The sequence below is a fragment of the Dechloromonas aromatica RCB genome (assembly GCF_000012425.1).
In genome coordinates this window covers 653566-709149 of the sequence record NC_007298.1, presented here as the reverse complement: position 1 = coordinate 709149, position 55584 = coordinate 653566, and the positions used below count along the sequence as shown (strand labels likewise).

Below are 55584 nucleotides of genomic sequence, written 5' to 3'. Positions count from 1 at the left end.
CCTTTGTAGGAACCGCGCCATTCGCGCTTGATCCAGTGTGTCGGCACTTCATAACGCAACCAGCCCTTGGTTCGTCCGAGGATGCGCACATGCTCGGGCAGAAGCCCGACCTCTTCGTACAGCTCACGAAACATGGCTTCCTCGGGCGTTTCGCCGCGTTTGATGCCACCTTGTGGAAACTGCCAGGAATGCTCCCGTATGCGCTTACCCCAGAAAACCTCGTTCCTTCCGTTACAAAGTATGATGCCGACGTTCGGGCGATAGCCTTCACGATCGAGCATAAAAATCCTGCAAAATTAATAGTTACCCGGATTCTTTCACAAAGGGCGCCCACATGCAAAGAAGCCGGACCGTGTAAAATCAAGGTTTCGCAACGAATTCAAGAGCATCCCATGCGCACTTCGCAGTTCTTTTTTACAACACTCAAGGAAGCCCCGGCCGACGCCGAGGTTATCAGCCAGAAGATGATGCTGCGCGCCGGCTATATCAAGCGCGCCGCAGCCGGCATCTACACATGGATGCCACTTGGCCTGCGCGTGCTGCGCAAGGTAGAAAACATTGTCCGCGAAGAGATGAACAACGCGGGCGCACTGGAATTATTGATGCCAGCCGTACAACCGGCCGAACTGTGGCAAGAATCGGGGCGCTGGGAACAATATGGACCGGAATTGCTGCGTTTCAAGGATCGTCACCAGCGCGAATTCGTCATCGGCCCAACGCATGAAGAAGTCATCACTGATGTCGTTCGCCGTGACGTGAAGAGTTATCGCCAATTGCCGATCCACCTGTATCAAATCCAGACCAAATTCCGCGATGAAATCCGTCCCCGCTTCGGCGTCATGCGTGGTCGAGAGTTCCTGATGAAGGACGGCTACTCGTTCCACGCCTCGTTCGACGATCTGAAGCGCGAATATGGCAACATGTACGACACCTACAGTCGTATTTTCAGCCGTCTTGGCCTGAAATTCCGTGCGGTGGCCGCAGATACCGGTTCGATCGGCGGTACCGGTTCGCACGAATTCCATGTCCTGGCCGATTCCGGCGAGGATGACATCGCCTTTTGCCCGGACTCCGGCTATGCCGCCAACGTCGAACTGGCCGAAGCCATGGCCCCGAACGAGGCGCGTGCCGCCGCCTCCACGTTGATGGAAAAGACCCACACGCCGGGCAAGATGGCCTGCGCCGATGTCGCCAAATTCCTCGAACTGCCGCTGGACAGAATCGTCAAATCGATTGCGGTCATGAGCGAGAAGGAAGATGGCAGCCAGACCTTCGCACTGCTGCTGCTGCGTGGCGACCACGAACTGAACGAAATCAAGGCAAGCAAAATTGCCGCCATCAATCCTTTCCGCTTCGCCACCGAAGAAGAAGTGATCGAGCGCCTCGGCTGCAAGCCAGGATTCATTGGTCCGGTTGCGATCGACGCGACGAAGGTAGCCGTTTTTGCCGACCGTAGCGTGGCCAACATGAGCGATTTCGTCTGTGGCGCCAACGAGGCCGGCTATCACATGACGGGCGTCAATTTCGGCCGCGACCTGCCGGAACCGGAAGTCTTCGACATTCGCAACGTCGTCGCCGGCGACGCATCGCCGGACGGCCAGGGTAAGCTTGAAATCCTGCGTGGCATCGAAGTCGGTCACATTTTCCAATTGCGCCAAAAATATGCTGAAGCCTTGAACTGTGTCTATCTGGACGACAGCGGCAAGAGCCAGATCATGGAGATGGGCTGCTACGGCATTGGCGTTTCCCGCATCGTGGGCGCCGCTATCGAACAAGGTAACGACGACAAGGGCATCATCCTGCCGCCGGCCATTGCTCCGTTTGAAGTCTGTATCGTGCCAATGGGCTACCACAAGAGCGAAGCGGTCAAGGCAAGTGCCGACCAGCTTTATGCCGACCTGAAGAAGATCGGCGTCGATGTCGTGCTCGATGACCGCAACGAGCGCCCGGGCGTCATGTTCGCCGACATGGAACTGATCGGCATCCCGCATCGCGTGGTGATCGGCGAGCGTGGCCTGAAGGACGGGCTGTTCGAATACAAGAGCCGAATCGATGCCGAACCAACCATGGTTGCCCAAACCGACATCGTCACCCTGCTGCAAGGGAAGCTGTGCGCCGCCTGATCGCGGCCCTGCTTTTTTGTGGCGCGTCGGCGGCCCACGCCGGCGCGCAGAAGTACGAGGTACTGTCGGCCAGCGCGCAGGCCGCCCTGCACAAGGCAGTTTCGGACTCACGCCCGGCCGTCAGCTCGTTCAAGACGCCCATGGAGGCGGTCGACTGGCTGGCCGCCATGTCACCCCGTCTGGAAAAACGCATTCCGAACCGTGACTATCGTATCGACCTGCTGCGCAGCGTGCACTATGAGGCAACGCGGGCCGGCCTGGATCCACAACTGGTACTCGGGCTGATGCAGGTCGAATCCGGGTTCCGCAAGTACGCCGTCTCATCAGCCGGTGCCCGCGGTTACATGCAGGTCATGCCCTTCTGGGTCAAGATCATCGGCCGGCCGGACGACAACCTGTTCGACCTACGCACCAGCCTGCGCTATGGCTGCACCATCCTGCGCCACTATCTGGACATCGAAAAGGGGGACCTTTTCCGCGCCCTAGGCCGCTACAACGGCAGCCTGGGTAAGCCGGAGTATCCAAACATGGTTCGCGCCGCCTGGCAAAACCAGTGGGGCTACGAAAAAACGGCCCGCTTGGCGCAGGCCGCGCGCTAATCAGCGTCCCATACCGCCCATGCCGGGCATCATGCCCTTCATGCCGCGCATCAGCTTGCCAATACCGCCCTTGGAAAATTGCTTCATCATCTTCTGGGTCGTTTCGAACTGATTGAGCAGGCGGTTAACCTCCTGAACCTGCACCCCGGCCCCCATCGCAATACGACGCTTGCGGCTGGCCTTGATCAGCTCCGGCTTGGCGCGCTCGGCTGGCGTCATCGAATTGATGATGCCTTCAACCCGACCAATCATCTTATTCTCAGCCCCTGCGGGCAATTGCCCGGCCGCCTGGGCGATCTGAGCCGGCATCTTGTCCATCAATGCCGACAGCCCGCCCATATTGCGCATCTGGGCCATCTGTTCCTTAAAATCATTGAGGTCAAAGCCCTTGCCTGACTTCAACTTCTTGGCGAAGGCAACCGCCTTTTCCTCATCCAGCCCCTTGCGCGCCTCCTCGATTAGCGACAGCACATCGCCCATACCCAGGATACGGGACGCCATCCGCTCAGGATGAAAGGCCTCCAAGCCACTCAGCTTTTCGCCAACCCCGGCGAATTTGATTGGCTTGCCGGTGATGTGACGTACCGACAATGCAGCACCGCCGCGTGCATCACCATCCAGCTTAGTCAGCACGACACCGGTCAGAGGCAGCGCCTCGTTGAAGGCCTTGGCGGTATTCACCGCATCCTGGCCAAGCATCGCGTCGACCACAAATAGCGTTTCAATTGGATCAATCGCCGCATGCAGGCGCTTGATTTCTGCCATCATTTCTTCGTCGATGGCCAGTCGGCCCGCCGTGTCGACCAGCAATACGTCGTGGTAATGGCGCTTGGCCCAATCGATGGCGTCGGCGGCAATCGCTTCCGGCTTCTCACCAACAGCCGACGGGAAGAAATCAACCCCAGCCTGACCGGCAACCGATTTCAGCTGCTCGATAGCGGCTGGACGATAAACGTCACAGGAAACGACCAACACCTTCTTCTTGTGATTTTCCTTGAGGAACTTGGCCAGCTTACCGACTGTTGTTGTTTTGCCGGCGCCTTGCAAACCCGCCATCAGCACAATAGCCGGTGGCTGGGTATTGAAATTGATGCCTTCATGGGCATCACCCATGATCTTGGTCAGTTCGGCATGCACAACACCAATCAAGGCCTGCCCAGGGCTCAACGAACCGATCACTTCTTCACCGACCGCCTTTTCCTTGACGGCGGCAATAAAATCCTTGACCACCGGCAAGGCCACATCGGCCTCAAGCAGCGCCATACGCACTTCGCGCAAGGCATCGCCGATGTTGGTTTCAGTCAGGCGTGCTTCGCCCTTCAGCGTCTTCATGACGCGGGCAAGGCGGTTGGTCAGGTTATCGAGCATGTCGTTTGGGCTTCTAGTAGAATTCGAGAATGGTCGATATTGTAATTCAGCTTCTGCCGCACATTCTCGCTGCCCTGATTTACGGAGCCCTCGGCTTCCACTTCTGGAACACCCGCTGGCGTGAAAGCGAAAATCAGTGCGTTGCCTGCCCAATGCAAACCTGGGAGCGTCTACTTATTGCCGGCGCTCTCACCATCCACGCCGCCGGGCTCTACGATGCGCTGTTCGCCGAAGCCGGCATGCGCTTCTCGTTCAGCTTTGCGTTATCGCTGATGATGTGGCTGGCCGTACTAATCTACTGGCTGGAAAGTTTCATGGCACGCATGGAGGGCATGCAACCCATGGTTCTCCCCTTGGCGGCTGGCTGCACCGTGCTGCCGGTGATCTTTCCGAACGTTCATCTGGTTGCGCATGCCAGTGCCATCGGGTTCAAGCTGCACTTTCTTGCCGCCATGCTGGCCTACAGCCTGCTCACCCTGTCGGCCCTACACGCCATTTTCATGGGGTTCACCGAACGCTCGCTGCACAACCGCTCCCTGAAACGCAGCCTGGCCAGCCTGCCACCACTACTGATCATGGAATCACTGCTCTTCAAGATGCTGCTGGTCGGTTTTGTCCTGCTTACCTTGACGGTTGGCAGCGGCGTCTTTTTCTCTGAGGCGCTGTTCGGCAAGCCTCTGACCGTCGACCACAAAACACTGTTTGCCTTCGCCTCGTGGGGCATCTTTGCAACACTGCTGATTGGCCGCCACGCCTGGGGCTGGCGCGGCAAGCGCGCGCTGCGCTGGACCCTTGCCGGTTTTGCTTTGCTGATCCTGGCCTATGTCGGCAGCCGCTTCGTCGCCGAAGTCATTCTCGGTCGAGTATAAACAAGACCAATGACCGATTTGCCGCTATCTGTACTACTGGGAGCGCTTTTTGTCCTCCTGATTCTTTCCGGCATATTTTCGGGCTCCGAAACCGCGATGATGGCGGCCAACCGCTATCGCTTGCGTCACGCCGCCCAGAACGGCCATCGTGGCGCCAAGCTGGCGCTGGCGCTGCTGGGAAAAACCGACAAACTGCTCGGCCTCATCTTGCTCGGTAATACGCTGTTCAATGCTGCCGCCGCAACACTAACTGGTTACATTGCCTTGGCCCTGTTCGGCGAATCGAAATGGGCGCTGGAAATAGGCACTTTGTGCATTACCTTCGCCTTGCTGGTCGTCGCCGAAATATCGCCCAAGGTTATCTGCGCTACCCATGCTGACCGCCTGGCGCCCAGGCTCAGCTACATCCTGACCCCCTTGTTGCGCCTGGCCTACCCGATTATCTGGTTTGTTAATCTTTTCGTGACCGCTCTGCTAAAAGCCATTCGTCTTGCCCCCAATGGCATGCATGAAGAAACCAAGCTCTCCCCTGAAGAATTGCGCAGCTTGGTTCTGGAGTCAGCACACCTGATGCCAAAGAAACACCACACGATTCTTTCCAGCCTGTTTGAATTGAACAACATTACGGTCGAAGATGTCATGACCCCCCGCGGCAACATCGAGATTCTTGACCTCGATCTGCCGTGGGAAGAAGTAAGAAATCAATTGGCTACCAGCCACCACAGTCGCCTTCCCGCCTGCAGGGAGTCACTGGACCAGCTTATAGGCATCCTGCCGGTGCGGCGACTGTTGGCCAGCCTGGGCGACCCGGACTTCGACGAACCTGCCCTACTGCAGCAACTCCAACCCCCCTATTACATCCCAGCCGGCACTCCAGTATTCTCTCAACTCGCGTTCTTTCAGGAAAATCGCCAGCGCATTGGCTTTGTGGTGGACGAGTACGGCGAAATTCTCGGTCTGTTGACCATGGAAGACATCATCGAGGAATTCGTCGGCGACTTCACAACATCGCTTCCGGGGCTCGGCCATGAACTACATTGGACAGAAGCGGGCAATGCCATCGTTGAAGGCTCTCGCCCCTTGCGGGACATAAATCGCATGCTGGATCTGAACTTCCCGATCGACGGCCCCAAGACACTCAACGGCCTCATTCTGGAACACTTCCAAGACATCCCGGAGTCCGGCATCAGCATCAAACTGGCAGGTGTCCCCGTGGAAATTTTGCAGACCCAAGACCGAAGTGTCGTCACTGCACGTATCTTCCGCCCCGAAGCTGGCTGAGCAAAACCCGCCCCCAGCCTTTACAAACAATCGCCTACGTAGCATCATCAAGCGATCTAAACGGCATTTAACATCGATCAATGGCGGCAACCCCTCAAAATCCTCCACTTAGCGGCTTGGCGCGCGCGCTCGTCCAGGCCGGACATCTCAAGGAGGTAGAGGCGGAACAATTGCTGGCCCAGGCCCACAGCACCAAGACTTCGCTGATCGAACAGATCATTACAAGCCAGAAATCCAGTGCAATCGACATAGCGCGCTTTGTCGCCGATACCTTTGGCTATCCACTACTTGACCTCAACGCTTTCGATGAAGCCCACATTCCGTCGGATGCCATCGACCGTAAGCTGATTGCGACGCACAAGGTCATTCCACTCAACAAGCGCGGAAACCGTTTATCGGTAGCAATTGCTGACCCAACCAACCTTCGTGCGCTGGACGAAATTCGCTTCCAGACCGGTCTGGCTGTCGATCCGATTGTCGTCGAACACCCAAAACTGGCGCCGCTCGTCAACAAATATGCCGAGACAGCCGCCGAAGCGCTGAAAAACTTCACCAGCGAGGATCTCAACCTCGATTTTCTGGACGAAGAAACCTCCAGCAAAGCTGACGAAGCCGCAGGGCAGGAAATCGATGACGCACCGGTCGTCAAATTCATCCAAAAAATGCTGCTCGATGCCATCAATGATGGAGCATCGGACATCCATTTCGAACCATACGAAAAGTTTTATCGCATTCGCTTCCGCGTCGACGGCATCCTGCGCGAAGTAGCCACTCCACCGCTGGCCATCAAGGAAAAAATTGCCTCGCGCATCAAGGTCATTTCCCGGCTTAATATCGCCGAAAAGCGCGTCCCGCAGGACGGCCGGATGAAACTGGTGCTTTCGAAGACCCGTGCCATCGATTTCCGGGTCAGCACACTACCGACGCTTCAGGGCGAGAAAATCGTTATGCGTATTCTCGACCCAAGCTCAGCCACCTTGGGCATCGAGGCGCTAGGCTACGAGCCGGAGCAAAAAGCAGCAATAATGGACGCCATCAGCCGCCCCTATGGGATGGTACTGGTCACCGGACCGACAGGTTCTGGCAAAACCGTTTCGCTCTACACCTGCCTCAACATCCTGAATAAGGATGGCATCAACATTTCGACAGCGGAAGACCCGGCTGAAATCAATCTACCGGGTGTCAATCAAGTCAACGTCGACGACCGTGCTGGCCTGACCTTCCCTGTCGCACTAAAGGCATTCCTGCGCCAGGATCCGGACATCATCATGGTCGGCGAAATTCGTGACCTGGAGACCGCCGAGATTTCCATCAAGGCGGCACAAACGGGTCACCTGGTGCTCTCGACGCTGCACACCAACGATGCCCCGCAAACACTGACTCGACTGATGAACATGGGCGTCCCCATGTTCAATATCGCCTCCAGCGTGCTGTTGATCACCGCTCAGCGCTTGGCGCGACGGCTATGCAACTGCAAGAAACCGATGACCGTACCCGACCAGGCACTACTGGATGCAGGCTACTCGGAAGCCGATCTCGACGGTTCGTGGACGCTGTTTGGCCCAGGAGGATGTGAACGGTGCAAAGGGACCGGCTACAAGGGACGGGTCGGCATTTATCAGGTCATGCCCATTTCCGAAGCTATGCAACGCATGATCATGAGCGGCGCATCTGCACTGGACTTGGGCGCCCAAGCGAAAGCCGAAGGCGTGAAAAACCTCCGCGAATCCGGACTATTAAAAGTCAAACAAGGTGTGACCTCGCTTGACGAGGTGCTCAGCACCACCAACGCTTAACGAAAAGGAACTTGTATGGCTACCGCCGCAAGACGTAAGGCCTCGGCAGTCAAGGAAAGCACCTTCCTCTGGGAAGGCAAGAACAAGGATGGCAAGACCGTTCGCGGGGAGATGCGCGTCGCAAGCGAGTCGGTCGTCCAAACCACCCTGCGCCGGCAAGGGATCACCAATACAAAGGTAAAAAAAATCCGCTTCAAAAGTGGCGGGAAAATTACCGACAAAGATATCTCGCTGTTCACTCGACAATTGGCGACCATGATGAAATCAGGGGTGCCCTTACTGCAGTCATTCGACATCGTTGGCCGCGGGCACTCGAATCCGGCAGTCGGAAAACTGTTACTGGACATCAAGGCCGATGTTGAGACCGGGAGTTCACTATCCCAGGCCTTCCGCAAGTACCCACTGCAGTTCGACGCGCTCTACTGCAACCTGGTTTCCGCTGGAGAACAAGCTGGTATCCTCGATACCCTGCTCGACCGATTGGCCAGCTACAAGGAAAAGATCCTGGCAATCAAGAGCAAGATCAAGTCAGCACTGTTTTATCCTGTCGCTATTCTCGTAGTCGCCTTCATCATCACCGCGGTGATCATGATCTTTGTCATTCCTGCCTTCAAGGAAGTTTTCAAGGGCTTTGGCGCTGATCTCCCGGCTCCAACCCTGATCGTCATTGCCATTTCAGACTTTTTTGTCGCTTATTGGTGGGCCATTTTTGGGATCATCGGCGGAGGACTCTATGCCTTCCTCGAGAGTTGGAAGCGATCCGAGAAAGTACAGATGGCGATGGACCGCCTTCTTCTCCGCGTCCCCGTTTTCGGTGACATCGTGCGGAAATCAGTGATCGCCCGGTGGACCAGAACATTATCCACGATGTTTGCGGCAGGTGTCCCGCTTGTCGAATCTCTCGAATCCGTTGGTGGGGCAGCAGGCAATCATGTCTATAAAGTTGCCACCCGGCAGATCCAGAGTGAAGTTTCTTCCGGCACCAACCTGACCACCGCAATGCAGAATGTGAACCTTTTCCCTAACATGGTCACGCAGATGGTTGCTATTGGCGAAGAGTCTGGTGCACTGGATTCGATGCTCTCCAAGGTAGCCGACTTTTTCGAGGCAGAAGTTGACGATGCAGTCGAAGCGATGTCCAGCCTGATGGAACCAATCATCATGGTCGTGCTCGGCACCTTGATCGGCGGCATGGTCGTCGCCATGTACCTGCCCATCTTCAAACTGGGATCGGTGGTCTGATGCTTCCTGAAACGCAGGGCGGCCTGGCTGCCATAGCTGGGCTACTTGGTTTGTGCGTCGGTAGTTTCCTCAACGTCGTGATCCACCGACTACCCAAGATGATGGAGCGGGAGTGGCTCGGACAATGCGCGGAATTGCGGGGCGAAACCGCACCTGCCTCCCTTGAAGCATTGTCGTTGGCAAAACCACGCTCCCGCTGCCCTGACTGTGGCCACCAAATAACAGCACTGGAAAACATTCCGCTGCTAAGTTATCTATTTATCCTGAAGGGAAAATGCTCCGGGTGCGGATGCCGGATATCTCCGCGTTACCCGATCGTCGAGGCGATTACCGGACTACTGTCTGCTTACGTTGCCTGGCACTTTGGCCCGACTACGCAGACAATCGGCGCTCTGCTGCTGCTCTGGGCGCTGATCTCACTTTCTGCCATTGACCTGGACACCCAGCTCCTTCCTGACTCAATCACCCTGCCTTTGCTCTGGCTGGGACTACTCTTCAACCTCTGGAACACTTATACCGACCTCCCGTCGGCCGTCATCGGCGCCGTCGCCGGCTACCTAACCCTTTGGAGCGTCTTTTGGCTATTCAAGCTAGCCACGGGCAAGGAAGGCATGGGCTATGGCGACTTCAAGCTCCTTGCTGCACTGGGGGCATGGCTAGGCTGGCAAATGTTGCCGGCGATCATCCTGCTCTCGTCTGTTGTTGGTGCCGTTGTCGGTGTCACGCTGATCGTTGTCGCCCGTCACGGCCGCAACATTCCTATTCCTTTCGGCCCTTATCTGGCGGCAGCCGGAGGAATTGCCCTTTTCTGGGGCGCGCAGATCACGAACACTTACCTTGGCATGATCGCTTGAAATAACGCAAGTCGACCCAATATTGGGTATTCAGACTCTCGGTTATAATTCAAGGTTTTGGAGGACTCCCATGCCGATTTACGAATATCGCTGTGATTCCTGCGGCTTCCAGAAAGAGCATCTGCAAAAGATGAGTGATCCGCAGTTGACCACCTGCCCAGCATGCAACAAGGAAAGCTATAGCAAACAGCTTTCGGCCGCCGGCTTTCAGCTCAAGGGCAGCGGCTGGTATGCCACTGACTTCAAGGGAGGCAGCAAGCCGTCTACCCCGCCGGCCTGTCAAACCGGGGAAGGAAGCTGCTCGTCGTGCGTGGCCAACTGATCAAACGCTATTTCATTACCGGGCTCCTGATCTGGGTCCCGCTGGTTATTACCGGCTGGGTGCTGTCGCTCATCGTCAGCACGCTTGATCAATCCTTGCGCCTGCTTCCTGAAGGAATGCACCCGCAAAGTCTGGTCGGTTTCCCTATTCCTGGCGCCGGCGCAGTACTGACTTTGGCCATGATACTGTTTACAGGCCTGCTGGCCGCCAATTTTATCGGGCAGAAGCTGGTTGTCTGGTGGGAAAAGCTACTGGCCCGCATCCCCGTTGTCAACTCGGTCTATAACAGCGTCAAGCAAGTTTCCGATACGCTGTTCTCCCCCAATGGCAACGCCTTTCGCAAGGCCCTGCTCGTCCGCTACCCCCACCAGGGCAGCTGGACGATCGCCTTTCAGACTGGGCAGCCTGGCGGTGACATTGTCAATCACCTGGATGGCGACTATGTCAGCGTCTATGTCCCGACCACCCCCAATCCGACCTCAGGCTTCTTCCTGATGATGCCGGTCAAGGATGTGGTCGAACTCGACATGACGGTCGATGAAGCACTTAAATACATTATCTCGATGGGTGTCGTGGCGCCCCAGCCCCACCCTCGCGTCGTTACCAACACCTGAATCAACCGGAAAGTTTCATGCGTACCCATTATTGCGGACAACTCAATGCCGCCCTTGACGGGCAAATCGTTACCCTGTGCGGCTGGGCCCACCGTCGACGCGACCACGGCGGCGTCATCTTCATCGATTTGCGCGACCGCGAAGGCCTCGCCCAGGTGGTTTGCGACCCTGATCGCGCTGACACCTTCAAGATCGCCGAATCCGTCCGCAACGAGTTCTGCCTGAAGATTACCGGCAAGGTGCGCCCGCGCCCGGCAGGCACAACCAATGCCAACCTTGCTTCCGGCGAAATTGAAATTCTTTGCCACGAGATCGAAGTTCTGAACCCGTCCGTCACGCCGCCGTTCCAGCTGGATGAAGACAATCTCTCCGAGAACGTTCGCCTGTTGCACCGCGTCATCGACCTGCGTCGCCCACAGATGCAGAACAACCTGATGCTGCGCTACAAGACATCCCGTGCCTTCCGCCGTTTCTTGGACGACAACGGCTTTATCGACATCGAAACGCCGATGCTGACCAAGTCCACCCCGGAAGGTGCCCGCGACTATCTCGTGCCGTCACGTGTCCACCCCGGCCAGTTCTTTGCGCTGCCGCAGTCGCCGCAGCTCTTCAAGCAGCTGCTGATGGTCGCTGGCTACGACCGCTATTACCAGATCGTCAAGTGCTTCCGCGACGAAGACCTGCGCGCTGACCGTCAGCCGGAATTTACCCAGGTCGATATCGAAACCTCGTTCATGAGCGAGGCCGAGATCATGGCGCTGACTGAAAAGTTGATCCGCACCGTCTTCAAGGAAGCCATCGACGTCGATCTGCCGGATTTCCCGCGCATGACCTACGCCGAAGCCATGCACCGCTTCGGCTCCGACAAGCCGGACCTGCGTGTAACGCTGGAACTGACTGAAGTCACCGATGCCTTCAAAGACGTCGCCTTCAAGGTCTTCGCCGGCGTTGCCAACAGCGAAGGCGGCCGCATCGCCGCCATGCGCATCCCGGGCGGCGCCACGCTGACCCGTGGCGAAATCGATGCCTACACTCAGTTCGTCGGTATCTACGGCGCCAAGGGCCTGGCCTACATCAAGGTCAACGACGCGAGCCAGATCAACGAAACCGGCCTGCAGTCACCGATCGTCAAGAACCTCTCGGAAGCCTCACTGAAGGCCGTCATCGAGCGCACTGGCGCCCAGTCCGGCGACCTGATTTTCTTCGGCGCCGACAAGGCCAAGATCGTCAACGATGCCCTCGGCGCGTTGCGCATCAAGATCGGCCACGAAAAGGGCTTCGTCACCGGCGCCAAGTGGGCTCCGCTGTGGGTCATCGACTTCCCGATGTTCGAGTATGACGACGAATCCAAGCGCTGGACCGCCTGCCACCACCCGTTCACCAGCCCCAAGGACGAGCATCTCGACCTGCTGGTCAGCGATCCGGGCAAGTGCCTGGCCAAGGCCTACGACCTGGCGCTGAACGGTTGGGAACTGGGCGGCGGCTCGGTACGTATTCACCGTTCCGACGTGCAGGAGAAGGTCTTCTCAGCCCTCAACATCGGTCCGGAAGAACAGCAGGCCAAGTTCGGCTTCCTGCTTGACGCCCTGAAGTACGGCGCCCCGCCGCACGGCGGCCTGGCTTTCGGCCTCGATCGCATCGTCACGATGATGACCGGCGCCGAGTCGATCCGCGACGTGATTGCCTTCCCGAAGACCCAGCGCGCCCAGTGCCTGCTGACCGACGCACCGAGCGGTGTCGACGAGAAGCAACTGCGGGAACTGCACATCCGCCTGCGCCAGAAGGTTGAAACTCAAGTTGAAGTCGGCCAGCCCTAAGCAAGCATGCTGATCTTTCTGCGCTTCCTGGTCGTTGCCTGGTTGGCGATCGGAAGCGCATTTGCTTTTAGCTTTGACCGTAGCGCCTCTGCCGATAGCGTGGCAAGCTCGGACTTGCCAAGTGAGGCCCGACAAACGCTGGTTTTGATCAAGGAAGGCGGACCATTCCCCTACGAGCGCGACGGCATTACATTCGGTAATTTCGAAAAACGTCTGCCGCTCCACCCTCGGGGATACTACCGGGAATACACCGTCAAAACGCCATGGCGTCAGGACCGCGGTCCACGTCGCATCATCTCCGGACAAGGTGGCGAGTATTACTATACCGACGATCACTACCGCAGTTTCCGGCGGATCAAGGACTAGGCGCCTCGCGATGAACGAAATCATGCTCAAGAATGCCGGCGCTTCGGGCGTCTATTACCTGAGTCCCCCCCGCCAGTCCGCAATCAAAGCAGCTGCCTCCCGCGCGCGCTTTTGCGTCCTTGCCGCCAGCATTTCCAAGGCATCGTCTACCGAAGACGTCCTGGCCGAACTTGGGTCTGCATTCAAGTTCCCAACTTGGTACGGCACAAATTTTGATGCCCTTTGCGATTGCCTGACCGACCCGGACTGGCAACCCGCAAAAGGACATGTACTCCTGATTAACGGATTAGCCAATCTGCGCGCCGCCCACCCTGATGATTTTGCGACGCTGATCGCAGTTCTACAGGCGGCGGCGGAAATTCGTCGCGACTCGCACAGCCCCTTCTGGATACTCATTGACACCCCGGCGCGCGACATTCCTGTGCTTGCCGAGGCATGACCGGGACCAAGCAGCCGGTCTCGGTTCTGGTTGTAATCCACACGCCGGCACTCGACATACTCGTCCTCGAAAGAGCTGCCCATCCCGGGTTCTGGCAATCAGTGACCGGTAGCCGGGAAGAAAACGAGCAACTGATTGACACTGCCCGTCGCGAAGTCCTTGAGGAAACGGGGATCGAGGCAACCAGAGAGTCTTTCGTCGACTGGTCGATGACCAACACCTACGAGATATTCAGCGAGTGGCGGCACCGCTACGCACCTGGCATCACTCATAACACCGAACACGTCTTTAGCCTGCAGGTGCCGCAACGAATCGACATTACCACCGCCCCGGATGAGCACCGAAGCTGGCGATGGCTTCCCAGGCAGCAAGCCGCCGACCTGTGCTTCTCATGGAGCAATCGGGACGCCATCCTGATGCTGCAGCAGCGACTCGATTCGAGGACTTGAAACCCCAAAAAAGCCTCCTATATTGGTATCAGGAAAGTTTGATCAACCAAGGAGGCAAGCATGGCAAACATCACTCGACTCGATCCATTCGACGATCTTTTCCGCGGCTTTTTCGTTCGCCCTGTTGATTTCAATAGCGCGCAAGCTCAGTCGCCATCGATCAAGATGGATGTGAAGGAGGAAGGCGACAGCTATTTGGTACACGCCGAACTGCCGGGTGTCAAAAAGGAGGATATTCACGTTGTCGTCGATGGCAACCAGGTATCCATCAGCGCCGAAACCAAGCAGGAAAAGGAAGTCAAGGAAGGGGATCGCGTCCTTCGCTCCGAACGCTATTTCGGCAAGGTATCACGCTCCTTCCTGCTTGAGCAGGATCTCGACGACACTAAGGCAACTGCCAAATTCAACGACGGGGTCCTTGAACTGACACTGCCGAAACGTACCGCCAGTCCGAACAAAAAACTGAATATCGAGTAAGCCAAGCGATTCCAAGCATCAAGGCCGGACCCCGTTCCGGCCTTTTTCTTTGTACAATCCGCGGCGATTCTACTTGGAGCCCGCCATGAGCATTGAAGACCTTTCCCCCGGCACCAAGGCCGCCGTTCTGGCCGAAGCCCTCCCCTACATCAAGCGTTTCCACGGCAAGACCATCGTTGTCAAATACGGCGGCAACGCGATGACCGACGAGCATCTGAAAAGCTGTTTTGCCCGCGATGTCGTGCTGCTTGAACTGGTCGGCTTCAACATTGTTGTCGTTCATGGCGGCGGCCCCCAGATCGAAAGCCTGCTTGCCCGTGTCGGCAAGAAGGGGGAATTCATCCAAGGCATGCGCGTCACCGATGCCGAGACCATGGAAGTTGTCGAAATGGTCTTGGGCGGGCAGGTCAACAAGGACATCGTCAATCTGATCAACCAGCACGGTGGCAAGGCCGTCGGCCTGACCGGCAAGGATGGCAATTTCATCCGCGCCAAGAAGTTGATGCTGGAGGACAAGGACAACCCGGGTGACCTGATCGACGTGGGCCAGGTCGGCGAGATCGTCTCCATTGATCCGACACTGATCGACCACCTCGACAAGGGGGCCTTCATCCCCGTGATCGCCCCGATCGGGGTCGGCAAGGATGGCGAGACCTACAATATCAACGCCGACGTCGTCGCTGGCAAGATCGCCGAAGTCCTCAAGGCCGAGAAGCTGGTCCTGCTGACCAACACGCCGGGCGTACTCGACAAGAATGGCGATCTGATTACCGGCATCACGCCCAAGCAGATCGACGAAATGGTCGATGATGGCACACTGTCCGGCGGCATGCTGCCCAAAATCGGCTCCGCGCTTGATGCCGCCCGCAACGGCGTCAAAGGGGTTCACATCATTGATGGCCGTGTCGAGCATGCGCTACTCCTGGAAATTCTGACCGACCATGGCGTCGGCACAATGATCAAATCGCACTGACATCGGCACCAGGAATGAAAAGCCCGCAACTGCGGGCTTTTTCAATTGCACTTAGAGTATCGCGATGAAGAAACCTGTCTGGCTATTCGACCTCGACAATACGCTGCACAACGCAACGCCGCATATCTTCCCGCATATCAACCGTTCGATGCGCGAATACATCGAGCGGCATCTGGGCGTAGACGAGCACGAGGCGACGCGTATCCGGCAAGATTACTGGGATCGCTACGGCGCCACCCTGCTCGGACTGATGCGGCACCACGACACCGACCCGAATCACTTTCTCCGGGAAACCCATCAGTTCACCAATCTGAAGCAGATGGTCGTATTCGAGAAGCCACTGATTCATATGCTGAATCGCCTCCCTGGTCGGAAGATCATATTTTCGAATGCACCGAGGCATTATACGGAAGCGATTCTCGCCATCACTGGACTAAAACCCTGCTTTGACGCCATATATTCGGTAGAGAACCTCCATTTTCAGCCGAAGCCAATGCTGGCCGGATTCCGTGCATTACTAAAGGCGGAACACCTCAATCCGCGCAACTGCATCATGGTCGAAGACAGCCTGGCCAATCTGGTCAGCGCCAAGAAACTCGGCATGAAAACCGTGTGGGTAAGCACTGGCTTACGTCAATCGCCCTTTGTAGACGTCAAAATTAGCTCTGCCCTACAGTTATCAAAACGCTGTAGCCGATTATAATTTTCGGGCAAAAACCAATAATCACAGAGGGGATATTCATGGCGAAAAAACCGGGCGAACGCCGCCTGCAAATCCTGCAGACGCTGGCGGAAATGCTGGAAACTCCGAAGGGGGAGAAAATCACCACCGCCGCCCTGGCCGGCAAACTGGAATGCTCAGAAGCAGCCCTTTACCGCCACTTCGCCAGCAAGGCACAGATGTTCGAGGGATTGATCGAATTCATCGAACAAAGCCTGTTCAGCGTGATCAACCAGATCACCACCGAGGAAACTGAAGGCTTCAAGCAAATCGAATTGATCATCGGCCTCTTGCTGCGCTTCGCCCAGAAAAACCGCGGCATGACTCGCGTGCTGATCGGCGATGCCCTGGTCAATGAAAACGAACGTCTGCAAATACGCATCAACGCCCTGCTCGACAAGGTCGAAGCCGCCCTGAAGCAAGCCTTGCGGATCGCCGCAACCCAGGAAAACCTCAAGCCAGATACCGACTTCGGCGCCTTGGCCAATCTGCTGCGCTGCTATGTCGTCGGTCGCTGGGAGCAATATGCGCGCAGTGGCTTCAGCCGCGAACCGCTGACCCAATGGCCGCAGCAATGGCCCATGCTTTACTTCGCCTGCCTGTCGCAATCCGGCGCGCCGGGCGCCTGAAAAGATAAAGGGCGGCCAAGGCCGCCCTTTATGCGTACCGCAACGCCACTCAGCGCTTCAGGTATTCGGCCGCATCAAGTGCGAAGTAAGTCAGGATACCATCGGCTCCGGCCCGCTTGAAAGCCAGCAGACTCTCCAGCACGCAAGCCTTCTCATCCAGCCAGCCGTTCTGCGCTGCGGCCTTCAGCATCGCATACTCACCACTGACCTGATAAGCATAGGTCGGCACCTTGAACTCATCCTTGATACGGCGGACGATGTCCAGATACGGCATGCCCGGCTTGACCATGACCATATCAGCGCCTTCCTCCAGGTCCAGCGCTACTTCACGCAGCGCCTCATCGGTATTCGCCGGATCCATCTGGTAAGTGTATTTGTTCCCCTTGCCCAGATTACCGGCTGAGCCGACCGCGTCACGGAAGGGGCCGTAGAAGCTGGAGGCATACTTGGCTGAATACGCCAGGATGCGCGTGTAGATCAGGCCAGCCGCTTCCAGCTCAGCCCGGATACGGCCAATCCGACCATCCATCATGTCCGAAGGCGCCACGACATCAGCCCCGGCTTCGGCATGGCAAAGCGCCTGCTTGGCGAGCACATTGAGCGTCTCGTCATTCAGAACGTAACCCGTTTCGTCGATCAGCCCATCCTGACCATGGCTGGTATAGGGATCAAGCGCCACATCGGTGATCACACCAAGGTCCGGAAATTCACGCTTCAGTGCCTTGATAACGCGCGGCACCAGACCGTGCGCATTGAAAGCCTCCTCGGCGCCCAATGATTTCAGCGAGGCATCAACCACCGGGAACAAAGCCAAGGCGGGAATACCCAGCTTCACCGCGCGCTCTGCCGTCTTCAGCAAGACGTCCAGAGACTGGCGCTCGACGCCGGGCATCGAAGAAACCTTTTCGATACGCCCTTCGCCTTCCAGAACGAAAACAGGGTAAATAAAGTCATCAACCGTAAGCACAGACTCCCGCATCAAACGGCGGGAAAAATCGTCGCGCCGCATCCGGCGCATCCTGGTTCCGGAAAAACCACCGCTAACTACAGCCATGTTTCAACCTCTATCAACTCGACACTGAAAAATTTTCCAACAACCCGGAACTTATCGCCTTGACCCGCGTCAGAGTTCCCAGATGGCACGCGCTGTCTCCCGCTTCACCTCCCTGAGCGGGTGCCTTGACAACGTTAGGGCATTTTGGCCCCCGGACTCCCCTTATCCGGGGGCCCTTTGTTTTCTTTCTGCTTGATCTCGATATCGAGCCAGCTGGCGAGCACACGCTCAGCCTCTTCGACACCAGCCTTTTTCAGACTGGAAAAGAGCTGAACCGAGTAAAGATCTGCATCACCCCAAGTCGCCACTTCCGCTTTGACTGAACGTAGCGCCTTCGTCTGATCCTGACGGCTCAACTTGTCGGATTTGGAAAGAAGGATATGGATGGGGCGCCCAGTTGGACGGAACCAGTCGATCAAGCGCAGATCAAGATCCGTCATCGGTCGGCGAATGTCCATGATGACGACCAAGCCAGCCAGCTGATCGCGCTTGCTCAGATAAGGCCCGATCAGGCCTTCCCACTGGGAACGGATAGCCTCTGGCGCCTTGGCGTAGCCATAGCCGGGCAAGTCGACAAAATACTTGCCTTCGTCCAGTGTGAAATAGTTGAGGTGTTGCGTTCGACCAGGCGTTTTGCTGACGAAAGCCAGCCGAACCCGACCAGCCAAGGTATTGATCGCTGAAGATTTTCCGGCATTGGAGCGACCGGCAAAGGCGACTTCGCGGACAGAGTCCTGCGGCAAGTCACGAAGATTGGCGACGGTCGTCAAAAAGACCGCCTTCTGGAACAGAGGCATAAAAAACTCGGATGACCCGCCTAGGAAAAGGGGAACTAATATAGAATAACAGGTTTGTAACCTCCGTTCCGGCCAAAGCGCCCATAAACGCGCATTAGGAGTTCGAAAATGATCCGTACAGCGGCAATGGCAATTCTTCTTGCCACCAGTTTCATCACCCACGCTTCTGAAGAAGCCCATGCCAAGGCAGACCCCGCCAAGGGCAAAGTCATCGCCGAATCCATCTGTGTCGCCTGCCATGGCGCCGATGGCAACAGCCCAGTTTCCGCTAATCCGAATCTGGCCGGCCAAGGCGAACAATATATTTACAAGCAGCTGAAGAACTTCAAGGCTGCCGACGGCAAGCCGGCTGCTCGTAACAACCCGATCATGGCAGGCATGGCCGCTCCGCTGTCCGACGAAGACATGAAGAACGTTGCCGCCTGGTTTGCCAGCCAGAAGCAAAAGCCGGCTGCCGCCAAGGATGAAAAGCAGATTGCATTGGGCCAGAAGATTTGGCGCCAAGGTGATTTCAAGAAGGGCGTTCCGGCCTGTGCCGGTTGTCACGGACCGGCTGGCGCCGGCCTACCTGCCCTGTACCCGCGCCTGTCAGGCCAGTTCCCGGAATATACCGAAGCTCAGCTGAAGACCTTCCGCACTGAAGAGCGCGCCAACGATCCGGAAAAGATGATGCGCATGATTGCCGCCAAATTGTCTGACGTCGAAATCAAAGCTGTCGCCGAATACGCCGCTGGCCTGCGCTGAACCGCGCTCCCGCAGAGAAAAGGCAGCTTCGGCTGCCTTTTTTGTTTTTCTGTGCTTGGCACTGCACCCCGGGGGGGCTAGACTGGACATACCCATTCCCAACGGAGCAGGAGACAAGACATGAAGACGCTCAAGCAGCTTCTAGCGGGCAGGAATCGCCCGCTGGCCGTCGTAGCACCCAGCGATACCGTCTATCACGCGCTGACCGTCATGGCGCAGCACGAGGTTGGCGCGCTGCTGGTACTGGATGGCGAGCAACTGGTTGGCATATTTTCAGAACGTGACTACGCCAGAAAAATCATTCTCCAAGGCAAGACATCCAAGGAAACCTTGGTCCGCGAAATCATGAGCGACCGGGTTGCTTACGTGACGCCAGGTTCGACACTGGATGAATGTATGGCACTGATGACCGAAAAACGCTTTCGCCACCTCCCTGTCCTTGACGAACAGGGCGGCATTGTCGGCATGATTTCAATCGGCGACTTGGTCAAGGAAACCATCAGCGATCAGAAATTCCTTATCGCCCAATTGGAACATTACATTGCAGGTTGAAATGTCAGGCAGCAGCGTTCATTTTCGCATTCTTGAAGACATCGCCCGAGATCTCTCGGGCGATGTCAATTTCCCCACATGCATGGATGCAGCGATTCTTGTTCGCAACACCTTGAGGAACCCTGACGCCGACCTGGAGCAAGTCATTCAGGCAATTGGTGTCGAGCCCCTGATTGCCAGCAAACTGCTAAGACTCGCCAACTCGGTTAGCCACAACCCTAGAGGGGAGCGCATTTCAGACCTGGGAGCCGCAATTACCCGATTGGGTTTCGATATTGTCCGAACGACATCCCTGGCGGTCGCGATGGACCAGATGTTGAAATCCAAGAACCTGTCCGCTTACGACCGAATTTCGCAACAGACTTGGGAAAATTCAGTGCAGGTCGCCGCAATCGCCCGGGTACTGGCTCGTCATCTGGGCCGCATTCATCCTGATGAAGCCATGCTGGCCGGACTGGTCCATAACATTGGCGTTTTTTACTTGATGTATCGTGCCGCTGAGTATCCGGAATATCGTGATAACGAAGCAGCAATGCTCGAACTCCTCGCCGGATGGCATGAAGGTATTGGCGAAAGCCTGCTGCACATTCTTGGCCTACCCGACTCGATCACCGATGCGGTTCGCGATCAGAATCAGTTGCGCAGCATCGAAACGCCCTGCTCGATCAGTGACGTGCTCCATTTCGCCAAATTACTGGCTGACACCCAACCGGCTTGGCAAACGGCCAACCTCGATGCCCAGCAAACCGAGGCGCTTGCGGCTGAACGCTCACGCTATGCCGATCTGCTGCAAGAGGCCGAGGAAGACATCCTCGAACTACGCGCCGCCCTTTCTGCCTGAACCAGCGGACTTTCTGGCAGTCTGACATTCAGCCCTTGCCGGATTTTCTGTAAGGTTTTCGGGCGAATGCCGACTATTAGGCATTCCTACAGAAAGGAAACGCCATGCTGATTCGTCGCCCCGCCGCCCTCCCTGCCTCTGAAATCACAGATTCGGCAATTTATGCCAGCCGCCGAGACTTCATTCGGACGCTGCTGCTCGGCGCCGGTACCGCTGGATTCGGCCTGAGCTACGGCGCTGACGCTGGCGATCGGACCGGTCAGTCTTTGGGAAGCCTGATCAACAGTCCCTTTTCGTTGCATGACGACAAGCCCACCCCCTTCAAGTCGATGACCAGCTACGGGAATTTCTACGAGTTCGGCCCGGACAAGGAAAGCCCCGCCAAACACGCCCACCGCCTGCGCACTCGCCCCTGGGCAGTGACCGTCGATGGCGAGGTCAAGGCCGCCAAAACCTTTGCGATCGAGGATATTTTGAACTGGGCACCGCTCGAAGAGCGGATTTACCGGATGCGCTGTGTCGAGGGCTGGAGCGCGGTCGTGCCGTGGGTTGGTTTCCCCTTCAGTGAACTGCTCAAACGCGTCGAAGTGACTGGCAATGCCAAGTTCGTCGAATTCTGGAGCCTGGCCGACCCAGAGCAGATGCCTTACATTCGCCTCCCCCTTCTCGACTGGCCCTATCGTGAGGCTCTCCGACTCGACGAAGCGCGTCACCCACTGAGCATCATCGCCGTCGGCATGTACGGCGAAGTCATGCCCAAACAGAATGGGGCGCCGCTGCGGCTGGTCATTCCATGGAAGTATGGGTTCAAGGGCGCAAAATCCATCGTTCGGATTCGTTTTGTCGAGAAACAACCCGAAACAACATGGATCAAGTCCTCCCCTGACGAGTATGGCTTTTACTCCAACGTGAATCCGGATGTACCCCACAAGCGCTGGAGCCAGAGCCACGAACGGCGCCTTGGCGAATTCCTCAAGCGCAAGACCCTGCCTTTCAACGGCTATGCCGAACAAGTGGCTGGCCTGTATGCCGGCATGGATTTAAGGAAAAATTTCTGACATGAGCTTTAACCCCGACGCCCGCCAACTGGGCTTGATCAAGATCGCCGTTTTCATCACTTGCCTGCTTCCCTTTGGGCGTCTGCTATGGGCAGCCTATAGCGATGACTTTGGCCCCAATCCGGTTGAATTCGTGCAGCGGTGGACGGGCAGCTGGACTTTCAATCTGTTGCTGATCACCCTGTGCGTCACGCCGCTACGCACGATCACCCAGTGGCACTGGCTGCTCAGGCTACGGCGTATGCTCGGCCTGTTCTGCTTTTTCTACGCCAGCCTGCACTTCCTTTCGTTCATCGGCTTTGATCATGCCTTCGTACTCGAGGATATTGCCAAGGACATCTACAAGCGGCCCTTCGTCAGCGCTGGCTTCGCCGCTTTCATTCTGCTGATTCCCTTGGCCGCAACATCGAGCAACTGGGCGATTCGCAAGCTGGGCGGCAGGAAGTGGCAAGAACTGCACCGCAGCATTTACCTGACCGGCATACTCGCGACAATTCATTACTTCTGGCTGGTCAAGGCAACGGCGCTACTTTGGCCGCTGGCCTATTCGGTGGTACTGGCCGTCCTGCTTGGCTGGCGAATTCGCGAGCGCCGACGCAAGGCGATTCCGGTACCGCGGTTCCAGTCGGCCAAACCGCTGAAATTTTTCAAGCAGAAACCTGATTGATTTAGCCAAGCACGGGAAAGCTCAGCACAGCAACTCGCTTAGCCCTTGCGTGGCAAATCGAAGCGAACGATCGCCCGGCCATCTGGCGTTTGCTTGGGCGCCGCTTTCCAGGCGTGCCCGTAGATCACCTCGAAGGTTGCCGGCAAACGGCCTTCCCGGCGCATACCTTCGTAGGCAGCTCGGGCGGCTTCCCATGCCTTCCGGCCAGTCAGGCCATGACGCCGCGCCTTCATGGCGCACGCCGAGCCGGCTGCTCGCAAATCGGCAAACATCGCATCGAGATCATCGTAAGTCAGCGTGATGACTTCCATGTCCATGACCGGATCGGCAAAGCCGCAGCCAACCAACATGTCACCAAGATCGTGCATATCGGCGAAGCGCTGGGTGTGCGCATAGCCATCGGCAAAAGCAGTCCGCAATTCCCTCAGCGTATCCGGCCCAAGGGTAGAGAACATCAGCAGGCCACCAACCTCAAGGACGCGATGCGCCTCGGCCAGCGCCGGTATCGGATCATCCAGCCAGTGCAGCAGCAGGTTGGACCACACCATGGCGGCGGATCGGCTGAGCAGAGGCAAATTGGCCGCATCGGCAGCCAGACGCAATGGATCTCCACTCCCGCCGAGACCTAGCCAGCGCTGCCAAGCGGCCCGCGGCGTTCGCCCAGCCGAGAGCATGGCCGGCGAAATATCCAGCCCGATCAGTTCAGCACTGGGATAGCGTGCCGCCAGACCGGGAAAACTGCCGCCGCGGCTGCAACCGAGATCGAGAATCCGCTTGGGCTGAAGATTGACGTAATCCAGACGCTCCTGCATCCGGCGATCGACTTCACGGACGAAAAAATCGCCTTCGTCGTAGGTTGCAGCAACGCGGGAGAAGCGTCGACCGACTTGCTGCCGGTCGACGAAACCCGAATTCAAATTCGCAAGGCTCAAATTGCCTTGACACCCAGGCGGGCGAACAACGCATCATCGCGCTCGATATCCGGATTGCCGGTAGTGAGCAGGAAGTCGCCGTAGAACATCGAGTTGGCACCAGCCAGGAAACACATGGCCTGCAGCTCGTCACTCATTTCCTGACGGCCGGCCGACAGGCGAACCCAGGAAGTCGGCATGGCGATACGGGCTGCAGCGATCGTCCGCACGAACTCGAAAGGATCGAGACGCGGATTGTCAGCCAGCGGCGTACCGGGAATCGGCACCAGATTGTTGATCGGCACGGATTCCGGCGGTTTCGGCAGGTTGGCCAGTTGGACGATCAGTGCGGCGCGATTCTTGCGCGATTCGCCCATGCCGATAATGCCACCCGAGCAGACGTTGATGCCGGCATCACGCACCTGATCCAGCGTATCGAGACGGTCGTCATGCGTATGGCTCTTGATGACCTGACCGTAGAATTCCTTGTCGGTATCGAGATTATGGTTGTAATAATCGAGACCGGCGTCCTTCAGCTTTTCAGCCTGGCCATCCTTCAGCATGCCCAGCGTCACACAGGTTTGCATGCCGAGCGCCTTCACTTCGCGCACCATGTCGAGCACGCGGTCGAGGTCATTGTCCTTTGGCCCCTTCCAGGCAGCGCCCATGCAGAAACGGGAGGCGCCCTTGTCCTTGGCGGCCTTGGCCGCAGCAACGACCTGGTCGAGCGGCATCAGGCGCTCGCGCTCGGTATCGGTATCGTAGCGAGCCGATTGCGAGCAGTAGCTGCAATCTTCGGAGCAACCTCCGGTCTTGACGGACAACAGCGTCGAGCGTTGAATGGCATTCGGGTCGAAATTTTCGCGGTGCACGCCTTGGGCACGCCAGATCAAATCCATCAGAGGCATGTCGTAAAGACCAAGCACTTCCTCAACCGTCCAGCGACGGGCAGGGGCGGACGGGGAAGCAGAGGAAACGGCGGCGAGGGAGCTAGCTTGCATGAGAGGCCTTGCGTAAGAAATACTATAAAAATCAGATGCGAAGCGCATCGGTAATTATGAATTATCACGGACGCTCCGGCTCAATGTCAATTTTACCCCACCCCGGCGGACTCAAGGGCCTCGCCAGAAAACTCGGCAATGCACTATTACCCGGCAGTTGCCTGCTTTGTGGCGCGAACAGCCGGGACGAATTGCTCTGCCCGGAATGCAACGCGGACCTGCCCGGCCTCCCGCCCCAGCTTTGTCCGCTTTGTGCCGACCAGACCACGCACGGCGAACGCTGCGGCGCCTGCCTGAAAGATGCCCCCTGTTTCGACCGCACCATCGCTCTTTTTCACTATGATTTCCCACTCGACCGGATCATTCACGCGCTGAAATACGGTCACCAACTGGCTGTGGCTCCCTGGTGCAGCCGACGCCTGGGCAGGCGGATAGCGGCAAATGAACTCGACTTGATCATTCCCCTCCCTCTGCATCCGCAACGCCTGATTGAGCGCGGTTTCAACCAGTCGGCTGAAATTGCACGAACGCTGGGCAACGATCTGAACATTCCGGTCGACCACACCAACGTGTTGCGCACGCGCCCTACAGCACCCCAGGCTGATCTCCCGCACAAGGAACGCAAGAAGAACGTGCGTGGCGCCTTCGAATGTCGCACCGATCTCAGCGGCCGGCGCCTGTTGCTGATCGACGATGTCATGACGACCGGCGCCACCGTCAATGAATGCGCCCGCGTCCTGAAATTGCATGGCGCGGCATCGGTCACGGTCGCCGTGATTGCCCGTGCGCTCAGGCACTGATTCCGTGTTTTAATCCGCCCCCTTTGATCGTTGGAAGCCAGTCGCGTGTTTGCCGTCGTTCTCTACCGCCCGGAAATTCCGCCCAACACGGGCAACATCATCCGCATGTGCGCCAATACCGGCGCCGAACTGCATCTGGTCGAACCGCTGGGCTTTGACCTCAGCGACAAGCATCTGCGCCGGGCTGGCCTGGACTATCACGAATACGCGCGCATCGTACGCCATGCCGACTGGGCTGCCTGCAAGGCCGCACTGGCTGGACGGCGGCTTTTTGCGATGACCACCAAGGGAACAGCCAGCCCGTTCTCCACGGCGCTTGAGGCAAACGACGTTTTTGTCTTTGGCTGCGAAACGAGCGGCTTGCCACCCGAAATACGGGCTGAATTCAGCCCGGAACGATGCTTGCGTTTGCCGATGCTACCCGGGCAACGCAGCCTCAATCTGTCGAATGCGGCGGCGGTGACTGTTTTTGAAGCCTGGCGCCAGACCGGCTTCCCGGGTTCGCTTTAAGCCAGCTCTTCCTTGGGATCGCGGGCCATCAACTGCTCAACCGCCTGAGCTGCCGTCAGACGGCCATCAAGAACGGCCGCAACAGCCGCACTGATCGGCATCTCGACGCCGAGCCTGGCCGCCAGCCGATCGACTTCCCGGGCGGTATAAACACCTTCAGCGACGTGCCCCAGCTCTTCAAGGATCTGCGGCAGCGACTTGTTCTGCGCCAACGCCAAACCAACCCGACGATTGCGCGACAGATCGCCAGTACAGGTCAGGATCAGATCGCCCATGCCAGCCAGCCCCATGAAAGTCTGGCGTTCAGCCCCCAGCGCCAGACCGAGGCGGGCGATTTCAGCCAGGCCACGGGTCATCAGCGCAGCACGGGAATTCAGGCCGAGGCCAAGCCCATCACAAACACCGGTGGCAATGGCCAGGACATTCTTGACCGCACCACCGACCTCGACGCCAACCAGATCATCATTGGCATAAATGCGCAGGCGGGTCGTGTGCAATTGGCGAGCGGCCTCACGGGCAAAGGCCGGATCATTCGTGGCCAGCGATACCGCCGTCGGCTGCCCTGCGGCAACCTCTTCCGCAAAGCTCGGGCCGGAAAGGGCACCACAGAGCGCCTCCTTGCCTAGCACCTCGGCAACCACCTGATGCGGCAACTTGCCACTACCGGCCTCAAAACCCTTGCACACCCAAAGCACCGGAAGCTTGCAACCAAGTGCCTGCAAGCGCTCGACCGTCGGCCGCAGTCCGGCAATCGGCGTAGCGACAACAAGCAACTCGGCACCGGCAACGGCCACCTCGAAATCAGTCGACACAGCGACTGACTCCGGCAATTTGTAGCCAGGAAAGAAGCGGTGATTTTCGCGAGTTTTGCGCAGATCATCCGCGACATCTACCTCACGGGACCAGAGCGTCAGATCATGCTTGCCGGAGAAGGCGATGGATAGCGCCGTCCCCCAAGCGCCAGCACCAAGCAGCGTTATCTTCATAGCCCCCAAACCTGCGTCGAACGGATATAGCCCGTTGCGCCATCACGATGGCGTACCTTGGCCCAGCCTGGAGATGCGGATTCGACAAACTCGACGGCAACCCACTTGTCGAGTTCGGCGAGCACCGCTGCCTCTGCCTTGTCCGCCTGGCGGATTTCGGCTCGCGGCGAGGTGACCACCAGCATCCGGCGTTCGCTGACATTGCGAGACTCAACCCAGGCCAGCGTACCCTCGGCATCACGAACCTTGAACCACCCCTCGAGTCGAACCACCACCTCAACAGGCGTCTGCGCCTTGATCAGATACAGCTTTTTTCCCTGCTGCGACGGCGCGTCGTAAAGGATGGCCGCCGGCACGTTGATCGAGCGATAGTCGATAGCCGACGCTGCACCAGCAGCGCCGAGCATCGACAGGGCGACAAGGACGCGACGCCACATGGTAGCCATCTTATTGAATCGGCACTTCGGCCGGAGCGCCAGCCTGTTCCTGCAGGCGCTGCATGTACATGCCTTCAAAGTTAACCGGTTGCAGCACGATCGGCTGGAAACCAGCACGGCTGACCGCATCGGAAACGGCTTCGCGAGCGTAAGGGAACAGAATGTTCGGGCAGGCAACGGCGATCAGCGGCTCCAGTTGCTCTTCCGGAACGTTCTGGATACGGAATATGCCGGCTTGGCCGACCTCGACCAGGAACACTGTTTTTTCAGGCATCTTGGCGGTAACCGTCACGGTCAGCACCACTTCATACACGCCATCACCAACCGCACGGCCACCCGTATTGAGCTGAATCTCAACCTGCGGCTGCTCGCGCTCAAGGAAAATCTCCGGCGCATTCGGCACTTCGACCGACAGATCCTTGACGTAGAGCTTTTCAATACCAAAAACGGGCTGTTCGTTTTGTTCCATGGTTTTCTTTCAGAGATTAAATCGGTTCGGTTCAACCTTCGAGCAGGGGCTTCAACTGGCCCGCTGCATCGAGAGCGTAAAGATCGTCACAGCCACCCACGTGGGTGTCACCGATGAAGATCTGCGGTACGGTACGCCGCTTGGTTTTCAGCATCATTTCATCGCGGCGCTCGGGATCTAGATCAACCCGAACCTCCTCGATCTGCGTCACCCCACGTGCGGCGAGCAACTGCTTGGCACGAATGCAGTAAGGGCAGACCGCCGTCGTGTACATCAGCACAGGCGCAGTCATTTGCTCTTGCTACCCTTCTTGATCGGATAACCCGCGCCAACCCAGGCATCGACACCGCCAGCCAGATTGTGCAACTTGTCGAAACCTTGCTTCTTGAGCTCTGCACAAGCCTTGTTTGAACGCATGCCAGTCGCGCAGCAAACGATAATCGGCTTGTCCTTGAATTTCTCAAGCTCTCCAATACGATCAGCCAGCTTGGCCACCGGGATGTTTTTTGCATCCGGCAGATGCCCCGACGCATATTCGTCCGCCTCGCGCACATCGACGATATGGGCATCTTCGCGATTAATGAGCTGCGTCGCCTCGGCAGGAGTGACCGCGTTGCCGGAAGGACGGGCCAATAGTGGCCAGAGCATCGACAAGCCGCTGACAACCACCAGCGAAATCAGCAAAACGTTTTGATTGATAAATTCCATCGGCATTAATCAGGCTCCCGTGCCACAAAATACTTCACGCATCATGCTGACCAATTGCAGCGTTCTCTGATCACCGACCCGGTAAAAAACACGATTTGCGTCCTTGCGAGTGACCAGCACCCCCTTCTCACGCAGGATGGCCAGGTGCTGGGAAATATTGCTCTGCGACGTTCCTACGGCGTCGACAATTTCCTGTACGCAGGCTTCTTGCTCGCCCAGCACACAAAGAATTTTCAGGCGCAACGGATGAGCAATGGATTTCAGCGCACGGGCAGCCAGCTCGATGTGCTCCTGCTTGTCGATCAAACTGAAGGAAGGCGTTTCCAAGATAAAACCTCGTTATCGGTTAATGACGCATTATAAAATAGCGTTTTACGTTTCGCGTAACCGAAATCAATCCGGAATGATTATTGAACGACCCCGTGGTGGCGTGCGCGGCACTTGGCGCTCAGGCAAAAGGCTGACGGTGGCGCTGATAGCCGCCGTTTTCCTTGGCACACCGTTGGTCGACGCCAAGCCATCGGCGAGCGAAAAAAAATCCGCCCCCGCCGTCGCGGCGCCCGAAATTGCCGAAAAACAGGCCGACTTGGGCGAATTGCGCAGCCGGATAGAGGGACTGCGCAAGGAATTATCGACCAGCGAAGAGAACAAAGCGGATGCCGGTGACCGCCTGCGTGAATCCGAGCGTCAAATATCCCGGCTCCAACGCGAGTTGCACGAACTGAACGACCAGCGCAGCCGACTGCAATCCAGGTTAAAAAATCTCGAACAACAATCGCAGGAGCTCGGTGTCACGCTGAGCCAGCAGCAGGCACAACTGGAAAAACTGCTCTACAAGCAATACCTGCGCGGCACCCCGGACTCCCTGCAGCTATTGCTCAACGGCGATGACCCCAATCAGATGGCGCGCGATCTGCACTATCTGTCTGCCATCGCCCTGACCCGCGCCGAACTGATGGGCGAAATCAACGCGACGCTCGACAAGAAAAAATCACTGGCGGCCGACGCCAAGGAGCGCAGCGCCGAACTGGCCGAAATCGAGGTTGAACAACAGAAGCGCCATGCCGATTTGCAAAAGCAACGCGAAGACCGCATGGCGCTGTACGCCCAGATCTCCAGCAAGGTCAGCGCCCAACGCAAGGAAATTGGCAACCTGCAGCAAAACGAACGACGGATGACCCAGCTGATTGACCGGCTGTCGAAAATCCTCGCCGCCCAAGCGGCACAGGCCGCCAAGGCAGCCGAAGCCGCACGCGCCGCCGAGGCCCGCCAGGCTGCGACGCGACAGAAGGAAAAAGAGCGCGAGAAGGAACGGGAAAAGGACAAACGCCATCCCCAGACGGAAGAAAGGGAGATCGCCCGTCCAGCCCCCAATATCGAACCATCCCGACCACGAACAGTCGAAGCGGAGAACCGCTACGAACCGGCAGCCAGCGACGGCAGCTTCGCCCGCCAGCGGGGAAACCTGCGGCTACCGGTGCGCGGCGCAGTCTCCGGACGCTTCGGGTCGCCCCGCGATGGCGGCGGCACCTGGCGCGGGCTGTTCATCAAGGCTGGCTCAGGTAGCGAGGTCAAGGCGATTGCCGGCGGCCGCGTCGTCTTCTCGGAGTGGATGCGCGGCTTCGGCAATTTGCTGATTGTCGACCACGGCGACGCTTATTTATCGATCTACGGCAATAACGATTCCTTGCTGAAGCAGGTCGGTCAGGCGGTCAAAGGCGGGGAAACCGTCGCGACCGTCGGGAACAGCGGGGGCAATCCGGAATCCGGTTTATACTTTGAACTCCGCCACCAAGGGCAACCGATCGACCCGATGAAATGGGCCAGCTTGAAATGAGCAAAACGAAAACCATTAGCTTGACCGTAGGCGCATTCGTCGCCGGCGCACTGATCAGCCTGAACTTCCCGGCACTCGCCGACAAGGAGGCGAAGCCCGGACTGCCGATCGAGGAGCTGCGCACCTTTGCCGAGGTCTATAGCGCCATCAAGCAAGGCTATGTCGAGCCGGTCGAAGACAAGAAGATGATTACCAATGCCATCTCCGGCATGCTGTCCAACCTCGACCCGCACTCCGCCTACCTAGATGCCGATGCCTTCAAGGATCTGCAGGTCGGCACCCAGGGGGAATTTGGCGGCCTCGGTATCGAAGTGGGCATGGAAGATGGCTTGGTCAAGGTCGTTTCGCCGATCGAGGACACCCCGGCCTATCGCGCTGGCGTCAAGTCCGGCGACCTGATCTTCAAGCTGGATGACACCATGGTCAAAGGCCTGACGCTGTCCGAAGCGGTCAAGAAGATGCGCGGCAAGCCGAAGACCCCGATCAAGCTGTCGATCATCCGCAAGGGTGAAACCAAGCCCATCGAATTGACCTTGATCCGCGAAGTGATCAAGGTGCAGAGCGTCAAGTCCAAGCTGATCGAACCGGGCTACGGCTGGGTCCGTATCACCCAGTTCCAGGAAAACACCATTGCCGAACTGGCCAAGCACGTCGCTGGCCTCTACAAGGACGGCAACAAGCTGCAAGGACTGGTGCTTGACCTGCGTAACGACCCGGGTGGCCTGTTGCATGGCGCGATCGGCGTCTCCGCGGCCTTCCTGCCGCCGGACGTCAAGGTGGTTTCCACCGATGGCCGCACTGAAGATGCCAAGCAGGAATTCAGAGCCCGGACGCAGGACTATCAGCGCGGCACCAAGGAAGATTCGCTGAAGGGCATGCCGATCGAAGCCAAGAATGTGCCGATGGTCGTCCTGGTCAATGGCGGCTCAGCCTCGGCTTCCGAAATCGTTGCCGGCGCATTGCAGGATCACAAGCGCGCCGTCATCGTCGGCACCCAGACCTTCGGCAAGGGCTCCGTGCAATCCGTGCTGCCACTCCCCGGCAACACCGCGATCAAGCTGACCACGGCCCGCTACTACACGCCGTCGGGGCGTTCCATCCAGGCCAAGGGCATCACACCGGACATCGTCGTCGAGGAAAGCCTGAATGGCAACGCCGCCGCATCAATGCGTCTGCGCGAGGCCGATCTGGACCGCCACCTGAGCAACGACCGCGACAAGGAAGCCGGCAAGGAACTTCCGAAGGCCGACACCAAGCCGCAGGCCAAGACCTCGCCGAAATCCGGCAAGGACAAAAACGGCAAGGAAGACGCCGAAGACGAACTGCCGCAACGACTGGAATATGCGAGCAAGAGCGATTACCAATTCCAGCAGGCGATAAACCTACTCAAGGGTCTGCAGATCATGCAGAATAAAGCCCAATAGCTCACTGATCGGGAGGGATGATGGCCGGCACAGACCTCAAGAAAAAACGGGAGATTCAGTTCTCCAAGTTCCCGCCCGGCCAGGTGCCGGAAGCGGCCGATGACCTGCAACGGCTGGATGCTGTCGCCATCCAGCCGAAATACGACAAGCGTTCGCTTGGCGTCAGCTATGACCTGAAGGACCACACCTTGCGCGAACTCGACGAGCATCTCGTCGACAAGGGTTATCACCTCGACAACACCTTGATGAGCAAGCTGACCCGCGCGCTGATTTATTACGTCGAGGACACCCAGCTGCACAACCTCGGTGCACCAGAAAAGCGCCTGAAGCGATCCACATCCGAAGGCTACGTCCAAGCCTGGGAGCAACACCCCCACGGTGACCACGACGACACGCCGCTGGAGTGGCGCGAATACAAGTAGTTAACAGGATCGAGGATCGAGCTGTCAGCAAGACCGCTCGCCCCTAATCACCCGATCCCCGATCCTAAAATGACTGACGACCAGCTACTCCGCTATAGCCGCCATATCCTGCTCGACGCCCTGGGCATCGACGGCCAGGCAAAAATCCTGGCCTCACACGCGCTAATCATCGGCGCCGGCGGCCTTGGCTCGCCAGCCGCGCTGTACCTCGCCTCGGCAGGCATTGGCAAGATCACGCTCGTCGATGACGACACCGTCGATTTCACCAACCTGCAGCGGCAGATCCTGCATACGCAGAGTCGCGTCGGCATGGCCAAAACCGAATCGGGCCGACAGGCACTGAGCGCCATCAACCCGGAAATTTCCATCGTTCCGCTGCAACAGCGTCTATCCGGTACCGAGCTTGACGCTCTGGTCGCCAGCGCCGATATCGTGCTCGATTGCACCGACAATTTCGCGACCCGCCACGCCATCAATCGCGCCTGCGTCCTTCACAAAAAATCGCTGATTTCCGGCGCCGCCATCCGTTTCGACGGCCAGATCAGCGTCTACGACCTGCGCCGCGACGATTCGCCGTGCTACCACTGCCTGTTTCCGGAGGGCGAGGATGTCGAGGAAGTGCGCTGTGCAGTCATGGGGGTTTTCGCCCCGCTGACCGGCATCATCGGCACCATGCAGGCAGCGGAAGCCCTCAAGCTGGCCGCCGGCATCGGCGAATCACTGACCGGCCGGCTGCTGCTACTCGACGCCTTAACGATGGAATGGCGAACCGTCCGCTTCAAGAAGGACAGCGGCTGCGCCGTGTGCGGGCCGAATGCTGACGCGCACTGATTGAGATGCGAAGACTGGCCGCAGGCAGGCGTCAGCGCGCGTCAGAATTGCCCAGGCGGGCAAGCACCCGAATATCTGCCCCGACCTGACGCAGGTCACGAATCTGCAAGCGCTGCTTGCCGTCCAGCGTAGTCAGTTCCGGCAAGTTGAACAGGCCGCTCGCTTGATGGCCGATCAGGCAGGGGGCCAGATAAAGCAGCAGTTCATCGACCAGGCCTTCGCGCAGCAACGAGCCATTCAGCTTGAAGCCTGCTTCGGCATGCACTTCGTTGATACCACGCTGCCCCAGCGCAACAAGCAGCGCGATCAAATCCACCTTGCCCGACGGATTGGGCAGGATAAGCACGTCAGCGCCAAGCGAGCGCAGTGACTCGATTCTTGCGTTGTTCTCAACGGCTCCCGCGATCAGGACCGGGCCGCCTTGCAGAATCCGGGCGTTTACCGGCGTTTCCAGCTTGCTGTCGACAACCACTCGCAGGGGTTGGCGGGTCGTCGCCACATCACGCACTGACAGTTGCGGGTCGTCGTCGCGCACCGTACCGATGCCGGTCAGAATCGCGCAAGCGCGTGCCCGCCAGGCATGGCCATCGCGGCGGGCATCCGGGCCGGTAATCCACTGGCTGACGCCATTGTTCAATGCGGTCTTGCCATCCAGGCTGGCTGCCACCTTCAGGCGCAGCCAGGGCCGACCACGGGTCATGCGCGAGACGAAACCGATATTGAGTTCGCGCGCCTCGTTTTCGAGCAGGCCACTCGCCGTTTCGATACCCGCCGCCCGCAACAAGGCCAGGCCTTTACCGGAGACCAGCGGATTGGGATCGGTCATCGCTGCCACAACACGGGAGACCCCGGCCGCGATCAGGGCTTCGGCACACGGCGGTGTGCGACCGTGGTGACTGCACGGTTCCAGGGTCACGTAGGCGGTAGTACCTTTCGCCCTCTCACCGGCCGAGCGCAAGGCGTGAACTTCGGCATGCGGCTCCCCGGCCTTCTCGTGCCAGCCTTCGCCGACAATCTCGCCGTCACGGACCAGCACACAGCCAACACGGGGATTCGGCGACGTCGTCCACAAGCCGCGCTCAGCCAGTTGCAGGGCGCGGGCCATCATGCCGTGGTCGACGGCGGAAAAGCTCATTTTTTCTTGGCGGCGGGAGAGACTTCGCGGATCGCCCTGGAGAAGGCATCCACGTCTTCAAAATTGCGATAGACCGAGGCGAAGCGGATATAGGCCACCTTGTCGAGCTTCTTCAACTCGCGCATGACCAGTTCGCCCAGCTGCTGCGTTGTCACCTCGCGCTCACCTGCCGACAGCAGGCGCTCTTCAATATCGGCCACCGCCGCATCGACCGACTCAATGGAAACTGGCCGCTTGCGGAGCGCCAGTTCCAGACTGGCCCGCAGTTTTGCCCGGCTGAACTCGGTACGCAGACCATTTTTCTTGACCACCTGCGGCAGCTGGATTTCAGCCCGCTCGTAGGTGGTAAAACGTTTGTCGCAGGCATTGCACTTTCTGCGACGACGAACGACGTCAGCCTCGTCATTGAGACGGGTATCGGCTACCGCCGTATCTTCGGCACCGCAGAAAGGACATTTCACATCAAACTCCTGAAAACTTCAGTGCGCTGCCCGAACAAGGCGACGCCCCCGCTGACAGTAGATCAACTACGGCAAGGGGGCGCAACGCAGGGCGGGCAAGCGCTGAAATTTTCTTAGGCGCCGTAGACCGGGAACTTCTTGCACAGGGCCGAAACTTTCTCGCGAACAGTTGCGGCCACGGCTTCGTCGCTCGGTGCTTCCAGCACATCAGCAACCAGATGAGCGATCTGCTCGGCTTCGATTTCGGTGAAACCGCGCGTCGTCATGGCCGGCGAACCGATACGGATGCCGGAGGTAACAAACGGCTTCTGCGGGTCGTTCGGGATGCCGTTTTTGTTGACCGTGATGTGGGCGCGGCCCAGAGCGGCTTCGGCATCCTTGCCGGTGATGTTCTTGGCGCGCAGGTCGAGCAGGAAGACGTGGCTTTCGGTACGGCCAGAAACGATGCGCAGACCGCGCTCTTCACCGAGCACGCGCGCCATGACGCGGGCGTTGTTGATGACCTGTTCCTGGTAGTTCTTGAACTCGGGCGTCGCGGCTTCCTTGAAGGCGACGGCCTTGGCGGCGATCACATGCTCCAGCGGACCGCCTTGCAGGCCCGGGAAGATGGCGGAATTGAGGGCCTTTTCGTGCTCGGCCTTCATCAGGATGACACCACCGCGTGGGCCGCGCAGGGTCTTGTGCGTGGTCGAGGTCACGACATCGGCGAAAGGCACCGGGTTCGGGTAGAATCCGGCGGCGATCAGACCGGCGTAGTGGGCCATGTCGACCCAGAAAATGGCGCCGACTTCCTTGGCGATCTTGGCGAAGCGTTCCCAGTCGATGCGCAGGGCGTAGGCGGAGGCACCGGCGACGATGATCTTCGGCTTGTGCTCGCGGGCCAGCGCTTCCATCTTGTCGTAGTCGATCTCTTCCTTTTCATTCAGGCCGTAGGAGACGACGTTGAACCACTTGCCGGACATGTTCAGCGCCATGCCGTGGGTCAGGTGGCCGCCTTCGGCCAGGCTCATGCCCATGATGGTGTCGCCTGGCTTGGCGAAGGCCATCAGCACGGCCTGGTTGGCCTGCGAACCGGAATTCGGCTGGACGTTGGCGGCTTCGGCGCCGAACAGCTTCTTCAGGCGGTCGATGGCGATCTGCTCGGCGACGTCAACGTATTCGCAGCCACCGTAGTAGCGCTTACCCGGGTAGCCTTCGGCGTACTTGTTGGTCAGCTGGGAGCCTTGGGCTTCCATGACAGCCTTGCTCACGTAGTTTTCGGACGCGATCAGTTCGATGTGGTCTTCCTGACGCTGTACTTCGGCCTGAATGGCCTGCCAGAGTTCAGGGTCAACTTTTGCCAGGGTGTCTTTCGCGGAAAACATGTCAAATGCCTCAAGCCATTGAAAAGGGGTGAAATTTTATCACGCCGGAAGCTCATCAAGGGCGCCCGGCTCCAGATGGTCCGTTTCGCCCCAGGTTTCGAGGTGCCAGACGCCATCTGCCAGTGCAATCCAGTTGATGCCCGCATTGGGAATCAGGAAATCGCGCGGCATCTCCAGCGGGTTGCCACGCACAAAACGATTGATGACGTCGAGCACACCGCCATGCAGGACCACCGCGATCACCCCGCCAGGGTGTCGCGCGGCCAGCTCTTTCAGTTTGCCGGTGACACGCTCAAACATGACATGAAGGCTCTCGCCATTCTCGAAATCGTAATCGGCATTGCGCCCTTCGAAAGCGGCATAGCCAGCCGGATGCTTCGACTTGGCCTCATCGTAGGTCAGCCCCTCGAAAACACCATAACGACGCTCGCGCATTTCCGGCACGGCGGTCGGCTGCAGGCCGAGCTCAGCCCCGATCGCCAGCGCCGTCGTCCACGCCCGTTTGAGATCGCTGCTATAGAGCGCGATAATGCCCGCCTGCTTCAACCAGCGCCCGGCCGCCACGGCCTGCCGCTGGCCGGTTTCGTTAAGGCAGATATCGATCTGGCCCTGGATGCGCCGTTCGGCGTTCCACTCTGTCTCGCCATGGCGCACCAGACAGATGCGAGTGAGTCGGGTTGTAGGGATTTCCACCATTTTCCGCCTATGCCCTTCGCTGTAAATTTGGCCCACTGGGATTTCAATTAACCCCGACCACTTCAAGAAATCGGGAATTCTATCAACCGAGGAGGAATTTTCGTGACCCTTCTGCTCAAGCTCTCGCAGCTGATCGACTGGCTCAACGAGCGTGTTGCCAGAGGCGCATTCTGGTTGGTTCTGGCAATGACCATTGTCAGCGCCGGCAACGCGGTCGTGCGCTTTCTTTTTGACTACAGTTCAAACGGCCTGCTGGAGATCCAGTGGTATCTGTTTGCTGCGGTTTTCCTGCTCTGCTCTCCTTACACCCTGCAACGTAACGAGCATGTCCGCATCGACGTTTTATCCTGCAAGCTCTCACCACGCGGCCTGGCCGTCATCGACATCATCGGCAGCCTGTTCTTCCTGTTGCCCATGGTCATCACGATCCTCTGGCTGTCGCTGCCGCTGATCGCCGACTCCATCAAGATCAATGAAATGTCGGCCAACGCCGGCGGCCTGCTACGCTGGCCGGTCAAGATCCTGCTGCCGATCGGTTTCACGCTGCTGGCGCTGCAAGGCATTTCCGAGCTGATCAAGCGCATTGCCTTCCTGGCCGGAATGATCGACGACCCGAACGACAAGAAAAAAGGCCCGACGGCCGAAGAAGAACTGGCCGCCGCCATCGCTGCTGCCAAAGCCAAGGAGGCCAAATAATGGAATGGGTCATCGCCAATATGGCGCCGCTGATGTTTGGCGCCCTCGTGCTATTCCTGCTCTTCGGCTACCCGGTTGCCTTCGCCCTGGCGGCCAACGGCATCGTCTTCGGCCTACTTGGCATCGAACTCGGCCTGCTCACCCCGGCGCTGTTCCAGGCCCTGCCCGAGCGCATCTTCGGCATCATGGCCAACGACACGCTGCTCGCCATCCCCTTCTTTACCTTCATGGGGCTGATATTAGAGCGATCCGGCATGGCGGAAGACCTGCTCGACACCATCGGCCAATTGTTCGGCCCGATGCGTGGCGGTCTGGCCTACGCCGTGATCTTCGTCGGCGCCCTGCTTGCTGCGACGACCGGCGTGGTTGCCGCCTCAGTCATCTCGATGGGTCTGATTTCGCTGCCGATCATGCTGCGCTACGGCTACGACAAGCGACTGGCATCCGGCGTCATCGCCGCTTCCGGCACGCTGGCCCAGATTATCCCGCCGTCACTGGTACTGATCATCATGGCCGACCAGCTCGGCCGTTCGGTCGGCGACATGTACGAAGGTGCCATGATCCCCGGCCTGGTGCTGACCAGCATGTACGTCGGCTACGTGGTCCTTCTCAGCATCATCAAGCCCAAGACCTGCCCGGCCCTGCCGCTGGAAGCCCGCTCCCTGCGCGGCATCAAGCTGATGCTCCGCGTACTGACCACGCTGGTGCCGCCACTGGTCCTGATCTTCCTGGTTCTCGGCACCATCTTCCTCGGCATTGCAACGCCGACCGAAGGCGGCGCCATGGGTGCAGCCGGCGCGCTGATCCTGGCCCTGGCCCGCAAGCGGATTACCTTCAGCCTGCTCAAGCAGGCCATGGAAACCACCGGCAAGCTGTCGTCCTTCGTGGTCTTCATCCTGGTCGGCTCGACGGTGTTCGGCCTGGTCTTCCGCGGCGTCAATGGCGACCTGTGGGTCGAACACCTGCTGCTCGGGCTGCCCGGCGGCCAGGTCGGCTTCCTGATCGTGGTCAATATCCTGGTCTTCGTGCTCGCCTTCTTCCTCGACTTCTTCGAACTGTCCTTCATCATCGTGCCCCTGCTGGCACCGGTCGCGGACAAGCTGGGTATCGATCTGGTCTGGTTCGGCGTACTGCTCGCGGTCAACATGCAGACCTCGTTCATGCACCCGCCGTTCGGCTTCGCTTTGTTCTACCTGCGCTCGGTCGCCCCGAGTTCGGTCAAGACAACGGACATCTACTGGGGAGCCATCCCGTTCGTCTGCATCCAGATCATCATGGTCGCGATCATCATCATCTTCCCGAACATCGTCAGCTACGGCGACCCGGCGGAGAAGGCCCGGATCGAGCAACAGGGCGATGTCGACCTCAGTACGATGATGCAGGAGGGCGAAGGGGCCAAGGCGCCGACCGAAGACTCGGCGGCCGATCTGCTGAAGAATCTGCAAAGCAACGAAAACAAGTAACACGCCATCGACATGAAACCAATCTCAACGGGGCTTCGGCCCCGTTTTTTTTCGCCATCAATTGCGACTATGATTGCCATCGGCATTGCTCATTGGTACCGAGCACTCCGCTGGCGCACAATGATTTCATCAACTCACCGCATCAGGAGACCAACATGGATATCGGAATCAGCAAGAAAGACCGCGAAAAAATTGCCGAGGGACTCTCCCGACTTCTCGCCGACTCTTTCACTCTCTACCTGAAGACCCATAACTTCCACTGGAACGTCACCGGTCCGATGTTCAACACCCTGCACGTGATGTTCATGGACCAATACACTGAACTGTGGAATGCGCTGGATTTGATCGCCGAGCGTATCCGCGCGCTGGGCGTCGCCGCCCCCGGCACCTATCGCGAATTCGCCAAGCTGACAGTAATCAAGGAGAGCGAAGGCAAGGTCACCGCCGAAGAGATGATCAAGCAGTTGGTGGCTGGCCAGGAAGCCGTCACCAAGACCGCGCGCAGCATCTTCCCGCTGGTGGACAAGGCCGGCGACGAACCGACCGCCGACCTGCTGACCCAGCGCATGCAGATTCATGAAAAGAATGCCTGGATGCTGCGTAGTCTGCTGGAAAACTGAGGCCAGCGAGCCACCATAAAAAAACCCGCGGAATCCGCGGGTTTTTTGTTTGAGCGAGGAACGCTTACTTGTGCGTTTGCAGGAAGCGGTCCATGCGCATTTCAGCCACGCTGAACCAGGCATTCTGCGTCTTGCGATACTTCTCGTATTCGGTGTAAATCTTCTTGAAGGCCGGGTTCTTGGCAGATTCATCGGCGTATAGCTGCTGCGAAGCCTTGTAGGCCGCTTCAAGAATTTCGTCCGAGAAAGCATGCAGCTTGACGCCGTTTTGCAGCAGTTTGGACAGGGCGATCGGGTTCTTGTGATCGTATTCGGCCATCATGGTGACGTTGGCTTCGTAGGCAGCGGCCTGGAAGGCCTCCTGATATTCCTTCGGCAGCTTGTCCCATTCCTTCTTGTTGACGAAGAAGTGGATGGTCGGACCCGGTTCCCAGAAGCCCGGGTAGTAGTAGTTCTTGGCAACCTTGTAGAAGCCGAGCTTTTCATCATCGTACGGACCAACCCACTCGGCCGCATCAATGGTGCCCTTTTCCAGCGCCGGATAGATGTCGCCACCGGCGATCTGCTGCGGCACAACGCCGAGTTCGGAGAAGACAGCGCCGCCCAGACCGGCGATACGCATCTTGACGCCCTTGAGGTCGGCCAGGGTTTTCACTTCCTTGCGCCACCAGCCGCCCATCTGGGTACCGGTATTGCCGCCAGCGAAGGAAACAACATTGTAGTTGGCGTAAAACTCGTCGAGCACTTTCTGACCGCCACCGTAGTAGATCCAGGCGTTCATCTGGCGGGCATTCATGCCGAACGGCACGGCGGTACCGAAACCGAAGGTCTTGTCCTTGCCAACGTAGTAATAGGAGCAGGTGTGACAGACTTCAACCGTACCTTGCTGCACCGCATCGAGCGCCTGCAGGCCGGGGACAATCTCGCCGCCAGGAAATACACGGATGTCGAACTTGCCGCCAGTCATCGCACGCAGGCGATTGGCCAGCACTTCGGCACCACCGTAAATGGTGTCCAGGCTCTTCGGGAAGCTGGAGGTCAGGCGCCACTTGATGCTCGGGGACGACTGGGCGATGGCTGGAGCAGCCAGCGTGGTTGCAGCACCGGCAGCGGCACCGATAGAAGCCTTTTTCAGAAAATCACGACGTTGCATATTGTCTCCTTCGTTAATCGTTGGGCACGTCAGAATGTAGCTATTCCATTCTAGCCAAATCTTCAACGATAACGACTTGCGGAAAACCCTAATGCACGCGCTTATTCGCCAGCCACAGTCATCCGGTTGATCATGATCGAACCGGTAATCTTGCTGCCCCGTATCTGCACGTCGTTACCAACCGCGACAATGCCGGCCAGCATGTCCTTGAGATTGCCGGCAATGGTGATTTCCTCGACCGGATAGGCGATCTTGCCGTCCTCAACCCAGTAGCCCGCCGCACCGCGCGAATAGTCGCCGGTTACGTAGTTGATGCCCTGGCCGAGCAACTCGGTGACCAGCAGTCCACGGCCCATCTGGGCCAGCAGGCCGTCGAGATCAAGGTTGCCGGGCTGGATGATCAGATTGTGGCTGCCGCCGGCATTCGCCGTCGTCTGCATGCCCAGCTTGCGGGCGGTGTAGGTACTCAGGAAATAGCCTTGCAGGATGCCGTTGCTAACCACGTCGCGGTCGCGCGTCGCCACACCGTCGCTGTCGAAGGAAGCGCTGCCCAGGCCGCACTTGATATGCGGCCGTTCGGCGATTTGCACGAAGTCCGGCATGATTTTCTTGCCCAACTGGTCGAGCAAGAAAGAGGACTTGCGGTAGAGCGCCCCCCCGCTGGCGGCATGCACCAGGCTGCCGAGCAGGCCACCGGCCAGTGGCGCTTCGAGAATGATAGGGAATTCGCCGGTCTTGACCTTGCGACCACCCAGACGGGCAACGGCACGTTCCGCGGCAATGCGGCCAACCTGCGCCGCGTCATCCAGCCGACTGGCGTCGCGATGCGTGGTGTACCAGTCGTCGCGCTGCATCGCATCCTGCTCGCCGGAAATCACCGAGCACGAGATGTAATGGCGTGAGGTCGGATAGCCCCCCATGAAGCCCAGGCTGTTGGCCGAGACGAAATGGGCCTGCTGCGTCGAAATCGATGCGCCTTCCGAATTGCTGACCAGCGGACTGGCATCGAAAGCCGCCTGCTCGCAGCGACGAGCCGTCTCGATCGCTTCTTCGACGGTCAACGCCCAAGGGTGATACAAATCGAGATCGGGAAAATCCTTGGCCATCAGCGCTGCATCAGCCAGCCCGGCGCAATCGTCCTCGGCCGTGAAGCGGGCGATATCGAGTGCCGCCTCAACAGTTTCGCGCAAGGCTTGGGCGGAAAAATCGGAGGTGCTGGCGTAACCCTTGCGCTGGCCGGAGTAGATCGTGATGCCGATGCCCTTGTCGCGGTTGAACTCGATGGTTTCAACCTCGTCGCAACGCACCGTCACCGATTGCCCGAAGCCTTCGGAGACATCGACTTCACAGGCCGTCGCCCCCTTGACCTTGGCGTGCTTGAGCACATCGTCGGCAAGCTGCTGCAGGGTGGCAAAGGGATAGGAAAATGCGGCGGTTTCGGACATGGAGGGGGCATCAGGGCGGGAAAGTCGCTATCATAACAGCCCGTTATTGCCCGCACCGGACGCAAACCATGCATGAAGAAGATTTCACCGAAGACACCGGCCGTCCTTCCAAGACCAAGAAGAAGGAGGCGATGCATGAGTTGCGCGATCTCGGCGAAGAACTGGTCGAGCTTTCCGTTGGCCAGTTGAAGAAGATCAACCTGCCCGAAAATATTTTCGAAGCCGTCCGCGAATGCCAGAAAATCACCGCACACGGCGCCCATCGCCGGCAGGTGATGTATCTCGGCAAGCTGATGCGCGGCGTCGACGACGAACCGATCCGGGCTGGCCTGGCCATGCTGCGCGGCGAATCGTCGGCCGAAACGGCCCGTCTGCATCGGCTGGAGCGCTTCCGCACCCGGCTGCTTGAAGACGAGTCCTTCCTGGCCGAAATCGCCGCCATCTGGCCCTCGCTCGATCTCCAGCACATGCGCCAGTTACGCCGTAATGCGCTGAAGGAGCAGGAAAACAACAAGCCGCCGAAAAACTTCCGGGCCATCTTCCAAGTGCTGCAGGAGCTGGACAGGCAAGGCACACCTGAGGCGGAAGAGGAAGCCGACGATGAATGAGGAATTGGTCGTCGGTCTGGTTTCGATCAGCGACCGCGCTTCAACCGGCGTTTATGAGGACAAGGGCATCCCCGCGTTGCAGGAATGGCTCTCGTCGGCCCTGACCACCCCGTGGCGCGTCGAAACCCGACTGATCGCCGACGATCAGCCAACGATCGAGCGCACGCTGGTCGAACTGGTCGATGAACGCCAATGCCATCTGGTGCTGACCACCGGTGGCACCGGACCGGCGCTGCGCGATGTGACGCCGGAAGCAACGCTGGCCATCGCCGACAAGGAGATGCCGGGCTTCGGCGAGGAAATGCGGCGGATCAGCCTGAACTTTGTGCCGACTGCCATCCTGTCGCGGCAAGTCGCCGTGATCCGCAAGCAAGCGTTGATCATCAACCTGCCTGGCCAGCCGAAATCGATCAAGGAAACGCTGGAAGGCGTTCGCGACGCCGACGGCAAGGTGACGCACGTCGGCATCTTTGCCGCTGTGCCTTACTGCATCGACCTGATCGGCGGCCCTTACGCCGAAACCAACGAAGCCGTGATCAAGGCCTTCCGGCCCAAATCGGCGATTCGGGCCAAACAGCCGTAATCAGCCGAGCACGCTCTGGCGGTAACGGACCAGTTCGAAATCGCCAGTCTGCTCGACCAGAGCCACCGGGGTCAGCACATAACGCCGCCCCTCGCTGGCGTACTCCATGCTCTCGCGGGCATCGAAGGTCATTGGCGGCAGAATCACCCGCAGCTCACCCGGCTCATTGCCATCGAGCAGCATCAACGCGGGAATACTGGCCGCAGACGCATAGCTGGAAGCCGTCCGTATCCTTAATTCCACTGAAACCGCCTGACGCGCAATCGCCTGAATGCCAATGCGCGATTCACTTTCCGAAGCCCGGCGATAGCGCCTTATCACGCCAACCAGCCAGTTTTCACCACCCTCGGGCTGCATGGCGATCAGGGCTCCGACCTTCAACCATTCGCCAGGCACATTCCCGAGCACCGCGCCGAAACCACCCCGGCTAACGTTCTCCACCACCCAGCTTTCAACCGGCAAGCCGGCCGGCCGACCGCCGAATTCACCGGAAAACACCACGAAGGCATTGACCAGACCGTGCAGCACCGACATCCGGTGCTTGACCCGATGCCGATCGAACTGGCGCTGCGGCGGGATGGGGGCAAGATACGCCGCAAGATGGCGTAGCACCTTGACCAGCAGCTTGACCTGATACAGTCCGCCAAGGTCGATCTCCGGGGGCATATCTCCTCCGCGCTCCAACTCGCCGAGCAAGGCGAGCATCGCTTCGTGCGCCAGACCGGGCTTGAGGAAACGCTGGGTCGGCACGGCTTGCGCCGGCATCTGGGCCAAACGCAAAGGCGGCTGCGGCAACACCAGATCAGACCAATAGACGCTGTCGATATGAACATGGGCGCCAAAGACGAATCCCGGCAGGAAATGCGCAATCAGACGTTCGGCCAGTTCGATTTCCAGCGGCAGCAGGCTATCCAGCGATGCCGCCTGAAAGACCATGGCTTTCTGGTACTCGAGATCGGCCGATGTCGTTCCGCTTTTCCCTGGCAGCGAGACTGCACGGCTCGCCTGTCCCGCCTCGTCCGCTGCCAACAAGGCAAAACCCAGACGGCGCCAGAGTTCGCCGCGCGATGGGCCGTAGTGGAACTGCTCCCATTTCAGCATCTGACGCAACGCGGCGATCAGACGAATGGGCAAGACAGGCAAAGCGGTCTTTGCCAACTCGCTCGGCCGCGGTTTTTCTGCCACGGACAGCAAGCAACGCTCGTACGCTGCCGCCAGCAATGTCCAGAAACCGTAGTTGATCGACCACAGGCGCTGCTCTTCCGAGCGCGACAGGCGTGTCTGGAAATACTCCCGCGCCAGGCGCTTCAGGTGCGGCTGAGCCGCCTCGTCCAGTTGCAGAACGACTTCATAACGGCGATCCGCCGGAAAACCATCCACCCCGGCCAGGGATTCCAGCCAGCCGGCCAGTTCATCAAGCGCCTTGAACGCATTGTCCTTGGGAATTTCGCTGAGAACTTTCCGCAATTCGCGCAAATCCGCCAGCGGATGATCCGCTTTCTGGGCAAACAGCCCGCCAAGATTGGCCACCTTATTCAGCACTATCACTCCGCTAAAAAACTTTTCGGCAGTTTAGACCGATATATCAACTCCTGGCGTGAGCTATTTCCTGATCGCCCCAATCGCTACGGCTCCCGCCCCATGGGCCTCGGTCCACCATGTAAAATAAGACGATTAATTGATCGCCTGAAAGACCGACCCGATGCAGCCCTACCTCGACCTGATGCGCCACGTGCTGGACAACGGCAATGACAAATCCGACCGTACCGGCACTGGCACGCGCTCCGTCTTCGGCTGGCAGATGCGCTTTGACCTGAGCCAGGGCTTCCCGGTGATGACGACCAAGAAGCTGCACCTGAAATCGATCATCCACGAACTGCTGTGGTTCATCCAGGGCGACACCAACATCAAGTACCTGCAGGAAAACGGCGTCAAGATCTGGGACGAATGGGCCGATGAAAACGGCGATCTCGGCCCGGTCTACGGCAAGCAGTGGCGCCGCTGGGAAACGCCGGACGGCCGCGTCATCGACCAGATCACGCAACTGGTCAACAGCCTGAAGAACAATCCGGATTCCCGCCGCCACATCGTCTCCGCCTGGAACCCCGGCGATGTGGACAACATGGCCCTGCCACCCTGCCACTGCCTTTTCCAGTTTTACGTCGCAAACGGCAAGCTGTCCTGCCAGCTCTACCAGCGCAGCGCCGACATTTTCCTCGGCGTGCCATTCAACATCGCCTCCTATGCCCTGTTCACGATGATGCTGGCGCAGGTTTGCGGCTACCAGCCAGGCGAATTCGTCCATACCTTTGGCGACGCTCATCTTTACTCGAACCACTTCGAGCAGGCAAAACTACAGCTTTCCCGCGACACCCGCCCCCTGCCAACCATGTGGATCAATCCGGAAGTGAAGGACCTGTTCGCCTTCCGCTTCGAGGATTTCCGCCTCGAAGGCTACGACCCGCACCCGCACATCCCGGCCCCGGTGGCCGTTTAAGCAATGCTGCTCGGCGGCGATCTCGGCGGCACCAAGACGCTGCTGGCACTGGCCGAAGTGATTGATGGCCGCATCGAGATTGTCCGCCAGCAACGCTACGCCAGCCTGGATTACGCCAGCTTCGACGACCTGCTGGCTGAATTTATCGCCGGGCACCCGGCCATCAATACCGCCTGCTTCGGCGTCGCCGGCCCAACCGATGGGCGCCATGCCAAGCTGACCTACCTGCCCTGGCAACTGACCGCCAGCGAGCTGGAGCAAAAGTTCGCCATCGGCCGCGTCTCACTGATCAACGATTTTGCCGCTGCTGCGAACGGCCTACCCTTGGTCGACGACCAGGACATCCTGACCCTGCACACCGGCCAGCCCGAAGAACACGCCCCGCGTGTCATTCTCGGCGCCGGCACTGGCCTCGGCGTGGCCGGGCTGATCTGGGAAAGCGACCGTTATCGCGTCATCCCCGGCGAAGGCGGTCACTTCGGCTTCTCGCCGCAAACCGCACAGCAAGGCGAACTCTGGGCCTGGCTACTGGCTCAAAACGGCCGGGTTACTGTCGAAGACATCGTTTCCGGCCCTGGCCTGTCACGGATTTTTGCTTTCCTTTCCGGTCAAACGCGTGCACCGGAGGAAATCGGACGAGCCGCCCTCGCCGGTATCGATCCGTCAGCCAATGCGGCGTTACAGCTCTGGCTTGAATGCTATGGCGCCTTCGCCGGCGACCTCGCCATGCACTGGCTGGCCCGAGGCGGCGTCTATCTGGCCGGCGGCATCGCCGCCAAACTATTGCCTCACATCGATGCCAGCTCCTTCACGGCAGCCTTCCTGGCCAAACGCGAGCACAGCGAACTGGTCAAGAGCATGCCCATCCGGCTGCTGACCGTGGAAGACCTCGGCCTGCGCGGCACATTGGCGCGAGCCGCCCAACAAGACTGATCCCGCCAACGCTTAGTTCGGCGCCTTTCGCCAGCCCTTGGCCTCCATGCAGCCGTGCATCCTCCGAACGGTCGCATTGGTCACCGTCCCGTCATTGCCGGCATAGGTCTTGGCCTTGCATTGTGCTTCATCGAACGAATACTCAGCCTCGCTCGCCCCGCTCTTTTCCCAGTGCCACGACGACAGCAGGGTGCAACCGAAAAGCAGGCTGGTTAGCAGTAGCGCGAGACAGCGCTTCAAGAGTTTCGATGTCGACACGATGATGCAACCTTGGAAATATGGGCGGTCAGATCAACCCGGAAGCGATGTTAATCGTCAGGGCAAGGACCGTAGTGTTGAAGAAAAAGGCCAGAACGCAATGGAGCAGACCGGTTCGGCGCATTGATCGGCCAGTGAAGCTGACGTCGGCAGTTTGCCCCGAGGTGCCGATGACGCAGGCGAAATACAGGAAATCACCATAGTCAGGGGCATGCCCACCGGGGAACTCCAGCCCCCCGCGCTGTCTACCATCTTCAGCTGTGTAGTAGTCATGAGCGTAATGGAGGGCAAACATGGTTTGGGTGAACGCCCATGCGGTCAGAATCGTCAATGCAGCCAGGGCGACATGAGCGAACTTGGCACTTCCCGACAAATCCTTGGCAACGCTCAGTTGAGCCACGGTCGCCCCCAGGGAAACCAGGGCTGCGACAATGACCATCGCCAGGATCAGCCGGCGTCCCTCATCCTGCTGTCCGGCCCGGGCCCGCATCCGTTCATGGGACGACCAGAACATCATGTGGGCGGCCAGGGCCAGATAGAGGCAGGCACCGATATTCCACCCGACAATCGCCCGCGTGACCCCATGCTGGACAAGGCTCTCGGGAATCAACCACCCCACCAGCAGGCCGGACAGGACGCTGACGGCCAGGCGTGGGCGAGCCAGAATCACCCGGACAATGGCCGGATACCGGCTGGGCAAGGAAACGCTATCGGTCATCTGAAATGTGGTCCGTTCATCTATCCAATCATATTCGATTGTTATCATAGGCAGCGATGAACAATAAACATGCCCTTTTGCTGCCCCTGCTGCTCGTTGCCTTTGGCGCGAACGCCGATGCTTCGCGCCCCGGCGGGGCTGAGCAACCAGCCGACGACGCCAGCGAATGGGCGTTCAAGCTGACGCCTTCATATTACGCGACCAGCAATCAGCACTCGGCAGTGGACGTCAATTTGCGGGCAAACCATGGCCCGCATGCGGTCTGGCTGGGCTACTACCAGCGCGGCAGCGAGTTCGAGCAGACACGGAGTGGCTATGAACTGACCCTGGCGTCGGATTATGCCAAGCTGGTGCCCTCGTTCCAGTGGGCTAGCCACGGTTTTGCCGGCGGCGCGGTCAACCTGGAACTGGGCTCTGCTGTCTATGCCTTGCTGGGGCTGGGCCGGACCAATGCCAAGGATTACTACAACCTGAATTTCGACCCCAACGATTCCGTTGTCTATGGCCTGGGCATCCGTCTGCTGCCAAGCACCAACCTTTCACTTTATACAGTCAAAGACAACCGTCTGCATACCGAGCAAGTCGTTACCCATGTGGTGGCCCGCTATCAAGCTGAGCAGGATCAACGCCTGACCCTCGACCTGTTCGAAAAGCACGGCCGGGCGAGCCCGGATGATCCATCGGTATCGGGCAAGGGGCTGGCGCTGACTTACGATTACCAGGAGGTATTCGTTCGCCTGGCGCGGGATCACAAGGTGAATTTTTCGCTCGACAACCAGACACGTATTTCCTTGGGGATGCGTTTCTAGGCTCCCCTGCCACACGCCAATCCCGGTTGAAACAATTCGTAAAACCCGTTCGGCCAGCATGCCGATCGCGGTATAAACATCACTATCGTCTGACCGAACACCCCTCGCTGAGGATTCAAATGAAAATGAAATTTGCGCTGACCGGCATCGCCGCCGCCATCATTCTTTCCGGTTGCGTCGTGGCGCCCGCGCCGATGAGCCGGCCCTACTACCGTGAGCCGGTCATGGTCGCTCCGCCACCGCCACGAGTTGAATACATGGGGGCGCCCCCCGTCGTTGGCCAGGTCTGGATCAACGGCTTCTGGAACTGGGCTGGCAATCGACACGAATGGGTTCCGGGACGCTGGGAAGCACCACGCCCGGGACAACAATGGGTACCGCACCGCTGGGAACAGGACAATGGCCGCTGGCGCCTGCAGGGGGGTGGCTGGGAAGAACACCGCGGACACCACGACCATGACGATCACGACCGTCATGACCGTCGCGACTGGCGATAGACCACCCATCGCCGCGCATTGATGCGACTACCCGCATGGCCGACCATCCCAAAGGAACAATATGAGCGGTTTTGACCACTACGCAAAGGATACCGAGGAAATTGAAGCCGAGATTGTCCGCAAAGGCATTGTGCTGGGTATCGACTGGTCGGACCAGGCTGCGGTCCGGGCGCTGGCCAGGGAAGCATTCGACCATCTGGCCGAAGATCTGAAAGTCGCGTCGAATAGCCCGGTCGACTACCGGCTGATGGCCAAGGTCGACCTGTTTGGCCTGGCGGGAATCATGCTCAAAACCATGACCAAGAGCGCCGGACAAGGGATCGAAAGCCATGGCGGTCCGGCCTGGAAGGCTTTTGCCGGGGCTCTCTGGGCCGAGGCTCAGTTACGTGGTCTGAACGAATAGCGTTCGATACTCAAGGCATGGCGCCTGGTCATACCGATGGCCCACGCCTGACCTACCCGCTCACTCGCGCCGCAAGACCACCGCCCCCAGTGGCGGGATGGTCACTTCCAGATTGGCCGGACGGCCCATCCACTCACCTTTGGTTGCAGTTAGCGCACCGCCGTTACCGAGGTTGCTGCCGCCGTAGAAGGCGGAATCGGTATTGAGCAGTTCGACATAGGTGCCCGCCTCGGGAACGCCGAGACGATAGGCGGGTTGCGGCACGGGCGTGAAGTTGAAGACGACGACGACAAAGCTGCCATCCTTGCCCCAACGCAGCCACGACAGCACCGAGTGCTCGCTGTCGTTGCAGTCGATCCACTCGAAGCCGAGGGCGCTGAAATCCTGGGTGTGCAGCGCCGGCAAGTCGCGATACAGGCGATTGAGATCGGCTGACAGGCGTTGTGCGGCAGCATTTTCCGGATTGGCCAGCGAGCCCCAGTCGAGTTCGCGACCTTCGGACCATTCGCCTTGCTGGCCGAACTCACACCCCATGAACATCAGCTTCTTGCCCGGCGTCAGGACCTGCCAGGCGAGCAGCAGGCGCAGGTTGGCGTAGCGTTGCCAGGTATCGCCAGGCATCTTGCCGAGTAGCGAGCCTTTGCCGTGCACCACTTCGTCATGCGAGAAAGGCAGCACGTAGTTTTCGCTGTAGGCGTAAATCTGCCCGAAGGTCAGTTCGCTGTGGTGCCAGCGGCGGTAGATCGGGTCGCGATGAAAATAGCGCAGACTGTCGTTCATCCAGCCCATGTTCCATTTCATCGAGAAACCAAGGCCGCCGACATAGGTCGGCCGGGAAACCATCGGCCAGGCCGTCGATTCTTCCGCAATGGTCAGTGCCCCGGGGAAATCGCCGTGCACCATGGCATTGAGCTGTTTCAGGAAGTCGATGGCTTCCAGGTTTTCCCGCCCGCCGAACTTGTTGGGCAGCCATTCGCCATGTTTGCGTGAATAGTCGAGATAAAGCATCGAGGCCACGGCGTCGACGCGCAGGCCATCGAAATGGAATTCGGACAGCCACCAGTGGGCCGACGACATCAGGAAACTGCGCACCTCGTGCCGACCGTAGTTGAAGATATGCGTCCCCCAGTCGGCATGCAGGCCGAGGCGCGGGTCTTCGTGTTCGTAAAGCGCCGTGCCGTCGAAGCGGGCCAGGGCCCAGTCGTCCTGCGGGAAATGGCCGGGCACCCAGTCAAGCAGCACGCCCAGACCTGCCTGGTGGCAGGCGTCTACGAAGGCACGTAGCTCGTCGGCCGAGCCGTAGCGCGAGGTCGGTGCGAAATAGCCGGTCGTCTGGTAGCCCCAGGACTCGTCGAGCGGATGCTCGGTGATCGGCAGCAGTTCGAGGTGGGTGTAGCCCTGCGCCAGCGCGTAGGGAATCAGTCGCTCAGCCAGCTCTCCCCAAAGATAGGGCTTGCCGTCGGGGTGGCGCATCCACGAACCGGGATGCACTTCGTAGATATTGACCGGGGCCTGCTGCCAGTCCCAGCCGGCGCGTTGCTGCAGCCAGTCGGCGTCGCCCCAGACGTGCATCGACGGTGGCACGACATAGGCTGCCGAGCCCGGGCGCAGTTCGAAGCCACGGCCATAGGGGTCGCTCTTGATCAGCTTGTCGCCGGTGTGGCGATTGGTGATTTCGAAGCGATAAAGGTTGCCAGTATGCGCCTCGGCGACAGCAATTTCCCAAACGCCGGATTCGCCCAGCGGATGCAGTTGGTGCACATCGCCATGCCAACCGTTGAAATCGCCAACCACCGAAACCCGGCTGGCGTTTGGTGCCCAGACCCGGAAGGTGGTGCCGGAAATATCGGCGTGAGCGCCGAGCAATCGATAAGCCTGATTGTTTCGGCCTTCGTTGAACAGATAAAGTGCGTCGGCATGCTGCATAGGGCCCCCTTACCGCAGTATCATAAGCCAAAACAGTGACCAGGGAGGTCCGCCATGCCCATGAGCACAAGCTGTCCGCATCAGCCCTATTGCGAAATGCGGGAACAGACCGATATGCGCTTCATCAGTCATCTGACGCGCAATACCTTCGCCATCATCCTGGCCGGGGGCCGGGGCACCCGACTGAAGCAACTGACCGATTTCCGCTCCAAGCCGGCCGTGCCTTTTGCCGGCAAGTTCCGCATCCTCGACTTCACGCTGTCCAACTGCGTCAATTCCGGCATCCGCAAGATCGGCGTTGCCACGCAGTACAAGGCGCACAGCCTGATCCGCCACATCCAGCGCGGCTGGAGCTTCCTCGACGGCCGTTTCGACGAGTTCATCCAGCTCCTGCCGGCCCAGCAGCAGATCGACGAAACGCAGTGGTACCAAGGCACGGCTGATGCGGTGTACCAGAACCTGCATTTCCTGCGCCGCTATCAGCCGGATCACATCCTGGTCGTCGCTGGCGACCATATTTACAAGATGGACTACGGCCGCATGCTGGCCCACCACGTCAAGCATCATGCCGACATGACGGTCGCCTGCATTGACGTGCCACTGGACGAGGCCCGCGAATTCGGGGTGATGGGCGTCGACGAACAGGATCGGGTGATCGACTTTGTCGAGAAACCGCAAAACCCGCCCGCCATTCCCGGTCAGCCTGATCGGGCGCTCGCCTCGATGGGCATCTACATCTTCAACACCAAATTCCTGTTCGAGCAACTGGAACGCGATGCGATGACCAAGGGCTCCAACCGGGACTTCGGCAAGGACATCATTCCCTACATCGTTCCCCGCTACCGGGTATTCGCCCACCGCTTCGCCGACTCCTGCGTCGGCAGCGACAATCACCGACCGTACTGGCGCGATGTCGGGACCATCGACGCCTACTGGGAGGCGAATATGGAAATGACCAAGGTCACGCCGGAACTCAATGTCTACGACCGCGACTGGCCGATCTGGACCTATCAGGAGCAAATACCGCCCGCCAAGTTTGTTTTCGACGACGAAGACCGGCGCGGCACGGCGGTCGATTCGCTGATCGCTGGCGGCTGCATCATTTCCGGCGCCAGCGTGAAGCGTTCGCTGCTCTTTTCCAGCGTCAATGTGCATAGCTGGGCCAGTGTCGAGGATTCCGTGGTCTTGCCCGACGTCGACATCGGCCGCCACGCCGTGCTCAAGCGCTGCGTTATCGACAAGCACTGCCGGATTCCCGAGGGCATGGTCATCGGCGTCGATCCGGAAGAGGACCGCAAGCGCTTCCATGTCAGCCCCAAGGGCATCACGCTGGTCACGGCCGAAATGCTCGGCCAGGGCGCCGCTGAAGGTCGCTGATGGCAGATCTGGCTTTTCTCTGGCACATGCACCAGCCGGACTACCGGCACCCGGACAGCGGGGAATTCCTGCTGCCCTGGGTGTTCCTGCACAGCATCAAGGACTACACCGACATGGCGGCGCATCTGGAGCGCCATCCGAATGTGCGCTGCACCGTCAATTTTGTGCCGGTGCTGCTCGACCAGATCGAGGATTACGCCGATCAGTTCGACAGCCATCAGTGGCGCGACCCGCTGTTGCGCATTGCCGACAGCGCCGATCCGGAGCAACTCTCGCCAGCCGACCGCGACTGGCTGCTCGACATGGCCTTCCGTTGCCACGCGCCGACCATGCTCGAACCCTTCGCCCCCTACCGGCGCTTGCGCGACCTGCTGGATTTCGTTCGCGCCCATGACGGCAATGGACTGAACTACCTGTCCGGGCATTATTTTGCCGATCTGGCCACCTGGTACCTGCTGGCCTGGTGCGGCGAAAGCCTGCGCCGCAGCGGCACGGTCATCCCTGAACTGATGGCCAAGGGCAGCGCCTTCAGCTTTGACGAACGGCAGGCCTTGCTGGCCGAACTCGGCCATGCCATCCAGGGCATTATCCCGCGTTACCGTGCCCTGGCCGAACGCGGCCAGGTTGAACTCAGTTGTACGCCAGGCACGCATCCGCTGGCACCGTTGATGATCGACTTCAATGCCGCCCGCGAAGCCCTGCCCGACTGCCCATTGCCAGCCGCGCCCGAATATCCCGGTGGCCGTTCGCGGGTCGAGGCCCATCTGGGCGAGGCCAGGGAAAGCCATCACCGCCGCTTCCAGCAAACGCCGGCAGGACTGTGGCCGGCCGAAGGGGCCTTGTCGATGCCCTTCCTGAAACAAATCGCCGAGTCGGGCTTTCGCTGGACAGCCAGCAGCCAGGGCGTCCTCAGGCACTCCGCCGGCAACGACGCCCGCACCACCGTCGCCTGGCAGGCGCCGGAGGGTATCCCCGGCGATATCACGTTATTTTTCCGTAACGAACATCTGTCAGACTTGATCGGCTTCGAATACGCCAAGTGGCACGGCCGCGATGCCGCCCAGCATTTCATGACGGAGTTGAAAGCCTTGCACCTGCAGGATGACCGCAATTTGATCCCGGTCTTTCTCGACGGCGAAAATGCCTGGGAATACTACCCGTACAACGGCTGGTACTTCTTCTCCGACCTCTACGACGCCCTGAGCAAGAATCCGGGCATTCGTACCGTTACACTGTCCGAAGCTGCCGCCAGCCAGCATGAGCGCCGGGCTCGCCTGCCTCGTCTGACGGCAGGCAGCTGGGTCTTCGGCACGCTATCGACGTGGATCGGCAATCCGGACAAGAACCGCGCCTGGGAAATGCTTTGCGACATCAAGCAATGTGCCGACCGGGCGCTGGACGGCGAACGGCTGAGCGACGAAACCCGCCACGAAGTCCTGCGCCGGCTGGCCATCTGCGAGAGTTCGGACTGGTTCTGGTGGCTAGGTGACTACAACTCGCCGCAATCGGTCGCCTGCTTCGACATGCTGTTCCGCGAAAACCTGAAGGCGCTCTATCGCCTGCTCAACCTGCCCCTGGCAGCCAGCCTTGATCACCCGATCAGCAAAGGCGGCGGCGAGCCAGAAAGTGGCGGCACCATGCGCCGCGCCACCTAAGAAATCACCATGACTCACGCAGTTACCCTGCTCCTTGGCGTGCATGCCCACCAGCCGGTCGGCAACTTTCCGGAAGTCATTGAAGACGCCCACCAGCGCTGCTACAGGCCTTTTCTGGAAACCCTGCACGCCTATCCCGACTTCCGCTTCGCTGTCCATTTCTCCGGCTGGCTGCTCGACTGGCTGCGCGAACGCCACCCGGCCGACATGGCTCTATTGGCCGACATGGTCAAGCGCGGCCAGGTCGAACTGTTCAGCTCCGGCGACACCGAACCGGTGCTGGCGGCCATTCCGCATCGTGACCGCGTCGGGCAACTGAAAACCCTGAACGACAAGCTGACCGGATGGACCGATGTCAAACCGACCGGTGCCTGGCTGACCGAACGCGTCTGGGAGTCCTCCGTCGTGCCAGCGCTGGCCGAGACCGGCATCCGCTATGTCACGGTCGATGATTACCATTTTTTCTGCACCGGCAAAGCGGCCGATGAGCTCGACAGCTTCTTCAGCACCGAGGAAGATGGCACCCGGCTCGACCTTTTCCCGATTTCCGAAGCGCTGCGTTATCGCCTGCCTTTCTCGCCTGCGCACGAAGTGATCGCTTACCTCGAAAGCCTGGCCGACCGTAACCAAGCCGCCGCCATCTACTTCGACGACATCGAGAAATTCGGCATCTGGCCGGAAACCTACGACTGGGTCTACAACCGTGGCTGGCTGAAGGCGCTGATCGAAGGCGTGCTGGCCAGCCCGAAAATCCGCACGGGCACCTACGCCGATTTTCACGCCAACAACGTGACACGCGGCATCGTCTATTTGCCAACCACGTCGTACAGCGAGATGAACGAATGGACGTTGCCGATGCCTGCCGCCGGCATCTACTCATCCTTCCTCGCCACCGAAAAAGCCGCCGGGCGCGGCGATCTGCACCGGCCTTTCCTGCGCGGCGGAATCTGGCGCAACTTCCTGACCCGTTATCCGGAAGCCAACTGGATGCACAAACGCATGCAGGGCCTGTCGGCACGCCTCGGCGAAATCGCCAATCCGCCGCAGGCACTGGTCGACGAGCTTTACCGCGCCCAGGCCAACGACGCCTACTGGCACGGCCTGTTTGGCGGGCTCTACCTGCCCCACCTGCGGCGCGCCGTGTGGAACAACATCATTGCCCTCGAAGCCGAACTCGACGCCCAGCATCTCCGCCCGGCCCTTGCCTCGGTCGACCTCGATTTCGACGGTAAAACGGAAACCATCGCTCATACGGCCGCCCTGCAAGTCGTCATCCGCAACGATGGCCTGGCGACTGCC

Annotated in this window: 63 protein-coding genes (2 of these 63 cut by a window edge); 41 read left to right on the top strand and 22 right to left on the bottom strand. The window is 59.1% G+C overall.

Features of this window, described 5'->3' with window-relative positions; translation table 11 throughout:
* Positions 1-281, bottom strand: partial view of an RNA pyrophosphohydrolase gene (locus DARO_RS03330; protein ID WP_011286411.1) — the 5' portion only. The gene continues 268 nt to the left of window position 1, outside the view; 281 of the gene's 549 nt are visible here — the first part of the coding sequence; it begins with the start codon at positions 279-281; its stop codon lies beyond the left edge, outside the window.
* Between the two features lie 111 nt (positions 282-392).
* Between DARO_RS03330 and DARO_RS03325 the strand changes: the two genes are divergently transcribed.
* Together DARO_RS03325 and DARO_RS03320 are read left to right on the top strand one after the other, a co-directional pair.
* Positions 393-2123, top strand: a complete 1731-nt coding sequence (locus DARO_RS03325; RefSeq protein WP_011286410.1) for a proline--tRNA ligase — start codon at positions 393-395, stop codon at positions 2121-2123.
* Positions 2111-2722: a lytic transglycosylase domain-containing protein gene (locus DARO_RS03320; protein ID WP_011286409.1), complete on the top strand. Its 612-nt coding sequence runs from the start codon at positions 2111-2113 to the stop codon at positions 2720-2722. The genes DARO_RS03325 and DARO_RS03320 overlap by 13 nt, the downstream gene beginning before the upstream one ends.
* On the opposite strand, the gene ffh is transcribed toward DARO_RS03320, so the two are convergent.
* The gene (ffh, locus tag DARO_RS03315) at positions 2723-4090 is read right to left on the bottom strand and encodes a signal recognition particle protein (RefSeq protein ID WP_011286408.1); all 1368 of its coding nucleotides are present in this window, start codon (positions 4088-4090) and stop codon (positions 2723-2725) included.
* Between the two features lie 29 nt (positions 4091-4119).
* Between ffh and DARO_RS03310 the strand changes: the two genes are divergently transcribed.
* From DARO_RS03310 to slmA, 15 genes are all read left to right on the top strand, one after another.
* Positions 4120-4959 carry a cytochrome c biogenesis protein CcsA gene (locus DARO_RS03310; RefSeq protein WP_011286407.1) on the top strand — a complete coding sequence of 280 codons (840 nt, stop codon included), beginning with the start codon at positions 4120-4122 and terminating at the stop codon, positions 4957-4959.
* Between the two features lie 9 nt (positions 4960-4968).
* Positions 4969-6240: an HlyC/CorC family transporter gene (locus tag DARO_RS03305; RefSeq protein WP_011286406.1), complete on the top strand. Its 1272-nt coding sequence runs from the start codon at positions 4969-4971 to the stop codon at positions 6238-6240.
* Between the two features lie 80 nt (positions 6241-6320).
* Positions 6321-8036 carry a type IV-A pilus assembly ATPase PilB gene (pilB, locus tag DARO_RS03300; protein ID WP_011286405.1) on the top strand — a complete coding sequence of 572 codons (1716 nt, stop codon included), beginning with the start codon at positions 6321-6323 and terminating at the stop codon, positions 8034-8036.
* A gap of 15 nt (positions 8037-8051) precedes the next feature.
* On the top strand, positions 8052-9278 hold the full coding sequence (locus tag DARO_RS03295; protein ID WP_011286404.1) for a type II secretion system F family protein: 1227 nt from the start codon (positions 8052-8054) through the stop codon (positions 9276-9278).
* Complete coding sequence (locus DARO_RS03290) at positions 9278-10132, top strand: prepilin peptidase (RefSeq protein WP_011286403.1); 855 nt, start codon at positions 9278-9280, stop codon at positions 10130-10132. The genes DARO_RS03295 and DARO_RS03290 overlap by 1 nt, the downstream gene beginning before the upstream one ends.
* Positions 10133-10202: 70 nt before the next feature.
* On the top strand, positions 10203-10454 hold the full coding sequence (locus tag DARO_RS03285; protein WP_011286402.1) for an FmdB family zinc ribbon protein: 252 nt from the start codon (positions 10203-10205) through the stop codon (positions 10452-10454).
* Positions 10454-11068, top strand: a complete 615-nt coding sequence (locus DARO_RS03280) for a DUF502 domain-containing protein (RefSeq protein ID WP_041224694.1) — start codon at positions 10454-10456, stop codon at positions 11066-11068. The genes DARO_RS03285 and DARO_RS03280 overlap by 1 nt, the downstream gene beginning before the upstream one ends.
* 17 nt (positions 11069-11085) lie before the next feature.
* Positions 11086-12885, top strand: a complete 1800-nt coding sequence (gene aspS, locus DARO_RS03275) for an aspartate--tRNA ligase (protein WP_011286400.1) — start codon at positions 11086-11088, stop codon at positions 12883-12885.
* Between the two features lie 6 nt (positions 12886-12891).
* Complete coding sequence (locus DARO_RS03270) at positions 12892-13251, top strand: ribonuclease domain-containing protein (protein ID WP_011286399.1); 360 nt, start codon at positions 12892-12894, stop codon at positions 13249-13251.
* Between the two features lie 10 nt (positions 13252-13261).
* Entirely contained in the window at positions 13262-13690 is a 429-nt protein-coding gene (locus DARO_RS21510; RefSeq protein ID WP_011286398.1) for a barstar family protein, read from the top strand.
* Positions 13687-14139, top strand: coding sequence for a dihydroneopterin triphosphate diphosphatase (gene nudB / locus DARO_RS03260; protein ID WP_011286397.1), 453 nt, complete (start codon positions 13687-13689; stop codon positions 14137-14139). The genes DARO_RS21510 and nudB overlap by 4 nt, the downstream gene beginning before the upstream one ends.
* Positions 14140-14199: 60 nt before the next feature.
* A complete protein-coding gene (locus tag DARO_RS03255; RefSeq protein WP_011286396.1) occupies positions 14200-14616 on the top strand; it encodes an Hsp20/alpha crystallin family protein in 417 nt (138 codons plus the stop codon).
* Positions 14617-14701: 85 nt separating this feature from the next.
* Positions 14702-15589, top strand: coding sequence for an acetylglutamate kinase (argB, locus tag DARO_RS03250; RefSeq protein WP_011286395.1), 888 nt, complete (start codon positions 14702-14704; stop codon positions 15587-15589).
* A gap of 64 nt (positions 15590-15653) precedes the next feature.
* Positions 15654-16292, top strand: a complete 639-nt coding sequence (locus DARO_RS03245) for a pyrimidine 5'-nucleotidase (protein WP_011286394.1) — start codon at positions 15654-15656, stop codon at positions 16290-16292.
* A gap of 38 nt (positions 16293-16330) precedes the next feature.
* On the top strand, positions 16331-16939 hold the full coding sequence (slmA, locus tag DARO_RS03240) for a nucleoid occlusion factor SlmA (protein ID WP_011286393.1): 609 nt from the start codon (positions 16331-16333) through the stop codon (positions 16937-16939).
* A gap of 49 nt (positions 16940-16988) precedes the next feature.
* Here slmA and hemB read toward each other — a convergent pair whose 3' ends face one another.
* Positions 16989-17993, bottom strand: coding sequence for a porphobilinogen synthase (gene hemB, locus DARO_RS03235; RefSeq protein ID WP_011286392.1), 1005 nt, complete (start codon positions 17991-17993; stop codon positions 16989-16991).
* Positions 17994-18127: 134 nt separating this feature from the next.
* On the bottom strand, positions 18128-18790 hold the full coding sequence (gene yihA / locus DARO_RS03230; protein WP_011286391.1) for a ribosome biogenesis GTP-binding protein YihA/YsxC: 663 nt from the start codon (positions 18788-18790) through the stop codon (positions 18128-18130).
* A gap of 108 nt (positions 18791-18898) precedes the next feature.
* Between yihA and DARO_RS03225 the strand changes: the two genes are divergently transcribed.
* From DARO_RS03225 to msrQ, 5 genes are all read left to right on the top strand, one after another.
* Complete coding sequence (locus DARO_RS03225; protein ID WP_011286390.1) at positions 18899-19534, top strand: cytochrome c4; 636 nt, start codon at positions 18899-18901, stop codon at positions 19532-19534.
* Positions 19535-19654: 120 nt separating this feature from the next.
* Entirely contained in the window at positions 19655-20086 is a 432-nt protein-coding gene (locus tag DARO_RS03220; RefSeq protein ID WP_011286389.1) for a CBS domain-containing protein, read from the top strand.
* A gap of 1 nt (position 20087) precedes the next feature.
* Positions 20088-20927, top strand: coding sequence for an HDOD domain-containing protein (locus tag DARO_RS03215; RefSeq protein ID WP_011286388.1), 840 nt, complete (start codon positions 20088-20090; stop codon positions 20925-20927).
* A 104-nt stretch (positions 20928-21031) separates the two neighbouring features.
* Entirely contained in the window at positions 21032-21985 is a 954-nt protein-coding gene (msrP, locus tag DARO_RS03210; protein WP_011286387.1) for a protein-methionine-sulfoxide reductase catalytic subunit MsrP, read from the top strand.
* 1 nt (position 21986) lies between these two features.
* Positions 21987-22652 carry a protein-methionine-sulfoxide reductase heme-binding subunit MsrQ gene (gene msrQ, locus DARO_RS03205; RefSeq protein WP_011286386.1) on the top strand — a complete coding sequence of 222 codons (666 nt, stop codon included), beginning with the start codon at positions 21987-21989 and terminating at the stop codon, positions 22650-22652.
* Positions 22653-22690: 38 nt separating this feature from the next.
* Here the strand turns inward: msrQ and DARO_RS03200 are convergent, their stop codons facing one another.
* Positions 22691-23584 carry a methyltransferase domain-containing protein gene (locus DARO_RS03200; protein WP_011286385.1) on the bottom strand — a complete coding sequence of 298 codons (894 nt, stop codon included), beginning with the start codon at positions 23582-23584 and terminating at the stop codon, positions 22691-22693.
* Positions 23581-24564, bottom strand: a complete 984-nt coding sequence (gene bioB / locus DARO_RS03195; RefSeq protein WP_011286384.1) for a biotin synthase BioB — start codon at positions 24562-24564, stop codon at positions 23581-23583. Before bioB ends, DARO_RS03200 begins: the two co-directional genes overlap by 4 nt.
* Positions 24565-24647: 83 nt before the next feature.
* Here bioB and DARO_RS03190 point away from each other — a divergent pair, with 83 nt between their 5' ends.
* Positions 24648-25364, top strand: coding sequence for a ComF family protein (locus DARO_RS03190; protein WP_041224182.1), 717 nt, complete (start codon positions 24648-24650; stop codon positions 25362-25364).
* A 45-nt stretch (positions 25365-25409) separates the two neighbouring features.
* Positions 25410-25874, top strand: coding sequence for a tRNA (cytidine(34)-2'-O)-methyltransferase (locus DARO_RS03185; RefSeq protein WP_011286382.1), 465 nt, complete (start codon positions 25410-25412; stop codon positions 25872-25874).
* Here DARO_RS03185 and DARO_RS03180 read toward each other — a convergent pair.
* Genes DARO_RS03180 through DARO_RS03155 form a run of 6 tightly spaced genes read right to left on the bottom strand, consistent with a single transcriptional unit; the run spans position 25871 to position 28780 of the window.
* Positions 25871-26860 (bottom strand): NAD(P)H-dependent glycerol-3-phosphate dehydrogenase, encoded by a 990-nt coding sequence (locus DARO_RS03180; protein WP_011286381.1) that lies wholly within the window; start codon positions 26858-26860, stop codon positions 25871-25873. The two genes, DARO_RS03185 and DARO_RS03180, sit on opposite strands and share 4 nt — an antisense overlap.
* Positions 26857-27306 carry an SH3 domain-containing protein gene (locus tag DARO_RS03175; protein ID WP_011286380.1) on the bottom strand — a complete coding sequence of 150 codons (450 nt, stop codon included), beginning with the start codon at positions 27304-27306 and terminating at the stop codon, positions 26857-26859. Before DARO_RS03175 ends, DARO_RS03180 begins: the two co-directional genes overlap by 4 nt.
* Before the next feature lies 1 nt (position 27307).
* Entirely contained in the window at positions 27308-27766 is a 459-nt protein-coding gene (gene secB, locus DARO_RS03170; protein WP_011286379.1) for a protein-export chaperone SecB, read from the bottom strand.
* Between the two features lie 31 nt (positions 27767-27797).
* Positions 27798-28058: a glutaredoxin 3 gene (gene grxC / locus DARO_RS03165; RefSeq protein ID WP_011286378.1), complete on the bottom strand. Its 261-nt coding sequence runs from the start codon at positions 28056-28058 to the stop codon at positions 27798-27800.
* The gene (locus DARO_RS03160) at positions 28055-28474 is read right to left on the bottom strand and encodes a rhodanese-like domain-containing protein (protein ID WP_041224692.1); all 420 of its coding nucleotides are present in this window, start codon (positions 28472-28474) and stop codon (positions 28055-28057) included. Before DARO_RS03160 ends, grxC begins: the two co-directional genes overlap by 4 nt.
* A gap of 9 nt (positions 28475-28483) precedes the next feature.
* Complete coding sequence (locus DARO_RS03155) at positions 28484-28780, bottom strand: metalloregulator ArsR/SmtB family transcription factor (RefSeq protein ID WP_011286376.1); 297 nt, start codon at positions 28778-28780, stop codon at positions 28484-28486.
* A 97-nt stretch (positions 28781-28877) separates the two neighbouring features.
* Here DARO_RS03155 and DARO_RS03150 point away from each other — a divergent pair, with 97 nt between their 5' ends.
* The 4 genes from DARO_RS03150 to DARO_RS03135 all read left to right on the top strand — a co-directional run bounded on the left by DARO_RS03150 (position 28878) and on the right by DARO_RS03135 (position 32988).
* Positions 28878-30311: a peptidoglycan DD-metalloendopeptidase family protein gene (locus tag DARO_RS03150; protein WP_011286375.1), complete on the top strand. Its 1434-nt coding sequence runs from the start codon at positions 28878-28880 to the stop codon at positions 30309-30311.
* Positions 30308-31735 carry a S41 family peptidase gene (locus DARO_RS03145; RefSeq protein WP_049758860.1) on the top strand — a complete coding sequence of 476 codons (1428 nt, stop codon included), beginning with the start codon at positions 30308-30310 and terminating at the stop codon, positions 31733-31735. The genes DARO_RS03150 and DARO_RS03145 overlap by 4 nt, the downstream gene beginning before the upstream one ends.
* Positions 31736-31755: 20 nt before the next feature.
* Positions 31756-32157, top strand: a complete 402-nt coding sequence (locus DARO_RS03140) for a hypothetical protein (RefSeq protein ID WP_011286373.1) — start codon at positions 31756-31758, stop codon at positions 32155-32157.
* Between the two features lie 69 nt (positions 32158-32226).
* Positions 32227-32988 carry a molybdopterin-synthase adenylyltransferase MoeB gene (locus DARO_RS03135; RefSeq protein WP_011286372.1) on the top strand — a complete coding sequence of 254 codons (762 nt, stop codon included), beginning with the start codon at positions 32227-32229 and terminating at the stop codon, positions 32986-32988.
* 31 nt (positions 32989-33019) lie between these two features.
* On the opposite strand, the gene ribD is transcribed toward DARO_RS03135, so the two are convergent.
* From ribD to DARO_RS03115, 4 genes are all read right to left on the bottom strand, one after another.
* On the bottom strand, positions 33020-34123 hold the full coding sequence (ribD, locus tag DARO_RS03130; RefSeq protein WP_011286371.1) for a bifunctional diaminohydroxyphosphoribosylaminopyrimidine deaminase/5-amino-6-(5-phosphoribosylamino)uracil reductase RibD: 1104 nt from the start codon (positions 34121-34123) through the stop codon (positions 33020-33022).
* Positions 34120-34584, bottom strand: coding sequence for a transcriptional regulator NrdR (gene nrdR / locus DARO_RS03125; RefSeq protein WP_011286370.1), 465 nt, complete (start codon positions 34582-34584; stop codon positions 34120-34122). Before nrdR ends, ribD begins: the two co-directional genes overlap by 4 nt.
* 113 nt (positions 34585-34697) lie before the next feature.
* The gene (glyA, locus tag DARO_RS03120; RefSeq protein ID WP_011286369.1) at positions 34698-35948 is read right to left on the bottom strand and encodes a serine hydroxymethyltransferase; all 1251 of its coding nucleotides are present in this window, start codon (positions 35946-35948) and stop codon (positions 34698-34700) included.
* Between the two features lie 39 nt (positions 35949-35987).
* Positions 35988-36644 (bottom strand): histidine phosphatase family protein, encoded by a 657-nt coding sequence (locus DARO_RS03115; RefSeq protein ID WP_011286368.1) that lies wholly within the window; start codon positions 36642-36644, stop codon positions 35988-35990.
* Between the two features lie 102 nt (positions 36645-36746).
* Here DARO_RS03115 and DARO_RS03110 point away from each other — a divergent pair, with 102 nt between their 5' ends.
* From DARO_RS03110 to DARO_RS03100, 3 genes are all read left to right on the top strand, one after another.
* A complete protein-coding gene (locus tag DARO_RS03110) occupies positions 36747-37340 on the top strand; it encodes a TRAP transporter small permease subunit (RefSeq protein ID WP_011286367.1) in 594 nt (197 codons plus the stop codon).
* On the top strand, positions 37340-38803 hold the full coding sequence (locus DARO_RS03105) for a TRAP transporter large permease (RefSeq protein WP_011286366.1): 1464 nt from the start codon (positions 37340-37342) through the stop codon (positions 38801-38803). Before DARO_RS03110 ends, DARO_RS03105 begins: the two co-directional genes overlap by 1 nt.
* Before the next feature lie 155 nt (positions 38804-38958).
* The gene (locus DARO_RS03100; protein WP_049758445.1) at positions 38959-39423 is read left to right on the top strand and encodes a Dps family protein; all 465 of its coding nucleotides are present in this window, start codon (positions 38959-38961) and stop codon (positions 39421-39423) included.
* A gap of 64 nt (positions 39424-39487) precedes the next feature.
* Here the strand turns inward: DARO_RS03100 and DARO_RS03095 are convergent, their stop codons facing one another.
* Complete coding sequence (locus tag DARO_RS03095; RefSeq protein ID WP_011286364.1) at positions 39488-40576, bottom strand: TRAP transporter substrate-binding protein; 1089 nt, start codon at positions 40574-40576, stop codon at positions 39488-39490.
* 101 nt (positions 40577-40677) lie between these two features.
* On the bottom strand, positions 40678-42021 hold the full coding sequence (pmbA, locus tag DARO_RS03090; protein ID WP_011286363.1) for a metalloprotease PmbA: 1344 nt from the start codon (positions 42019-42021) through the stop codon (positions 40678-40680).
* 68 nt (positions 42022-42089) lie between these two features.
* On the opposite strand from pmbA, the gene yjgA reads away from it, so the two are divergent.
* Entirely contained in the window at positions 42090-42629 is a 540-nt protein-coding gene (yjgA, locus tag DARO_RS03085) for a ribosome biogenesis factor YjgA (protein ID WP_011286362.1), read from the top strand.
* Positions 42622-43212 carry a molybdopterin adenylyltransferase gene (gene mog / locus DARO_RS03080; protein WP_011286361.1) on the top strand — a complete coding sequence of 197 codons (591 nt, stop codon included), beginning with the start codon at positions 42622-42624 and terminating at the stop codon, positions 43210-43212. Before yjgA ends, mog begins: the two co-directional genes overlap by 8 nt.
* On the opposite strand, the gene DARO_RS03075 is transcribed toward mog, so the two are convergent.
* Entirely contained in the window at positions 43213-44754 is a 1542-nt protein-coding gene (locus DARO_RS03075; RefSeq protein ID WP_011286360.1) for a cyclic-di-GMP receptor FimW-related protein, read from the bottom strand.
* A 160-nt stretch (positions 44755-44914) separates the two neighbouring features.
* Here DARO_RS03075 and DARO_RS03070 point away from each other — a divergent pair, with 160 nt between their 5' ends.
* Positions 44915-45709, top strand: coding sequence for a thymidylate synthase (locus DARO_RS03070; protein WP_011286359.1), 795 nt, complete (start codon positions 44915-44917; stop codon positions 45707-45709).
* Between the two features lie 3 nt (positions 45710-45712).
* A complete protein-coding gene (glk, locus tag DARO_RS03065; protein WP_011286358.1) occupies positions 45713-46642 on the top strand; it encodes a glucokinase in 930 nt (309 codons plus the stop codon).
* 12 nt (positions 46643-46654) lie between these two features.
* Here glk and DARO_RS03060 read toward each other — a convergent pair whose 3' ends face one another.
* Together DARO_RS03060 and DARO_RS03055 are read right to left on the bottom strand one after the other, a co-directional pair.
* The gene (locus DARO_RS03060) at positions 46655-46900 is read right to left on the bottom strand and encodes a hypothetical protein (protein ID WP_011286357.1); all 246 of its coding nucleotides are present in this window, start codon (positions 46898-46900) and stop codon (positions 46655-46657) included.
* Between the two features lie 28 nt (positions 46901-46928).
* Entirely contained in the window at positions 46929-47618 is a 690-nt protein-coding gene (locus DARO_RS03055) for a DUF1345 domain-containing protein (protein WP_041224179.1), read from the bottom strand.
* Positions 47619-47674: 56 nt separating this feature from the next.
* On the opposite strand from DARO_RS03055, the gene DARO_RS03050 reads away from it, so the two are divergent.
* From DARO_RS03050 to DARO_RS03040, 3 genes are all read left to right on the top strand, one after another.
* Complete coding sequence (locus tag DARO_RS03050) at positions 47675-48427, top strand: hypothetical protein (protein ID WP_011286355.1); 753 nt, start codon at positions 47675-47677, stop codon at positions 48425-48427.
* 119 nt (positions 48428-48546) lie between these two features.
* Complete coding sequence (locus tag DARO_RS03045) at positions 48547-48924, top strand: YXWGXW repeat-containing protein (protein WP_011286354.1); 378 nt, start codon at positions 48547-48549, stop codon at positions 48922-48924.
* 61 nt (positions 48925-48985) lie between these two features.
* Positions 48986-49327 (top strand): hypothetical protein, encoded by a 342-nt coding sequence (locus DARO_RS03040; RefSeq protein WP_011286353.1) that lies wholly within the window; start codon positions 48986-48988, stop codon positions 49325-49327.
* A gap of 60 nt (positions 49328-49387) precedes the next feature.
* On the opposite strand, the gene glgB is transcribed toward DARO_RS03040, so the two are convergent.
* Positions 49388-51253: a 1,4-alpha-glucan branching protein GlgB gene (glgB, locus tag DARO_RS03035; RefSeq protein ID WP_011286352.1), complete on the bottom strand. Its 1866-nt coding sequence runs from the start codon at positions 51251-51253 to the stop codon at positions 49388-49390.
* A gap of 54 nt (positions 51254-51307) precedes the next feature.
* On the opposite strand from glgB, the gene glgC reads away from it, so the two are divergent.
* The 3 genes in view from glgC to DARO_RS03020 are tightly spaced (at most 9 nt apart) and all read left to right on the top strand, a layout consistent with a single transcriptional unit that may run on beyond the window.
* Positions 51308-52630: a glucose-1-phosphate adenylyltransferase gene (gene glgC, locus DARO_RS03030; RefSeq protein ID WP_011286351.1), complete on the top strand. Its 1323-nt coding sequence runs from the start codon at positions 51308-51310 to the stop codon at positions 52628-52630.
* Positions 52630-54285: a glycoside hydrolase family 57 protein gene (locus DARO_RS03025; RefSeq protein WP_011286350.1), complete on the top strand. Its 1656-nt coding sequence runs from the start codon at positions 52630-52632 to the stop codon at positions 54283-54285. Before glgC ends, DARO_RS03025 begins: the two co-directional genes overlap by 1 nt.
* A 9-nt stretch (positions 54286-54294) precedes the next feature.
* A protein-coding gene (locus DARO_RS03020; protein ID WP_011286349.1) for an alpha-amylase/4-alpha-glucanotransferase domain-containing protein crosses the window boundary here: on the top strand, positions 54295-55584 show its 5' portion. 684 nt of this gene lie beyond the right edge of the window; the window shows 1290 of its 1974 coding nt (coding positions 1-1290); it begins with the start codon at positions 54295-54297; its stop codon lies off the right edge, out of view.

Coding starts and splice junctions, on each gene's coding strand:
- DARO_RS03325 (WP_011286410.1), top strand. CDS start 393: ATGCGCACTTCGCAGTTCTTTTTTACAACACTCAAGGAAGCCCCGGCC.
- ffh (WP_011286408.1), bottom strand. CDS start 4,090: ATGCTCGATAACCTGACCAACCGCCTTGCCCGCGTCATGAAGACGCTG.
- DARO_RS03310 (WP_011286407.1), top strand. CDS start 4,120: ATGGTCGATATTGTAATTCAGCTTCTGCCGCACATTCTCGCTGCCCTG.
- DARO_RS03305 (WP_011286406.1), top strand. CDS start 4,969: ATGACCGATTTGCCGCTATCTGTACTACTGGGAGCGCTTTTTGTCCTC.
- pilB (WP_011286405.1), top strand. CDS start 6,321: ATGGCGGCAACCCCTCAAAATCCTCCACTTAGCGGCTTGGCGCGCGCG.
- DARO_RS03295 (WP_011286404.1), top strand. CDS start 8,052: ATGGCTACCGCCGCAAGACGTAAGGCCTCGGCAGTCAAGGAAAGCACC.
- DARO_RS03290 (WP_011286403.1), top strand. CDS start 9,278: ATGCTTCCTGAAACGCAGGGCGGCCTGGCTGCCATAGCTGGGCTACTT.
- DARO_RS03285 (WP_011286402.1), top strand. CDS start 10,203: ATGCCGATTTACGAATATCGCTGTGATTCCTGCGGCTTCCAGAAAGAG.
- aspS (WP_011286400.1), top strand. CDS start 11,086: ATGCGTACCCATTATTGCGGACAACTCAATGCCGCCCTTGACGGGCAA.
- DARO_RS03270 (WP_011286399.1), top strand. CDS start 12,892: ATGCTGATCTTTCTGCGCTTCCTGGTCGTTGCCTGGTTGGCGATCGGA.
- DARO_RS21510 (WP_011286398.1), top strand. CDS start 13,262: ATGAACGAAATCATGCTCAAGAATGCCGGCGCTTCGGGCGTCTATTAC.
- nudB (WP_011286397.1), top strand. CDS start 13,687: ATGACCGGGACCAAGCAGCCGGTCTCGGTTCTGGTTGTAATCCACACG.
- DARO_RS03255 (WP_011286396.1), top strand. CDS start 14,200: ATGGCAAACATCACTCGACTCGATCCATTCGACGATCTTTTCCGCGGC.
- argB (WP_011286395.1), top strand. CDS start 14,702: ATGAGCATTGAAGACCTTTCCCCCGGCACCAAGGCCGCCGTTCTGGCC.
- DARO_RS03245 (WP_011286394.1), top strand. CDS start 15,654: ATGAAGAAACCTGTCTGGCTATTCGACCTCGACAATACGCTGCACAAC.
- slmA (WP_011286393.1), top strand. CDS start 16,331: ATGGCGAAAAAACCGGGCGAACGCCGCCTGCAAATCCTGCAGACGCTG.
- hemB (WP_011286392.1), bottom strand. CDS start 17,993: ATGGCTGTAGTTAGCGGTGGTTTTTCCGGAACCAGGATGCGCCGGATG.
- yihA (WP_011286391.1), bottom strand. CDS start 18,790: ATGCCTCTGTTCCAGAAGGCGGTCTTTTTGACGACCGTCGCCAATCTT.
- DARO_RS03225 (WP_011286390.1), top strand. CDS start 18,899: ATGATCCGTACAGCGGCAATGGCAATTCTTCTTGCCACCAGTTTCATC.
- DARO_RS03220 (WP_011286389.1), top strand. CDS start 19,655: ATGAAGACGCTCAAGCAGCTTCTAGCGGGCAGGAATCGCCCGCTGGCC.
- DARO_RS03215 (WP_011286388.1), top strand. CDS start 20,088: ATGTCAGGCAGCAGCGTTCATTTTCGCATTCTTGAAGACATCGCCCGA.
- msrP (WP_011286387.1), top strand. CDS start 21,032: ATGCTGATTCGTCGCCCCGCCGCCCTCCCTGCCTCTGAAATCACAGAT.
- msrQ (WP_011286386.1), top strand. CDS start 21,987: ATGAGCTTTAACCCCGACGCCCGCCAACTGGGCTTGATCAAGATCGCC.
- bioB (WP_011286384.1), bottom strand. CDS start 24,564: ATGCAAGCTAGCTCCCTCGCCGCCGTTTCCTCTGCTTCCCCGTCCGCC.
- DARO_RS03190 (WP_041224182.1), top strand. CDS start 24,648: ATGTCAATTTTACCCCACCCCGGCGGACTCAAGGGCCTCGCCAGAAAA.
- DARO_RS03180 (WP_011286381.1), bottom strand. CDS start 26,860: ATGAAGATAACGCTGCTTGGTGCTGGCGCTTGGGGGACGGCGCTATCC.
- DARO_RS03175 (WP_011286380.1), bottom strand. CDS start 27,306: ATGGCTACCATGTGGCGTCGCGTCCTTGTCGCCCTGTCGATGCTCGGC.
- secB (WP_011286379.1), bottom strand. CDS start 27,766: ATGGAACAAAACGAACAGCCCGTTTTTGGTATTGAAAAGCTCTACGTC.
- grxC (WP_011286378.1), bottom strand. CDS start 28,058: ATGACTGCGCCTGTGCTGATGTACACGACGGCGGTCTGCCCTTACTGC.
- DARO_RS03160 (WP_041224692.1), bottom strand. CDS start 28,474: ATGGAATTTATCAATCAAAACGTTTTGCTGATTTCGCTGGTGGTTGTC.
- DARO_RS03150 (WP_011286375.1), top strand. CDS start 28,878: ATGATTATTGAACGACCCCGTGGTGGCGTGCGCGGCACTTGGCGCTCA.
- DARO_RS03145 (WP_049758860.1), top strand. CDS start 30,308: ATGAGCAAAACGAAAACCATTAGCTTGACCGTAGGCGCATTCGTCGCC.
- DARO_RS03140 (WP_011286373.1), top strand. CDS start 31,756: ATGGCCGGCACAGACCTCAAGAAAAAACGGGAGATTCAGTTCTCCAAG.
- DARO_RS03135 (WP_011286372.1), top strand. CDS start 32,227: ATGACTGACGACCAGCTACTCCGCTATAGCCGCCATATCCTGCTCGAC.
- ribD (WP_011286371.1), bottom strand. CDS start 34,123: ATGAGCTTTTCCGCCGTCGACCACGGCATGATGGCCCGCGCCCTGCAA.
- glyA (WP_011286369.1), bottom strand. CDS start 35,948: ATGTTTTCCGCGAAAGACACCCTGGCAAAAGTTGACCCTGAACTCTGG.
- DARO_RS03115 (WP_011286368.1), bottom strand. CDS start 36,644: ATGGTGGAAATCCCTACAACCCGACTCACTCGCATCTGTCTGGTGCGC.
- DARO_RS03105 (WP_011286366.1), top strand. CDS start 37,340: ATGGAATGGGTCATCGCCAATATGGCGCCGCTGATGTTTGGCGCCCTC.
- DARO_RS03100 (WP_049758445.1), top strand. CDS start 38,959: ATGGATATCGGAATCAGCAAGAAAGACCGCGAAAAAATTGCCGAGGGA.
- DARO_RS03095 (WP_011286364.1), bottom strand. CDS start 40,576: ATGCAACGTCGTGATTTTCTGAAAAAGGCTTCTATCGGTGCCGCTGCC.
- pmbA (WP_011286363.1), bottom strand. CDS start 42,021: ATGTCCGAAACCGCCGCATTTTCCTATCCCTTTGCCACCCTGCAGCAG.
- yjgA (WP_011286362.1), top strand. CDS start 42,090: ATGCATGAAGAAGATTTCACCGAAGACACCGGCCGTCCTTCCAAGACC.
- mog (WP_011286361.1), top strand. CDS start 42,622: ATGAATGAGGAATTGGTCGTCGGTCTGGTTTCGATCAGCGACCGCGCT.
- DARO_RS03070 (WP_011286359.1), top strand. CDS start 44,915: ATGCAGCCCTACCTCGACCTGATGCGCCACGTGCTGGACAACGGCAAT.
- glk (WP_011286358.1), top strand. CDS start 45,713: ATGCTGCTCGGCGGCGATCTCGGCGGCACCAAGACGCTGCTGGCACTG.
- DARO_RS03055 (WP_041224179.1), bottom strand. CDS start 47,618: ATGACCGATAGCGTTTCCTTGCCCAGCCGGTATCCGGCCATTGTCCGG.
- DARO_RS03050 (WP_011286355.1), top strand. CDS start 47,675: ATGAACAATAAACATGCCCTTTTGCTGCCCCTGCTGCTCGTTGCCTTT.
- DARO_RS03045 (WP_011286354.1), top strand. CDS start 48,547: ATGAAAATGAAATTTGCGCTGACCGGCATCGCCGCCGCCATCATTCTT.
- DARO_RS03040 (WP_011286353.1), top strand. CDS start 48,986: ATGAGCGGTTTTGACCACTACGCAAAGGATACCGAGGAAATTGAAGCC.
- glgB (WP_011286352.1), bottom strand. CDS start 51,253: ATGCAGCATGCCGACGCACTTTATCTGTTCAACGAAGGCCGAAACAAT.
- glgC (WP_011286351.1), top strand. CDS start 51,308: ATGCCCATGAGCACAAGCTGTCCGCATCAGCCCTATTGCGAAATGCGG.
- DARO_RS03025 (WP_011286350.1), top strand. CDS start 52,630: ATGGCAGATCTGGCTTTTCTCTGGCACATGCACCAGCCGGACTACCGG.